The organism is Acetobacteroides hydrogenigenes (assembly GCF_004340205.1).
In the GTDB taxonomy this organism is placed as follows: domain Bacteria; phylum Bacteroidota; class Bacteroidia; order Bacteroidales; family ZOR0009; genus Acetobacteroides; species Acetobacteroides hydrogenigenes.
Window position 1 is genome coordinate 1 of the sequence record NZ_SLWB01000022.1, and the last position, 42522, is coordinate 42522.

Annotated in this window: 30 protein-coding genes; 17 read left to right on the forward strand and 13 right to left on the reverse strand. The window is 45.3% G+C overall.

Going from position 1 to position 42522, the window contains the following annotated elements; genetic code table 11:
• Positions 1–597: 597 nt before the first annotated feature.
• Complete coding sequence (locus CLV25_RS15260) at positions 598–1524, reverse strand: DUF6261 family protein (protein WP_131840535.1); 927 nt, start codon at positions 1522–1524, stop codon at positions 598–600.
• A 606-nt stretch (positions 1525–2130) separates the two neighbouring features.
• Entirely contained in the window at positions 2131–3654 is a 1524-nt protein-coding gene (locus CLV25_RS15265; RefSeq protein ID WP_131840536.1) for a hypothetical protein, read from the reverse strand.
• 463 nt (positions 3655–4117) lie between these two features.
• On the opposite strand from CLV25_RS15265, the gene CLV25_RS15270 reads away from it, so the two are divergent.
• The 11 genes from CLV25_RS15270 to CLV25_RS15320 all read left to right on the forward strand — a co-directional run bounded on the left by CLV25_RS15270 (position 4118) and on the right by CLV25_RS15320 (position 21663).
• Positions 4118–5668 carry a glycine--tRNA ligase gene (locus tag CLV25_RS15270; RefSeq protein WP_131840537.1) on the forward strand — a complete coding sequence of 517 codons (1551 nt, stop codon included), beginning with the start codon at positions 4118–4120 and terminating at the stop codon, positions 5666–5668.
• A gap of 384 nt (positions 5669–6052) precedes the next feature.
• Positions 6053–6745 (forward strand): OmpA family protein, encoded by a 693-nt coding sequence (locus CLV25_RS15275; RefSeq protein WP_131840538.1) that lies wholly within the window; start codon positions 6053–6055, stop codon positions 6743–6745.
• 146 nt (positions 6746–6891) lie between these two features.
• Positions 6892–8517, forward strand: coding sequence for a tetratricopeptide repeat protein (locus CLV25_RS15280; RefSeq protein ID WP_131840539.1), 1626 nt, complete (start codon positions 6892–6894; stop codon positions 8515–8517).
• Positions 8518–8703: 186 nt separating this feature from the next.
• Positions 8704–11844, forward strand: coding sequence for a SusC/RagA family TonB-linked outer membrane protein (locus CLV25_RS15285; RefSeq protein ID WP_131840540.1), 3141 nt, complete (start codon positions 8704–8706; stop codon positions 11842–11844).
• A 16-nt stretch (positions 11845–11860) separates the two neighbouring features.
• Positions 11861–13411, forward strand: coding sequence for a RagB/SusD family nutrient uptake outer membrane protein (locus CLV25_RS15290; protein WP_131840541.1), 1551 nt, complete (start codon positions 11861–11863; stop codon positions 13409–13411).
• 125 nt (positions 13412–13536) lie between these two features.
• On the forward strand, positions 13537–13776 hold the full coding sequence (locus tag CLV25_RS15295) for a LysO family transporter (RefSeq protein WP_243649649.1): 240 nt from the start codon (positions 13537–13539) through the stop codon (positions 13774–13776).
• 28 nt (positions 13777–13804) lie between these two features.
• Positions 13805–14407 carry a lysine exporter LysO family protein gene (locus CLV25_RS15300; RefSeq protein WP_131840543.1) on the forward strand — a complete coding sequence of 201 codons (603 nt, stop codon included), beginning with the start codon at positions 13805–13807 and terminating at the stop codon, positions 14405–14407.
• A gap of 11 nt (positions 14408–14418) precedes the next feature.
• A complete protein-coding gene (locus CLV25_RS15305) occupies positions 14419–17508 on the forward strand; it encodes a glycoside hydrolase family 2 TIM barrel-domain containing protein (RefSeq protein ID WP_131840544.1) in 3090 nt (1029 codons plus the stop codon).
• A 109-nt stretch (positions 17509–17617) separates the two neighbouring features.
• Positions 17618–19528, forward strand: a complete 1911-nt coding sequence (locus CLV25_RS15310; RefSeq protein ID WP_131840545.1) for an MGH1-like glycoside hydrolase domain-containing protein — start codon at positions 17618–17620, stop codon at positions 19526–19528.
• A 407-nt stretch (positions 19529–19935) separates the two neighbouring features.
• A complete protein-coding gene (locus tag CLV25_RS15315; protein WP_131840546.1) occupies positions 19936–20709 on the forward strand; it encodes a DUF3658 domain-containing protein in 774 nt (257 codons plus the stop codon).
• A gap of 192 nt (positions 20710–20901) precedes the next feature.
• Positions 20902–21663, forward strand: a complete 762-nt coding sequence (locus CLV25_RS15320) for a copper resistance protein NlpE (RefSeq protein ID WP_131840547.1) — start codon at positions 20902–20904, stop codon at positions 21661–21663.
• Positions 21664–21919: 256 nt separating this feature from the next.
• Here CLV25_RS15320 and CLV25_RS15325 read toward each other — a convergent pair whose 3' ends face one another.
• The 3 genes from CLV25_RS15325 to CLV25_RS15335 all read right to left on the reverse strand — a co-directional run bounded on the left by CLV25_RS15325 (position 21920) and on the right by CLV25_RS15335 (position 24831).
• The gene (locus CLV25_RS15325; protein ID WP_131840548.1) at positions 21920–22510 is read right to left on the reverse strand and encodes a hypothetical protein; all 591 of its coding nucleotides are present in this window, start codon (positions 22508–22510) and stop codon (positions 21920–21922) included.
• Between the two features lie 97 nt (positions 22511–22607).
• Complete coding sequence (locus CLV25_RS15330; RefSeq protein WP_131840549.1) at positions 22608–24140, reverse strand: serine hydrolase; 1533 nt, start codon at positions 24138–24140, stop codon at positions 22608–22610.
• Between the two features lie 151 nt (positions 24141–24291).
• Complete coding sequence (locus CLV25_RS15335; protein ID WP_131840550.1) at positions 24292–24831, reverse strand: peroxiredoxin family protein; 540 nt, start codon at positions 24829–24831, stop codon at positions 24292–24294.
• A gap of 933 nt (positions 24832–25764) precedes the next feature.
• Between CLV25_RS15335 and CLV25_RS15340 the strand changes: the two genes are divergently transcribed.
• A complete protein-coding gene (locus tag CLV25_RS15340) occupies positions 25765–26388 on the forward strand; it encodes a hypothetical protein (RefSeq protein WP_131840551.1) in 624 nt (207 codons plus the stop codon).
• A 119-nt stretch (positions 26389–26507) separates the two neighbouring features.
• On the opposite strand, the gene CLV25_RS15345 is transcribed toward CLV25_RS15340, so the two are convergent.
• Complete coding sequence (locus CLV25_RS15345) at positions 26508–26930, reverse strand: GNAT family N-acetyltransferase (RefSeq protein WP_131840552.1); 423 nt, start codon at positions 26928–26930, stop codon at positions 26508–26510.
• Positions 26931–27067: 137 nt separating this feature from the next.
• Positions 27068–29380 carry a patatin-like phospholipase family protein gene (locus CLV25_RS15350; protein WP_131840553.1) on the reverse strand — a complete coding sequence of 771 codons (2313 nt, stop codon included), beginning with the start codon at positions 29378–29380 and terminating at the stop codon, positions 27068–27070.
• A gap of 310 nt (positions 29381–29690) precedes the next feature.
• Between CLV25_RS15350 and truA the strand changes: the two genes are divergently transcribed.
• Both truA and CLV25_RS15360 read left to right on the forward strand, forming a co-directional pair.
• Positions 29691–30470, forward strand: coding sequence for a tRNA pseudouridine(38-40) synthase TruA (gene truA / locus CLV25_RS15355; protein ID WP_131840554.1), 780 nt, complete (start codon positions 29691–29693; stop codon positions 30468–30470).
• Positions 30471–30482: 12 nt separating this feature from the next.
• The gene (locus CLV25_RS15360) at positions 30483–30728 is read left to right on the forward strand and encodes a type II toxin-antitoxin system HicB family antitoxin (RefSeq protein WP_131840555.1); all 246 of its coding nucleotides are present in this window, start codon (positions 30483–30485) and stop codon (positions 30726–30728) included.
• Between the two features lie 203 nt (positions 30729–30931).
• Here the strand turns inward: CLV25_RS15360 and CLV25_RS15365 are convergent, their stop codons facing one another.
• Both CLV25_RS15365 and rbr read right to left on the reverse strand, forming a co-directional pair.
• Complete coding sequence (locus tag CLV25_RS15365) at positions 30932–31930, reverse strand: acyltransferase (protein WP_131840556.1); 999 nt, start codon at positions 31928–31930, stop codon at positions 30932–30934.
• A gap of 76 nt (positions 31931–32006) precedes the next feature.
• Positions 32007–32582 (reverse strand): rubrerythrin, encoded by a 576-nt coding sequence (gene rbr / locus CLV25_RS15370; protein ID WP_131840557.1) that lies wholly within the window; start codon positions 32580–32582, stop codon positions 32007–32009.
• 363 nt (positions 32583–32945) lie between these two features.
• On the opposite strand from rbr, the gene CLV25_RS15375 reads away from it, so the two are divergent.
• Complete coding sequence (locus CLV25_RS15375) at positions 32946–33263, forward strand: hypothetical protein (protein WP_131840558.1); 318 nt, start codon at positions 32946–32948, stop codon at positions 33261–33263.
• Positions 33264–33303: 40 nt separating this feature from the next.
• A complete protein-coding gene (locus CLV25_RS15380; RefSeq protein ID WP_131840559.1) occupies positions 33304–34395 on the forward strand; it encodes an alpha/beta hydrolase family protein in 1092 nt (363 codons plus the stop codon).
• A 108-nt stretch (positions 34396–34503) separates the two neighbouring features.
• Here CLV25_RS15380 and CLV25_RS15385 read toward each other — a convergent pair whose 3' ends face one another.
• Together CLV25_RS15385 and CLV25_RS15390 are read right to left on the reverse strand one after the other, a co-directional pair.
• Positions 34504–36543 carry a protein-disulfide reductase DsbD family protein gene (locus CLV25_RS15385; protein ID WP_131840560.1) on the reverse strand — a complete coding sequence of 680 codons (2040 nt, stop codon included), beginning with the start codon at positions 36541–36543 and terminating at the stop codon, positions 34504–34506.
• A gap of 133 nt (positions 36544–36676) precedes the next feature.
• Complete coding sequence (locus tag CLV25_RS15390; protein WP_131840561.1) at positions 36677–39073, reverse strand: outer membrane protein assembly factor BamB family protein; 2397 nt, start codon at positions 39071–39073, stop codon at positions 36677–36679.
• Between the two features lie 195 nt (positions 39074–39268).
• Between CLV25_RS15390 and CLV25_RS15395 the strand changes: the two genes are divergently transcribed.
• Positions 39269–40717 carry a S41 family peptidase gene (locus tag CLV25_RS15395; protein ID WP_131840562.1) on the forward strand — a complete coding sequence of 483 codons (1449 nt, stop codon included), beginning with the start codon at positions 39269–39271 and terminating at the stop codon, positions 40715–40717.
• 55 nt (positions 40718–40772) lie between these two features.
• On the opposite strand, the gene CLV25_RS15400 is transcribed toward CLV25_RS15395, so the two are convergent.
• On the reverse strand, positions 40773–41114 hold the full coding sequence (locus tag CLV25_RS15400) for an ArsC/Spx/MgsR family protein (RefSeq protein ID WP_131840563.1): 342 nt from the start codon (positions 41112–41114) through the stop codon (positions 40773–40775).
• A gap of 18 nt (positions 41115–41132) precedes the next feature.
• A protein-coding gene (prfB, locus tag CLV25_RS15405; protein ID WP_131840564.1) for a peptide chain release factor 2 occupies positions 41133–42225 on the reverse strand; the annotation gives its coding sequence in 2 pieces (ribosomal slippage) (positions 41133–42161 and positions 42163–42225; 1092 coding nt in all).
• Positions 42226–42522: the final 297 nt, after the last annotated feature.

A 42522-nucleotide genomic window follows, 5' to 3' on the forward strand; every position in this document is an offset into this window, starting at 1 on the left:
TATTCTCCAGATTTTATCCGCGAAAAGTTGGATTACTTGCACGATAATCCCGTACGTGCAGGCTTAGTTACTAAACCCGAAGATTACCTATATTCGAGCGCTCGCAGCTACGCTGGATTGGATGGCGTTTTGGATGTGGTACAAATAGACTTACCGTGGATAACCTACTAATTGCGGGCAGTAGACCGCTACTTAGCAGAGTCGAAGTTACAAACTTCGCTTCGCTAGCCGTAGTCTAATTCAAACGCACAGGGCTCGGCGGAATTTGTAATTCCGTCGTACCTAAGTAGCGGTCTAAGACCGCCATTAAACGATAAACCAGCAAAACCATACACCAGCGCAGCCACCACTACGGCTGCCCGGTTATCTGCTTACGGTCGTTCACCTGTTACCGCCAAAGTAAAGGCTTACCCTGCAGTCGCTCCCTTTTAACCTGAACGTATAACCCGTAAACCAGCAAAACCATGCAACAAAAAAAAGTACCCGCTTACGCAGGTACCCCTTAACACCCAATAACACTAAACTAAACAGATCTATCCATCTTCGCTAAGGTAGAAGCTTACCTCCACGTTCATTCCTATTTGGTAAAAAGTACGCCTATTCGGTAGTGTTGTTATCCTCTAACGCCTTCTTCTCCTGAGGTAGCGGCTCTATGTCCAGCTGATTGGCATCGGGCAGCTGCTGCCCAACCAGCTGATCGGCATCGGGCTCAGCAATGGGCTGCGAGGGCACCTCCTGAGCCAGCGGCTTCCGCTTGGCCGCCTTTGGGGTTGGCTTATCCTTACCGTTCTCCTCGGCCTCCTTCTTGGCGTTTTCGGCACGGGTGGCCTTGGCTTTTAGCGTTTGCTGCTTAACCTCGGTAATCACGTTCATCTTCTCTACCATGTCTAGCAGCAGCGGCTCGTCGGAGGTTAGCAGCAGCCCATCTATGGCAGTAAAAAGGTTGGAAGCGGCATCGACAACAACCTTTAGCGCCTTAGAGGTGCATATATCGTTCTGCTCCTCAGCCCAAACCTCAATGCGCTGCTTGTCGGCCTCCAGAAACTTGACATTGGCCGCCTTTAGGTTGGTTAACGCCTTACCCGCACCAATGCCGCCAACGGCTTCCTTTAGGTTTTCGGACTCTAGGGCATTAAACAGCCCCTGAAGGGTTGCGCTAAGCTTATCAGGGGGTAACGTCTGCATCCGCCACCCGTGCAGCTTAATGGTGTTTACTACCAGCACTGCCTGCTGCCGCTCCACGGTATCGCTGCTCTTTAGCGCCGACTCTGCAACGCCTCTGAAGTGAAGGAAATCCTTTTTACGAATGCTATGCCGCTCGGCGCGCAAGCTGCTGTACAGGGTAGTATCAACCTTACTGGACGATTGAACGGCTAAATCTATCGCACTCGAGAATGGGGTGTACACCTTTGTCAGCAAAGCTTTCAAGGTTGGGTAGCTCTCTATTACGTTGCGTATATCAACAGAATAGGTAATCGATTCGCCATTGGTTAATCGGTGTTGGTCTAGTTTAAGTAGCTCCATATGCTATAAGAATATTGGTTATTACTACTCAAATCTACAACAGTGCTAATTAACATGTCAAGCGAAATAAATAGATTTTTTAACGTCTATCATTAATTTATACTCATTCTAAATATAATTGCACGCCAACATACATGGCAGCCCATAACGAAGGCTAATAGTGCTACTGGAGAGCTCGCAAAAATGGAAATACCTTAGGCATCATTCGCCACAAAATGGGATATCAGCAGCTTAAGCATGCAGCAATCGACACCAAGAGGTGTGCAATTTAATGTAGGGTTTGCAGCAGCTGCGCCAAAACATGTACAAACTTGGATTCCGGAAGCTAATGTTCATGGCACGAACAGCTAAATCCGAGATTCGGAATTAGCTATTCGTGCCATGAACAGCTAAAATCGGATTCCGGAATTAGCTGTTCGTGCCGAAGAATACCCCGATGTCATTTCCGGAAAGCGATGTTCGTGCCATGAAATGTTAATTCCGAGCATCGGATTTAGCTGTTCGTGCCGAAGAATACGCCAATGTTGCTTCCGGGAAAGACTGTTAGCGCCTCAAAATGCCACATCCAGAGTTCCATTTTTTGCTTTCGCCGAAAAAATGAAAGGGCTACTTGGCTACAACATTGCTAATATGGTAGGGAGCCCCGGTTCGAGGTATCCGAAATACGGCCACCTGCCTATCGGTGCTGTTGTTGGTTACGGTTGCCGAGCAGCCATTGCTATCGGTTACGGTAACGCTCACATTAGGGTAGGCCACAATATCGGTAGTGCCTATGGGGAAAAGCGTATCGTTGTCGGGAGCGGTAAGCGTAGGTGCTGGAGTAGTGGCGTTGATTAAGCTAAAGCCTGTAGTGGTAACCGTCCACGAGTAGCTGCTATAGCTACCCGAAGTTCCAAGAGCGATGCTGCTTCCGGCACATATTGCGGTACTACCCAGCACGGGTGCTGGCTGCGGGTTTACGGTGATGCTCAGCGCATCGGAAGGAGGTCCAGAAGTACTGCTCGCATTTACACCCGTTACACCGACCAACGCCACTCCCGAAAAGAGAGGATTCCAGGTAATGGTAGCCGAAGTTCCCGTACCGGAAATTGTTCCTGGGGATATCGTGCCGCTTTGCTGTACGATGCTCCAGGCATAGGTACTAGCGCCGCTAGTAGCCGTGGTTTGAACGGTTGAGGTAAGCGTTCCCTGACATATGGGGGTAGCACCCGTTGGGGTGGTGGGCTTAGCGGGAGTAGTGGTAACCGAAAAAACACCGGTTGAAGCGGATTTAAAGCAGCTACCATTACGCCCATATACGGTCACCACATCTCCATTTTGCAGCAAAGCCGTAGTAAAAACCTTGCTCGTTCCAGAATACGCAGGAGTAGTAGCCCCTCCAATATAGAAAGAGTACGAGCTAAAGGTTCCTGTTGTAGTAGCTGTAATGGTCACGCTTGTACCAGAGGCGATGGTATAGCCCGGAGATACGCTAAGCGAAATAGTTCCCGAAGCAGCACAAGCGTACTCCTGAAACTCCTCGAAAATAGGGTCTTTAACCAGCTGATCGAAGTTCTTAATGTCGCTGGTGTTACCACCTGGAATAGGGTTCACATAAGTATCGCCATTCTGACTATTAATAATATTGGCGCTTGAAGCCCCCCCTGCAAGAATTACATTTCCTCCATTGTTAAGGTCAATATTCCCATTATTTGCCGCATTTACAGCTCCAAGGACAATAAGTAAACCGCCAATATAATCGGTAGGATTGCTCGGATCAGCCTTACCATAAACGCTTATAGTTGTATTTTTATTCAAGGTAACACCCCCACGTACAACAAGCTTACCCGTTTCGCAGACAACTATTTGCGAAGGATCATTTAGAACCAAGCTACCCGTAATCTCCAACTTTCCTGAGACAACGAGATACCCACCAGAATTAACAGTAAGACTCCCGCTTCTAATGTATGATGTTCCATCATTAGGAACACCCTGAGTTCCAGAAACAGAAGCGTTAGCAACATTATAGTTCGTTGAGAAACTCGGACACGCCTGCCCCCACCCCAACATAGGCGTAAGCAAGAGTACCAGCACAACCACGTAAGCATACGGATTTCCCCCTTTAATGTGGGCGTAACAATTCCCCACCATACACATCTTCGATTAAAAATTGGAACCTCCAGCCTTGGATTCCTATACAATTCTAAATACGATTCAAAAGTTAGTACAACAAACTTGCACATAACCCTACAAAGATTGAAAATTAAATTACGATTCCATTCTGTATCAACAGGAACAAATAATAAACAATATCAAAAAACGTGTTAAATATCAAGCTGAAAGCCGTAAGTCGTAAGATTACATGGCAGAGACAATGGGCATCCACAGCCCGGTAGCCAAGCGGAGCCGGGGCTAAAGACAGAAACAGGTGAACAGTGACGGGCTACCAAGTGAACTTGTGATCCAGTAAAGGGTAAACAGCGAGGAAGTATTTTTCACCTTTCATTTTTCATTCACCTAACATCTAATATCTAGCGTCTAATGTCTAAAACGATAGCCGATCTTTCCCCACAATTTGCTACATTTGCGGTTTAAGCATAAATTTTCGAGCAGCATGAACGAGGATATCTTCAAAAAGCTAATTGCACACTCTAAGGAGTACGGGTTTATCTTCCCATCGAGCGAGATTTACGATGGGTTGGGAGCCGTTTACGATTACGGTCAGATGGGCGCCGAGCTCAAGAACAACATTAAGCGCTACTGGTGGGATGCCATGGTTCGCCTCAACGAGAATATTGTGGGGATCGATTCGGCCATCTTCATGCACCCCCGCATTTGGGAGGCATCGGGCCACGTGGGCGCATTCAACGACCCGCTAATCGACAACAAGGACTCCAAGAAGCGCTACCGCGCCGATGTGCTGGTTGAAGATCATATCGCCAAAATAGAGGAGAAGATTGAGAAGGAGGTGGAGAAAGCTCGCAAGCGCTTCGGCGAATCGTTCGACGAGGCACAGTTCCGCACCACCAATCCTCGCGTACTCGAGAACACCCAAAAGATAGAAGAAATCCGCCATAAGCTGGCCGACGTGATGAACGCCAACGACCTAGAGGCTTTCCGTCAGCTGATCATCGACCTCGATATCGTTTGCCCCATCTCGGGCAGCCGCAACTGGACCGACGTTCGCCAGTTCAACCTCATGTTCTCGACCCAAATGGGTTCGGTGAGCGAGGACGCCAACGTTATCTACCTTCGCCCGGAGACGGCTCAGGGTATCTTCGTCAACTACCTCAACGTGCAGAAGACTGGCCGTATGAAGCTTCCTTTTGGTATCGCCCAGATTGGCAAGGCTTTCCGTAACGAGATCGTTGCCCGTCAGTTCATCTTCCGCATGCGCGAGTTCGAGCAGATGGAGATGCAGTTCTTCATCCGCCCTGGAAGCGAGATGCAGTGGTACGAGCACTGGAAGCAGTTCCGCCTAAAGTGGCACAAGGCGCTTGGCCTTGGCGACAGGAAGTACCGCTTCCACGATCACGATAAGCTGGCCCACTACGCCAACGCCGCAGCCGATATCGAGTTCGAATTCCCATTCGGATTCAAGGAGCTCGAGGGTATCCACTCGCGTACCGACTTCGACCTAAGCAGCCACGAGAAGTTCTCGGGCAAGAAGCTCCGCTACTTCGACCCAGAAACCAACGAGAGCTACGTTCCATACGTGGTAGAAACCTCGATTGGGGTAGACCGTATGGTACTTGCCGTTCTTTCGACCGCATACGAAGAGGAGAAGATCACCAAGGAGGATGGTTCGGTAGACGAGCGCGTGGTAATGCGCATTCCACCAGCATTGGCTCCTATCAAGATGGCCGTTATGCCGTTGATTAAGAAGGACGGACTTCCAGAAAAGGCTCGCGAAATCATGAACGAGCTTAAGTTCGACTTCATGTGCCAGTACGACGAGAAGGACTCTATCGGTAAGCGCTACCGCCGTCAGGATGCCATTGGTACTCCTTTCTGCGTAACCATCGACCACCAAACCCTAGAGGACAACATGGTTACCATCCGCTACCGCGACACCATGGAGCAGGAGCGCGTGCCAATCTCATCGCTTCGCGGCATCATGGAGGAAAAGGTTTCGATGCGCAACCTACTTACCCAGCTAATGTAATCAAGCAGCTTTAGCATACACCTAAGAAGCAGGACTATCATGGTCCTGCTTCTTTGTTTTATATGATACAAAGCCCCATAAAAGAAGCCGGGCATCCACTAGCCTCACATCAAAGCTTCCGCATCAACATTAACAGTAGTCCTCTTCCAATATTGCCTGAGTGAACTTTTTGGCACGTTTTATGTTCGATAATTCAAAAGATAACAAGGTAAGTAGCACACCCATTACAAACCAATTAGTATCTATTAACCGTAACTAACAACACCGATGCAACAATAGACCTAACTTTGCTTTCAAGGTACATAAAGACATATTAAGCAAGTAGACTCTACTAACGATACGTTAACGCAGAAAACAATGAAACTCAAATTAAAATTACAAAACATGAGAAACTTCAACGTACTTGCCGCAATGTTCTTAAGCGGTGCAATTTTACTAAGTAGCTGCGCTGGAACCAGCAACACAACAAAAGGCGGTGTAATTGGAGGAGCAAGCGGAGCGCTTATAGGTGCAGGTATTGGAGCCTTAGCAGGTAAAGGCAAGGGCGCTGCTATTGGTGCTGCAGTTGGCGGTGCTGTAGGTGCAGGTGCTGGTGTACTTATCGGCCGCAAGATGGACAAGCAAAAAGCAGAACTTGAAAAAATTCAAGGGGCACAAGTTGAGTCTGTAAAGGATGCGAATAACCTAGACGCCATAAAGGTTACCTTCGATAGTGGTATCCTATTTGCCACAGGTAAAAGTACATTAAGTGCAGATTCTAAGACTGCTCTTACCAACTTTGCCAACTCGCTTAAGAATACACCAGAAACTGACGTTACCATTTATGGTCACACCGACAATACCGGTAGCCGCGAGGTTAACGAAAAGCTTTCTATGAGCCGAGCTAGCGCCGTTGCAACCTACCTCAACAACCAAGGTGTAGCCATGAGCCGCATGACCACCATGGGTAAGGCTTGGGATGAGCCCGTTGCCGACAACGCAACAGCCGATGGCCGCGCCAAGAACCGTCGCGTTGAGATCTACATCACTGCCAACAAGAACATGATCCAGCAGGCAGAACAAGGAAACTTGAAGTAGCATATACAACGCTATTAAGAGCCAAAGGGCAGGAGCATTCTCCCGCCCTTTTTTATTGCCCAAAAGGTTTGATGCACTTCAAATGCTTTTTTACTTATTTTCGTAAAAAGAAGCACACCTATACTTCCCAAAAGCAAACCTAACCTATGAAGAAGATTATTTGCATCATTCTCATTGCTTTTACATATTGCCCTTTAGCCCAAGCTACACTCTCGCGTAGCAGTATAAACAACAACCTTAACCTTGCCAACCAGTATATATACAACAATCCAGCAAAATCAATCGAGATAGTAAATGCTACACTCCCAGAAATCATCAAATTGGGAGAAATTGACCATAAATTAAGAGCTGCACTAATAAAGGGCAGGGCATTTCTAAACATCGGCGAATACGAGTCGGCCTTTGAAACCCTTTACCCTGCATACGAGATGTGCCCTGCCCGAGAAAGCGGCTACCAAATGCAGCTAGCCATCTTTCTTGGCGATGCATACCGATCGCTTAAGATGGATGCCAAAGCAACCACCTTTCTCGAAAAAGCCATATCGATAGCCCAAAACGAAAAAGACTCAGCAAGCTTAGCCCTTTGCTACAATGTAATGGGATTAATAAAAGTAAGCATCAACAAAAACGAAGAAGCTGAACAATACTTCTACAAGGCACTCAACATCAACCGCCGCTTAAACAAGCCCAAATCAATAGCCTCCTGCCTAAACAACCTATGCCTTTACGAAAATAGCACTCCTCTTGAAAAGGTTAAGCTGCTCGAAGAGGCGATCGGTATTAATACATCTTTAAAAGCCAACTGGTCGATTGCCGAAAACTATAATAACATGGCCGTTCAGTTTTTCTACGCCAAACAATACCCCAAGGCATTAGATTGCCTGCAAAAAGCAGAAGCAATAGCAACGCAGCTAAAAGCGAAGGAGCTCATAGCCGACAACCACCGTTACAAGTCGTGGATATACGAAAAAATGGGGGATAATAGGAACGCCTATATCTTCTTAAAAAAACTTTACGACCTCGAGACAGAAATGCTATCCGATAAGCGTGTTAGCAAAATTGAGAGCGACAAGAATAACCGACTTCTTGCTCAAAAAGAGGAAGAAATTCTACTCAACCATAAAGAATACGAGATACAATCGCTCAAGAAAGGACGAATAATACTTCTTTTAGGAACCCTATCCATACTTATAATTGCCGGTTTTATTGTTGTAAAGTACCAGCAAACGAAGAGAATAGAAAACCTAGCGACCCTCAAGCAGCTCGCCGAAAAGGAAAGAGAACTTGCAAAGCTGCGCCTAATCCAAACCGAGCACGAGAAACAGGGCGTAGAGGTAGAGCTGCTACATAGTAAGAATGACCTCACCAACTTCGCCTGCTACATTAAAAGCAAAAACGACTTCCTAGACAATCTCAAGGACGAGATTAAGAGCTGCTACAACCTCTCACCCGAAGAGGTGAAAAAGCATCTAAAGAAGGTTACCTCTACCATAAACCAATATCAGGCCAACAGCAACGAGCAAAACATGCTGATGGAGGAGATTGAAAAGGTAAATACCGAATTCATTGCCCGACTCGAGCAAAGGCATCCCGACTTGACCAAAAACGAAAAACACCTTGCCTCGCTTCTACGAATCGATCTCTCTTCAAAAGACATCTCCATCATCACAGGATCGAGTCCAAAAACCATAAACATGGCTCGATACCGACTTCGCAAGAAGCTTCAACTCGATGGAGAAGCCGACTTAACCGAGTACATCAAGAAGCTGTAATTGTAGATTAACAACAAGCATTACAAATCTGAATACTTGAAGCTTAAAAATTTAATTGTAGATATTTTTTACGATAAAAAACCTGGCTTGTAGATATGATGTAGCTGCCCCTTTTGGTTTAAGATTTTTAGGAGAACATAACTTGCCCACCGATTCAGTTTTTAACAAAACTCACAAAATCAAGTTATGTATAAACCATTTAAACCTAATCTTGCAGCAAAGTCGCTAATGTTAATGTTAACGCTAGCGATCTTTAACCTACTTGCGACACCTTCGCTGGCGCAAGACCTAAAAGTTACCGGGAAAGTAACTGATACAAAATCCACAACAATTCCTGGAGCAACCATTAAGGTTAAGGGGAAGCAAACAGGAACCGCCACCGACATCGACGGCAACTTTACCCTTAAGGCATCCAAAGGCGATGTGCTAGTTGTCTCTTATGTAGGATACAAGGCCAAAGAAGTAACAGTAGTCTCATCGTCGACTATTACCGTAATCCTTGAAGAAGACAACCAACGAATTGACGAGGTTGTTGTTGTTGGCTATGGCACGATGAAGAAGAGCGATCTTACCGGTGCAGTTTCGTCGGTTAAGAAAGAAGACATCACCAAACGTGCTACAACTAACGCAGCAGAAGCCTTACAAGGCAAAATTGCAGGTGTGAACATCCAAAAATCCGGAGGAAATGCTGGTGCTGGAGTACAAATGAAGATTCGTGGTGTAAACACCATTGGAGGGAACGATCCACTCTACATTATCGACGGATTTCCGGGCTCGATCAACTCGGTTAACCCCTCCGATATCGAGAGCATCGAGATCCTAAAAGACGGTGCAGCCTCTGCCATATACGGCTCGATTGCGGCAAATGGGGTAGTTATTGTAACCACCAAGAAGGCTAAAGAAGGACAGATAGTTGTCGACTTCAACTCTTACCTAAGCATTACGAAAACGGCTAAACGCCTAAACCTGCTTAATGCTAAAGAATACGTAAGCGTACACAAGCAAATGTACGACAACTACAACACCCAATTTCCAGATGATGCGATCACTCTTCCTCAGTACATTACCAACGCTCCCGATGTAGACACCGATTGGCAGGATGCCATTTTCCGTAGTGGCTTAGCCCAAAACTACACCATCGGCATAACAGGGGGACAAGAGAACCTAAAGTTTGCTCTTTCATCGAACTATAATAACGAGAAAGGGATTCTTATTGGTAACGATGTAAACCACAAGAATGCCCGTATGAAAATCAACCTCAAGAAGTCTATTTTTGAAGTTGACGCAAATATGTTCTTTAAGGCCTCACGAAACGAGCAACCTAAGTTCTCTATCAAAGAGGCTTACATGATTACCCCTCTTATTCCCATTTACGACAACAGCAGAGAGTTTGGCTTTGGTCTCACCGACAAGTTAGGGCTTCCAAACAACCGTAACGTTATGGCTGATGACCGCTACGAACAGTCCTACTCTAAAAAGCAGCACTTTAACGGCAACATTGCGCTGGCAATCAACATTGCTAAGGGTTTGCAATTTAAAACCAGCTATTCGTACAAAGCAGAAAACTACCAAGGGTTCTACCATGCACCAAGATTCGTTGCCGATGTAAAGGCTCCTAACGACTACCCCTATAACTCTGAGGATCGCTCTCTTTGGCAGGAACAACTTTGGGATAACATCATCACCTTCAACCGACAATTCGGGAAACATAGCGTAAATGCTATGCTAGGAACCTCTACAACGCTAACCGAATCGAACTGGAACGGGGTTGGAGTAGAAGGTAAAAAGATTGTTTACTCGGTTGATGCAAACGGAAAACTCGTTCAAACCGTTGTTCCAGGAGGCTTCCTCGATGAAGGCTTTACTACAATTGATGCAGGAAAAGGCGGCACCTACTCGGGAAGCGGCTCGAACTATGAGTATAATCGCTTATCATTCTTCGGCCGTCTTAACTACACTTATGACAATAAGTACCTATTACAAGCAACTCTACGCAGAGATGCTTCCTCTAAATTCGGAAAGAATAAGCGTTGGGGCACCTTCCCTTCTATTGCACTAGGTTGGAAACTTTCTGAGGAAGAATTTTTCCCAAAAGATATTGCGCTGAACAACCTAAAAATCCGTGGTAGCTTTGGTAGACTAGGAAACGAAAACGCCCTCGGCTACTACGACTTCCTTCCATCCATCGTTACAGGAAACAACCTTTGGTACGGATACGTCCAAGGTAGCGGCTACAACCCTTGGCCTGGCAGTATTGCCACCTTGCTTTCCAACGACGATTTAATGTGGGAGACTACCAACTCGATAAATGTTGGTATCGACTACGGTATGTTTAAGAATAAGCTGACAGGATCATTAAACTACTTCCAAAAGAATACCTCAGACATGCTCATTCCCCGCGTACCTGCTCCATCGAGCGGATACGACTCACAAACCATGAATGTTGGTGAAATTGAGAACTCTGGGATCGAATTTGAAATCAACTACAATGGCCAGTCTGGTAAGCTTAACTACAACGTAGGTTTCAACATCTCGTACCTAAAGAATGAGGTTGTGAAGCTATCGGATAAAGATCAAGTGATTTTTGGAGAAGGCCTAAAATACGGAACCGAGCACTTCCCTACTCAAACCCGCGTTGGTAAGCCTATCGCTTCGTACTACCTGTACAAGACCGATGGCATCTTCCAATCGCTTGCCGAAGTTAACAGCTATGTAAACAAGAATGGCGAAAAGCTACAGCCAACAGCACAACCTGGAGATATTCGCTTTAAAGATGTTAATGGCGATGGAGCGATTACCGAAGCCGATAAGGATTTTTGCGGTTCGGGAATGCCTAAAGTAGAGGCAAACATCAACTTTAGCGCGTCTTACTCAGGCTTCGACCTATCGTTCCTACTAGGAAGCGGCTGGGGACACAAACTCTACAACGGTAACCGCTACTTCTACGAAGCCATGAACTCTGGCTCTAACATGCTAACATCAACAACCAATGCATGGACTCCTACCAACACGAACACCGATGTTCCAAGAGCCATTCTACAAGACCCTAACGGAAACTCCCGCGAATCGGATCGTTTCCTAGAAAAAGGCGATTTCATCCGCCTGCGTCAAATCCAGATAGGATACTCTCTTCCTAAAGACCTAATTAAAAGGGCAGGGATTACCAATATTAGAATCTACGCTAGCGGAGAAAACCTTTACACTTGGACCAAGTATAGCGGAATTGACCCCGAGTTTGGCCGATCAAACGTACTTAATACGGGTATCGACAACCTTCTCTTCCCCTTTACAAAATCGTATGTAGTTGGTTTACAATTCACATTCTAACCTTAATCGAATCGAAATGAAAAAGATACTATACATTTTGCTAGTCGTTACAGGAGGGCTTTTTGCTTCATGCGATGATATGCTTACCGTCAAAAGTCCCGACACGCTTACTCCGGAGAATTTCTGGCGCAACAAAGCAGATGCCGAAAAGGCAATGGGATCGGCCTATGCAATGCTGGAATCAGCAAACGACATTTGGGGATTTAGCGAAGTAAGATGGCCTGTAGAAGCATACCGCGAGGATATATGCATCATGGGTAGCGATGCCCTAAACTACCAAACTTGGGTTGAACTTTTCAACTTCTCCTATACAAACGGGAATAGCCAGTTCTCGTCGTACTGGGCAGACAACTATAGAGGCATCAACCGCACTAACCAAATCATAGAAAAGGTTCCGACCATTCCTACCGAAACCTTTCCAGAAGCAGAAAAAGAGCAAATATTGGCAGAGGCAAAATTTCTAAGAGCCTACTACCACATGAAGCTCCTTCTAAACTGGAAGGAGATTATAATCAGAGATAGCTACATAAAAAGCGAATCGGAGCTGAACAAAGGTCTATCGTCTCGCGATAAGGCATGGGATTTTATTGTTGCCGACTTCATGGAGGCAACCAAGCTTAAAGCTATTCGCGATGCTGCAACAGTTGGCCGCGCAACACAGGGTGCCGCATACAGCTACCTTGGCTTCGCCTACCTAACCCGAGCCTACGAAGAGCCCGCGAAGAAAGCAGAGTTTCTACAAAAAGCCATAGATGCATTCGACAAGGTAAAGGGGTACACCCTTGTAAAAGATTTCATCAGCATGTTTGACGGATCAAACAAGAACTCTACCGAGTCGATTTTCGAGCTACAATTCTCTGAGAATACCGACAATGGAGCATCGTACAGAACCGCTATTCACAAATGGATGGGAGTTAGCGAAATTGGTGGATGGGACGAGATTCAGCCCAGCGAGATGCTCATGAAAGAGTTTATGAAAGAAGGAAAGATTGCCACTACCGGGAACTACGACTCTCGCCTATACGCTACCGTATTTTTCCAAGATCCATACTTCAACGATGGTACCGGCAAAGTATACGGCGACGATTACGACAACTGGTTCTGTGAGTGGTCGCAAGATGCGAATGGAGACTGGATTCAAGGGCCTTCCTACAATAAACCAGCATTCCGCAAGTACCTACCTCGCAACTATAGCGACATGAAGAAATCTCGAACTGGCCTAAACGTGCCACTAATGCGCTACGCCAATGTACTACTAATGAAGGCCGAGGCATTAAACGAGCAGGGTCATCCTGAACTGGCAATTCCCCTTATCAACCAAGTAAGAGAGCGTGCCGACATGCCTGCTATGAAGGGAACTAGCCAAGCAGAGGTTCGAGCCCAAATAAAGCACGAAAGAATTATCGAGTTCCCATTGGAAAACTTCCGATTCTACGACCTTCGTCGTTGGGGCGAAACCAAGCAAGCACTGGATGCAATTGGAAGAACAGGCTTCAATCCAGAAAAGAACTCTTTCTACCCAATTCCTCAAACCGAATTAAACTCAAACAGCGCCCTTTCCAAGTAGCCTTATATTAGACCTTGATTCAAAAACCCTGTCAGAACAATAAGTTCTGGCAGGGTTAACAAGCTAAAGCAGGAATAATAAAAGTTTTATTACTCAAGAACACCATGCTCATCGTTATCGGAATAATGTTTTTTGGAGTATCCGTTGGATTACTGCTAAGAAATAATCCCCCAAAACTTTTACCAAAGTTCATCAACCTTGTGATTTATGCTCTGCTTCTAATACTTGGCATTTCGGTTGGTGCAAACGAGATGATAGTTAACAACCTACACACACTTGGGGTTCAAGCCCTTATCATTACACTAGGAGCACTAGTTGGTAGCATACTCTTATCGTGGCTCCTATTCCGCTATCTATTTAAATAGACGAGGGAATTACACTTAAAGCACTACAATGAAAGGCAGCTTAATAATTGTTTCGTTCTTCTTTATTGGAACCATCCTTGGGGTATTCAGGCTTGTTCCCTCTGAACTATTGGAAAACGACTACTCGATGTACATCCTCTACTTCCTGATGTTCCTTGTGGGTATTAGCATTGGGAGCGACAAGAATGCTCTAAAAACCATCTTCAACCAAAACTGGAAAGTCGTACTTGTTCCTTTAGCAACTATTTTCGGCACTTTTATGGGCTGCATCGCCATCGCACCTCTAATGGGCAACCTCTCCACCAGCGAATGCCTTGCCGTCGGTTCGGGTTTTGGCTACTACTCGCTTTCGAGTATATTTATATCACAGTACAAGGGTGTAGAAATGGGAACCATTGCCCTAACCTCGAACATTATGCGCGAAATACTAACATTGATTTTAACGCCCATTATAGCAGCCAAATGGGGAAAGCTTGCTCCAATATCAGCAGGAGGAGCGACCTCTATGGATACGACACTACCAATCATTACAAAGTACACTGGTAAGGAGTACGTTCCCATCGCGGTTTTCCATGGAATTGCTGTTGACTTTTCCGTTCCCTTCCTTGTTACCTTTTTTGCAACACTATAAAGTCTTTTTGAATGAGAACGCTTAACGCTATTGCATTACTATCAATACTTTTCCCTCTTCTATCGGTTGCCCAGGTAGAGCAACCCGAATGGCAGAATCCTTTGGTAAACCAAATCAACAGGGAGAAAATACATGCCTCCTTTGTACCACACGCAAGTAAGGATGCGGCCCTGAAGAACGAAAACGACAGAAGAGTATCGCTAAACGGAGCCTGGAAGTTCTGCTTTTCGAAGAATCCGAGCAGCCGACCTGCCGATTTCTACAAGAAAAACTTCGATACAAAAAACTGGAAAACTATACAGGTTCCCGGCAGCTGGGAACTACAAGGATTTGACTCGCCCATCTACACCGATGTACAGTACCCATTCCCGGCAAGGCCTCCGTTCGTTCCTACCGACTACAACCCCGTAGGCTCGTACCTTCGCGAGTTTACCGTTCCTCAAAGCTGGAACGGCAGCGATGTCATCCTTCATTTTGATGGCGTAGAATCGGCCTTCTACTGCTGGGTGAATGGCATTCGTGTAGGATACAGCGAGGATAGCCGCCTTCCTGCAGAGTTCAACATCACCAAATACCTAAAGAAAGGGAAGAACACCCTTGCCGTAGAGGTATACCGCTACTCCGATGGCTCGTACCTCGAGTGCCAGGACTACTGGCGCTACAGCGGTATCGAGCGCAACGTTTGGCTTGTTGCCCGACCAAAAGTAAGGATTCAAGACTTCGAGATTAAAGCAAATCTATGCAAGGGCTATAAAGATGGCACCTTCGAACTTGCACTTACCCTTAACGGCGATAAGTTCGAAAAGGGAGTATCTGCACAAGTTGAGGTATTCGACACAAGGAATCAGAAGATATTCAGCGACAAAAAGGTATTCAGCAACGCTGGTGAAACCATCAACCTAAGTAAAACCTTTAAAAATGTTCTACCTTGGACAGCAGAAACCCCAAACCTGTACACTTTAGCTGTAAGCACCATTTCACCATCGGGAGTAACCACCGAAGCGTTTGTCCATAGGTTCGGCTTTAGGAATGTTGACATCAAGAACGGGCAGCTGCTGGTTAATGGCGTTCCAATAAAGATAAAAGGCGTTAACCGCCACGAGCACGATCCTATAAAAGGGCGTAGCATCAGCGTGGAGAGCATGGTTCAGGACATTAAGCTAATGAAGCAGTTTAACATCAACGCGGTTAGATGCAGCCACTATCCCAACTACTCGGAGTGGTACGAGCTGTGCGACAGGTACGGTTTATACCTTGTAGATGAGGCCAACCTCGAATCGCACGGCATGGAAGCGCTAGATATGGACTCGCTTACTCGCCACCCCCACTGGAAGGTTCCTTTCCACGAGCGAATGGAGCGAATGGTGGAGCGAGATAAAAACTTTACCTCTATCATCACCTGGTCGCTCGGCAACGAGTCGGGCTACGGACCAAACTTCGAGGAAATCTACCATTGGACAAAGAAGCGCGACAGCAGCCGACCCGTTCAATACGAAGGAGCAGGAATGAAGGGTCTCTCCGACATCTACTGCCCAATGTACGCCCGCATTCCTGCATTACGCTGGCATACCAACGAGCGACAAACCCGTCCGCTGATTCTGTGCGAGTACGCTCACGCCATGGGCAACAGCAATGGCAACCTAAAAGATTACTGGGAGCTAATCTACAAGTACGACCAGCTACAGGGTGGCTTTATTTGGGATTGGGTAGACCAAACCTTTGCCCGAAAGGACGAGAAAGGTCGCCACATTTGGGCGTATGGCGGAGACATGGGCTACGTAGGCGTTAAAAACGACTCTAACTTCTGTGCCAACGGCCTTGTTGCAGCCGATCGCTCTTTACATCCACACATATGGGAGGTTAAGAAGGTTTACCAAAGCATCCATTTCGAGGCTATTCCTTTTGCGGCCAATAAGATTAAAATCACCAATGGTTTCGACTTTATCGATCTTAGCCGATTCAACTTTAGATGGATCATTAAGGGTAACGGTAAGCAAATAGCAGCTGGCAACATCGCCATGCCCGAAATTAAGGCTCACCAATCAGAAATAGTTGCTCTCGACCTACCGGAAATAAAGCCTACACCCAATACCGAGTACTTTATCACCATCGAGGCAACAACCAAGGAGGAGAGCGAACTGCTACCTAAGGGACACATCGTAGCATGGGAACAGCTTAAGCTACCGACATCTGAAATTGCTGCTCCAGCTGCAAACGTTGATGGTACAATAAGCCTCAACGAGTCGACATCCGACATTACCGTAGAAGGAAAATCGTTTACCGCCATATTCTCTAAAGCAAATGGCGAGATCAAGAGCCTTAAGTACAACGGCAAGGAGTATCTAATAGAAGGTTTACGTCCTAACTTCTGGCGTGCATTTACCGACAACGATGTTTCCAACGCAATGCCCGTTCGCTGCGCCATTTGGAAGGATGCCGGCAGCACCCTTATCCTAAAGGGTATCGACCAAAAGAGCACACAGCAAGAAGTAAGCCTTACCATGAGCTACGATGCTCCTAAGGTAGAATCTGAAATCGTAATCAAGTACAGCATTCTTGTTAATGGAACCATAAAGGTATCGTATAACTTCACACCCGGCGAAAAGGTGCTTCCCGAAATGCCGCGTATTGGCATGCGTATGATCGTAAAAGGGGAGTACGACCAAATGGAATGGTTTGGAAGAGGCCCGCACGAGAACTATATCGACAGAAATGCGGGTGCAGCAATCGACCTATATAAGGCTACAGTATGGGAACAATTCCATCCTTACAACCGCGCACAGGAAACTGCCAACAAAACCGATGTTCGATGGATGTCATTGCAAAACCTACAGGGCGAAGGCATCATTGTAAAGGGTAGCCAACCGCTAAACGTTAGCTGCTGGAATTTCCCAATGGAGGATATCGAATACGTTCCGTTCGACATCATGCGCAAGCATGGAGGAAGCGTCGAGAAGAAGGATATGGTGTGGGTAAACATCGACCTTGAGCTGCAAGGCGTAGGAGGCGACACGACTTGGGGAGCTAAAGCTCATCAGGAGTATACCATCACTCCCAATGCAAAAAGCTACAGCTTCGAGATTAGTCCGATAACGAAATAGACACAAGATGTAAGACTCAAGTATCACGACATGCGATATGCGATAAATACACATTCGACAAACATATCGTGGTACTAGAGTCGTAATATTAGATACCAAACATCAACCAATGAACAAGCTTTTACTTACAACAATAATACTGGCAGCCTCCATAATAGGAGCTAATGCCGTAGAAAAGAGTAAAAACATAGGCCTAGGTTATCCTAGCATCCTTAACATCGCCTACACTCCCGACACCTTAACGGGAGGTAAAGGATGGTTTACCGATGCAGGAGCGTGGATGGGCTTTACCATCCCTTCGAAGGATAAATGGGTGAACGGTTTCTGCGGACCGTTTACCATTGATAGCCGACGCTGGGTTGCCAAGTCGATTGCCGAAGTTGGCGTTGAGAAGGATGGAATAAAACACCTTGCAAGCCAGTTTCTTCCAGACAGCACCTCCTACTTCCCAGGATTTGTCTACATCAGCAGTAAAAGCAAAGAAGTAAGGATTGAGCAGCAGCTCTTCTTCGTCGATAAGAACCACGCCGTACTGCAGCTGAGCAGCAATAACGTGAAATGGAACATCAGCTCTACCTTTTGGCTGCCTAATTCAACGCTTAAGCAGAACGGGAATAGCCTTACCATTACACTACCTACAGGAGAAATTGCAGGTATCAGCTTTGCTAGCAACCTTAAACTAACCGTTAAGGGCAACAGCTACGCTGCAACCAGCAGTAAACCTTCGAACAACACCTATGCCGTTATCAGCTTCTACAATAACGTTGAGCAAAGAGTCACCGCGAGTAATAAAATCAAGGCAATACTTAAGAATCCATCGGCAAGCATAGCCCAAAGCAAGGCTAGATGGAACGGATACCTTAGCAAAACGCTTCGCAACGATATGTCCGAGAGCTACAACCGCGTTGCCGTGAAAAGCGTTGTCACCTTAATGGCCAACTGGCGTAGTCCAAAAGGAGATTTGTTTCACGATGGAGTTGTTCCATCGCATGCCGTGGGCTACTTTGTTGGAATGTGGGCTTGGGATTCGTGGAAGCATGCCGTTGCTCTTTCGAGGATTGAACCCCAGCTGGCAAAGAATCAGGTTAGGACCATGTTCGACTACCAAATGGAGGATGGAATGGTTATCGACTGCATTTACAGCGACAAGAAAGAGAATAACTACCGCGACAGCAAGCCTCCGTTGGCAGCATGGGCCGTAATGGAAATCTACAAGCAGACAAAAGACTTAGCCTTTGTAAAGGAGATGTTCCCAAAGCTGGTAAAGTATAACCGCTGGTGGTTTACCCATCGCGATCACGACCGCAACGGCATCTGCGAGTTTGGCTCTGTTGACGGAACCGACGAGGCCGCCAAGTGGGAAAGCGGCATGGATAACGCCGTTCGCTTCGACAGCTCCAAAATGGTAAAGAACAGCGAAACGGCATGGAGCTTCGATCAGGAATCGGTTGACCTCAACGCATTTCTTTACCTCGAGAATCAGCTTTTAAAGGATATGGCAAAGCTTATTGGCACCTCATATTCCGACACTTTTGACGGCAAGAAGATGGATGGCTACTTCTTCGATTCCACGAAGGGATACTACTACGACCGAAAGCTAAGCGATGGCTTTGTTAGCGTCGAAGGTTCGGAAGGATACATTCCGATGTGGGTAAAGATGGCTTCTAAGGAGCATGCTGCTGCAGTAATGAAGGTGTACGAAAAGCCGAACAAGTTCTCCACCTACATCCCCTTCCCTACCCTTTGTGCCGATCATCCGCAGTTCACGCCAAACGGCTACTGGAGAGGTCCTATTTGGCTCGATCAGGTTTACTTCGCCATCTCGGGAATGAGAAGCTACGGATACACCAAAGAAGCCGACTGCTACACCGATCAGGTATTTACGCGCCTTAATGGGTTAGCTCAAGACGCACCTATTCACGAAAACTACGACACCCATACAGGTAAAAGGCTTAAAGCGCCACACTTCAGCTGGTCGGCAGCGCACTTGCTGATGCTTTACTGGGAGTATAGGAAGTAGTGAACCTAAAAGAAACCATCCTTTCATATTGTATATTGCTAGTAGGAATCCGAAGCTGCATTTATGCCTCTTCGGATTCTTTTTGGTTTGATGTTGGAGGAGTTAACCCTCAAAAAAATGGGAACAGGCAGGAAAAACCACGAGAGATTTTCTTAACTAAACCTTATCAAACTTAATTAAAGCTATTACAACACACTTTTCCACCTCCTCTGCTACACTTTTACCCCATTACGTGTTGTATTTCAAGTTATTTTCACTTAATTGCACCCGTTAAAAGGCTGAAGTTTACAGCATAGTGTGTGAAATGCTGCAGACCATAAACAAATCGATTTCTTTTTACTTATTTGAATCAGGTAGAGTTGGCATATGGGTACCAGCTTTATGTAACGACTTAAGCTTTAAGAGGGATGAGAATAATTCATGTGGTATTTGGGGATCCTGCATCCAGCAGGCTGAGGGCTTTTTTTAGAAAAGAAAAGCAAAACTCAACAAACGGCATCTTTTGCTTTAAGGATGACCTTTCTATTGGACCAATCAAAAATTTGGACTCTCCACAGGGGAACCTTAGCAGGGTAAACTATCTCAAGAATATACATCTTGAACGAAATGGCGACTCGCCCTTAATGCTCGACCAATCGGACATTGGAATTGAAGCACTAAGATCGTTCAACTTTGGCAAATACGATAAGGTGGTAGTTTGGCATGGCAACAACATTCAGGAAAAGCTGCTGCTTTACCTTGTATGTGCGCTACTTCCTAACGAAAACCTGTACGAAGCGGCCATTTCCGAAGCGGTAGAGCAGCACGGGTACACTCCCATTAGGCTTGCCGAATGCAACATCAGCTCGCTCACTACGCTCCTTTCAAGCATTTCGCCTATAGACAGCAACAAAAAGCAAGCATACAAGAAGGAGTGGGAAAAATCATCGCAATCCGACAAGCTGGTTCGCATACTCAGCCAAGAGAAGATAACTGAAGTAGATGAGAGCTACTACGACAGCTTCATTCTTTCGGACTGTACCGAGGATCTTACTCCTGCTTCACAAGTTGTTTGGAATGTAATGGGACGCTGTGGACAAAGCATCGCCGATGCTTTTCTGAAGTATCGCGTAAAAAGACTGGTAAAAAGAAACGAAATTTACGACTGCGGAGGCTTACTATCCCTTAGCAATTTAGCCTAAGCGCCAATAGAGCAGAACTTACTTTTCGAGTATAACAGATAAGCAAAAAGCGTAGACTAACCACCTACGCTTTTGTTTTACAAGCACATTCTATAAACCGACAATAGATGCAGAACACCCCATAAAGTATCTATAAACTTGGCTTATCTTCATATTCTTTTATATTTGTATGCATAATCAAACTATAGAGCAATGATAAGGTATGTAAGATTAACAATCGCTGCAACATTTCTACTGCTGGCAGCCTGCAACAACAATGCATCCAAGACCGAAGAACCTAAAGGAAACGTGCACGTACCCCAAATTGCAGGGAACAGCTACTTTGGCGTTTTACCTTGCGCATCGTGCCCAGGAATCGAAACTACCCTTTTCTTCAACTCGGACAGTACCGTAGTAAAGGAAACCCTATACCAGGACAACGATATTTTCCCCGAAATAGAAAAGGGGAAGTACTCCGTTAAGGGAAATATCGTTTCACTAGCTTTTCCAACAACAGAAAGCAACCAAAAATATCTGGTTAAGGATAACGGACAGCTAGCCATGCTCGGAGAAAACAACCAAGAGGTTGAAGGAGATCTTAAAGAGTACTATAAGCTATCGAAGGTTGAAACGCTATCGCCACAAGATGCTAATGGAGAGTACGTAAACGGACAAGAAGGGAAAGGTTACTTCGATAAGCTGGTGGTAAAGCAAGTTAAGGAAGATATCTATTCCGTAAGCATCTCGTCAGGAAAAGCAGCAAAAGGATGCCTGTTTAATGGTCGAGGAGCGCTAAAAGGAAATCGCATTACGGTAAACCTTAGCGAGCTGAACAAGGATATGAAATCGAAAATGACGATAACCTTTAGAGATAAAAAAGCTAGCGTTTACACCGATACGCCCGATAATGTGTACGACCTAAGCTACTTCTGTGGTGGAGGTGGTTCTCTTATTGGTAGCTACACCAAAAAGTAAGGTAACCATTATTGCTGCGTACTCTAGGAAAAAATTAATTCAACGCATAGGTAGCGTATGACAAGTTCATCCATGTCTTTTACATGCGCTATTCTATTTCATCCATAAGTATGAGGGCATTATTCCTATGGATGTCTACAAAGAATGGCTGCCTAAGCAATTTAGGCAGCCATTCATCATTAAAAGAATCCCGAAGAAGCATCGCTGCTTCCCCGGGATGTATAGTGGGCAAAAGCCCATTCGATAAACAGCCAATTTAACTTATCCACTCGAACAAGGTAATTATTAGTACCCACCGTCCTCTTTCCTTTATATAAATAGAAAAATCACCTCCTCCACATGTAGGACCACAATAAGAGTCATTATAGAAAAAGCAAACTGTACCTCTACGGATAAATATTGGATGCGAAAAAGAGATCAACTCCCCATCAAATCTTTCCTTTAAAAATATAAAGTCTGACAATTTAGACTCATAAGCACTTAACGTATCATCTGCGACAATACTTGAATTTGCAATCAGATGATTTGGCCAGCATAACTTTACCTGTTTGTTGATTTCTTTTAACAAGTAGCGTTTCTCTTTGGGCGTAAGCACTAGTTCACACCTCTTCTTCTCAGATTTAGACGGATTAGCATACCAACTCGTCAACGTATCCTTTTTTAAGGAAATCTTCATGCTATTAATAACATTCGAAGATATATTTTCCCCGTAGTAAATATGCTGGCTTTTACTCTTTTCCTTGAATATATCTTCAAGAAATGCCTTAGTTCGTTTGTTTGCCTGCCCTTCAAGATAAGGTGCTGCAATTATATTTAATAAAAGAATAAGCAAAATCCTTTTTACCATAACAATATAATTAAACTATTAAACGAACAGGAAACGGCGAGGTTAAAGCATCCTGTTCTATCAAAGCAAAAACCAGTTACTCTTACATCCCTCTCATCTAATTCTTTTTAAACTCGTAGGGTGTAGCCTCAACAAAATCGTTTACCCGCAGCGTTAACCCTTCTACCTCGCCATTAGCAACCTTAAATGGCATCTCAACTACGCCAAATGCGGGACGATTGTAGGTACAAAGAAAGGTGTTATTCTTCATGTACTCCAAATTTGCAACTAGGTTGGGATGATGCGAAAAGGTAATATTCAGCTTACCCTTGTCCATATTTACGAATATATCGCCGTAAACCTCGTTGGCGTATCTCCCTACAAACGATTTAAGAGGGAGAGCTGGCACATTACCCTGCTTTACCACATTTCGCAACGAGTCCATTTTAGCATCGAAAAGCCTTTTACTGGCGTTCGACCGTTCCAGCGACTTGTAGGCATATCCCTTATACGGCAAACCCAAGAAGGCATCCCTTAGCTCGTTGGCTAGATCCAAATAAAGCCTATTCTGATCGGTATTGGTCAAAACCACAATACCGAGTTTTTCCTCCGGCATAAAGATAACGGACGACAGAAACCCATCGACACCACCTGTATGCGAAAAGTACGTCTTCCCATTAAAGTCGTTAACCATTATACCCAAGCCATAAAGGTAAAAGTGGGTAGTTTGCCTATCTCTTGGGTCCATCGCTATTATGGAGTGAGGTGCTCGTATCGCCTGAATTGCATTAGAAGACACAACCTGAACGCCATTCAGCATCCCATTATCGAGCTGAGCGCTTAGCCAATTGGTCATATCCTTTGCACTAGACACCATACTTCCAGCTGGAGCAAGATTATTCAGATCTGCAAAATCAATAACAGCCAATCTATCCCCCGCCATGCTATGAGGCAATGCAAGGTTGTCCATACTTTTAGCCCCGGCTAACCCGGTAAACGTTCTGGTCATCTTCAAGGGTGCTAAAATGCTATCCCTAACAACGTCGTCCCACGTTCTTCCTGCTATCCGAGGAATCAGCTCTCCTGCAGCAAGAAATGCTGCATTGCAGTAACCCCATTGGGTTCTTAAATGGTACGGAGCACGAACTAACGCCATCTTCTCAATAACCTCAGCTCTCGACAGATTCGAAGCCCAATAGGTAAAATCACCCTGAAACGTTTCGAAGCCCAACCTATGCGAAAGCAAATCGCAAATCATTGCATCGTTGCTGGCAAGCGTGTCGCGAAGCTTAAACTCCGGCATCCACTTCTTTACCCTATCGTTTAGGCTCATTTTGCCCGCCTCTTGAAGAATGGCAAGTGCAGTTGCCGTAAAAGCTTTGGTATTGGAGCCAATCATAAAGAGCGTATTTGCATCAACCGGTTCGGTTCCTCCAATGCGGGTAACGCCGTAACCCTTCATAAGAACTACCTTCCCATCCTTAACAACGGCAACCGAAAGACCGGGCACATTCCAGCTGCTCATAGCTCGTTTTACGTAGCTATCGAGGCTATCGGTAACAAATGTAGGGAGCTTTACCTCCTGTGCTCTTACAACACCAATGGTTGCAGCAAATGCCAAAAGGATGGTAAGCACCAATGCTTTTTTCATAGTATTTGGTTTTGGTTCGATTTATATTAGCTGCGAACTCTTACTATCTGAATCACAGATAAAGTGGATTACGCAGATTTCACGAAAAGAAACACAAAAACACAAACAATCCGAGTAATCCTTTAATACGTCTAATCCGTAATTCAGATATTTACTTTTGAACAAGCTTAAAAATGACCTCCTTCATGGCGCCGAATTCCTTTTCGTCGTAAAGGCGGGTAAGGAAAACAATCTTTCCATCCCTATCGACGATTACGTTACGGGTAACTCCTGCATTCTTTAGGGCATACAAGCAGAAAACCTTAGAATCCGGATCGGGTGCTAGCGGATAGGTGATGCTCATCTTCTTGGCAAAGGCTGCAACCACATCCTTGGGCTCGTCGCGGTCTAAACCAATTAGCACAAAGTCCTTACTCTTTAACGGCAGCCATATTTCGCTTTCGATATGCGGCATCTCCTTACGGCATACGCCGCACCAGCTGGCGGTAAACTGAATCATTACCACCTTTCCGCGATAATCGGATAGCTTAAACGTCTTTCCATCGGTAGTGGTAACGGTAAAGTCGGGCGCCATCTGCCCAACCTCTACAATGTAACCCCTATCCTGCTCCTTTTCCTGCGCACGAATGCCCGTGCTAACCAGCAGCAGTAGGGTAAACGCCAATGCTGCAACGAACTTTGAATGCTTCATAGCTGTATCTAGTTTTAATTTCTGCTTCTACCTACTGTCTGAATCACAGATTAAGATGATTACTCGGATTACACCGAAATTATAGCTTAGACAATTCTCGTTATAACTTCACATTATCAGACTTAGCAATCAGTGCAATCCTTTAATCCGATAAATCCGTGATTCAGGCATCAATAAACAACCTCCCAACGACGGAAATATCGGTAAGCAATACCAGCATTTTGGAAACCACCCCCCATCCGAATGGATGGGCACAAGAAATTACTGTGTAATACAATTACAAATAGGTACAAAAATGCTTATGCGCCCAAGTTAGCAACAAATCCTTTATCTTATACCACTTTAGCCAAACAATTACAGCAAACAAGCCTATGCCATACTAAAGCACTCTGCCCAGCGGCAGCAGGCAGATGAGCGCTTGTGCTGAAACAACGCTGCTCGCATCCAAAGCGTCATTGGCATAGGCTAAACCATTACTAAAATGGCTCATTCCAATAGCAGAATGCTCTAGAATGCTTTTATTCCGCAGCACATCAATTGCACTTTACGGCAACACCTTTATGGCTTGAGGCAAGCTATAAGCCATTTCAGCCAAAGTGCTTTTAGTTTACGCCAAACCAATGGTAGTTTAAGGTAAACCAATGCTAATTCGCAAAGAAGTAACATTACTCTAAGCCATACTACTTATAAGATGCCCCAAACCAAATATAATCTACGCTAGAGTACACCCTCTTCCTCTTGAACAACGAATAGTTTCGCCGAACTTTCTCGCATAAGCAGCCGAAAAAACCACCATCCACACAAGTCTTAAAGTTAATCATTGTTAATTGTACTCATTTTACTTTGTTTTACTTAAAATATTTAAAACATCCTGTTGCGCCGTGAAACTAGTTTTTCATAAATTGACGCTATAATAACCAAATATGCTACCATATGGAGAGAAATAACGTTATCACAAACTACAAAGGTTACACGGACAATGAGCTAATTGACACTTCAAGAATTGGCCATTCCAGCCTTAAGGCAAGCACGTACTTCATTTTTCCAGAAGGACAGCTCAATGCTTTTAACACCTGCATCACCACGTTTGCCGATGCAAAGGTAAAGGCTGGTAATGGAGGCAAGATTGAGATCTATGCGAAGAATGTTGCACGCATTAATCTGGAAAATGAGCTTACGGATATTACCCGAATGGTAAACCAGCAGGCAAAAGGTGATTTGACGGTGCTTAAGTCATCGGGATTCCCACTTTACAAGGAACCAGAAAGCTATCCTGAATTTCCAGCGCCCTCCATCATTAAGCTAAAGTCGGGCATTGCTCATGGCGAGATTGTTGTTGAAGTTCCTGCCGTAAAGAGAACAAGAATGTACTTTATCTACCATGCACCAGTACCCGTACCCGAAGAGATTAAGGATTGGAATAGCATTTTATCCACCAAGCACAAGGCTAGAATTACAGGATTAACGCCAGGTACGCAGCAGGCTGTGCGCGCCGGATATATTGGAACCAATGGCAAGATTAACCTTAGCGAAATATTTACAATATACGTGCAGTAAGTGCACTATCATTGGCTAAGTTTTTAAGTTGTTCTGATCGGCATCCTTCGGGTGCCGATTTTTTTAATGCTCTACGCTACCTCAGCGAACAGGCGGCTTAGCCCCTTCGCTTTATTCCCCTATTCGGTAAAACCGTTCTTCTGCATCCGCTCGTCGTTTACAAATAGGGCCATACCCGTTTTCATTCGCCTAAAGTTCTCCTTTTCGTAGAACTTTTCCTTGCCGGGCGAGGCGTATAGGATGAAGTTGCAGCTGGGGATACTTCTTATAATGTCCTGAAGAATCATTCTGCCAATTCCATTACCTTGGTAATCGGGATCTACGGCAACATCGTAGATGGCGGCTTGGTACTCGCCGTCGGAGATAGCCCTACCGAAGCCAACTAACGCTTCGTTGTCGAACGCAAACACAACGGTATGGCTATTACCAAACGCTCGCTTATGGATTTCGCAAGAATGGTATGCCATACCCACCTTTTGCAGGATATCTACCACCAAGTTCCAGTCAACATTTACCGTATCGTGCTGTAACCGTATATTCATTATTCCTAGAATTTTCTCGTTTCTAAATCGATAAAACTATTCTAAAGGCTCAAGTCTGTAAGCGCCATCCTTTAATACTAAATCGAGCTACTTGCTATGAAAATTGGAGGTAAATTACACAATCATCCCATCCCCCCTTAGAACTTATACCCAAAGCTGAAGTAGGAGCGCCAGGTTCCAATATCCGTTCCCCTAAAAACCGAGAACGAAATGGGGCCCAAAAAGCTATCGACCATAAGCGATGCCCCGTAACCGATAAACGCATCGTTAACCTTAAGCGCATCCTTAAACAGGTCCGTTGGCTTAGAGGCTCCGGTACTGTAGCTAACCGATGGTACGAGGTAGAGCTTTCTGTAGAAGTTGTACCTAAGATCGAGGGAGGCCACAGCAACGTTACCTACCGACAGCTCGCCGCTTTGAAAACCTACACCTCGTGCGTAGTTGGCCATGCGCCGTGTCTCAACACCCCCCACGTAGAACTTAGCATAGGGGTATATATAGGAGCTTTCTCCAAAAAAGTTGTTCCCGTAGGTGCCAATGCCCAAGTAAAGGTTGCTGCACAACGCCACACGAGGAAGAATAGGGCACAGAACGTTGTAGTCGAGCAGCGCGCTATAGTAACTTCCGCAGCTAAACCCGCTGGGAGGGGTTAGAATGCTGGAGAGGTACTTATCCTCGGGGTTATCGCCAAAGCGCACATCCATGTTGTTGTCCAGAAAAGCCCGTGCCTCTAGCTTAAGCGACGATCCTTTGGTAGGAAAGAACTTACGATCGAACATGTTCCGCTCGAAGGTTAGCCCAACCGACCAGTAGCTACCCTCGAAGATCTGCTTGGGAGCATCCATAAACGAGAAAAACTTCACATCGCGATTGATAAACATCGTATGGTACCCTCCCGATAGGTAAATGGCGTTATTGTTGAGCATGTTCTTACCCAACGCTATCGTCTGGTTGATGTACCTATCGTATAGGGTAGAGTTGTTCTCGAAGTAAAGGAAAACGTCCGACAGCTTGTAGTTCGATAGCTCGCCCGTAAAGCGCAGCCACCAGCTAAGCCGATGCCCTAGGTACTTATGAAAAACGCCACGAGCCTTAATTCTATCGGAAAGATCGATGGTTGCGCTTAACCTGGACTGCGGCAGCAGCAGGTTGCGCACCTCGCTCCCCACAATTACGCCTGCCGACTCCTTGGTGTCGTAGTGAAGCGCAAACTTTAGGTAGGCCGGCGCACTTTCCTTAACCCTTACCACTAGGGTTAGGCCGGTTTCGTTGTGCTCGAACTCGTAGGTTACCTTCGAAAAGAAGAACGAGCCATAGATGCTGTTCATAAGCTGGTTTAGCTCGGCGGCCGTATACTCCTTTCCCATAACAATACCCAAGCGCAGGCGAACCACCATACGCAAATCGCCACGAAGAGGCTCTCCTTTTTCCGAAAGCAGCTTAACGGCAGTAATGGGCAACGATTCCTCCCTCACGTATCGCATAGAAGAATTGCTACGTAGCGAATCGGCCTGCTGAGCTCTGGCAATGGCGATAAGATCGGGCAGCAGCTTGCGGGCCTCCTCCTCGCCCAGCCGGATAATATCCTTAAACTTGCCGAAATCGGCAGCGGTATAATCGCCTAAAACGTTGTTGAAGTCAACCAATACATCTACCATCTTGCGCTGCTCGTTAAAGTCGTTGATGGCGTTAAAAGCAAACGACTGAATGGCTTGATTCATCGGCTTACGAACCTCCTCCTCGTTAAACGTTCTAAAGCCCGTATGCCCCCCAATAACGATATCGGCACCCATCTGCTTAACCTCTTCAACAGGAAAATTCCGCACAACGCCACCATCAACCATTAAACGGCCATCGTAGTAAACCGGCGAAAAAACGGAAGGAATGGCAAGCGAAGCTCTTATGGCAAGCGGTAGCGATCCTTTGCTCAGCACGCACTTTTCGCCGGTAAGTAAATCGGTGCTTACGCATCGGAAAGGAATGGGCAACGAGTCGAAAGAGGTAACCGTTCGCACCGGGTAGGTATAAAAGCTGAGCATGTTCGACATAAACTGCCCCTCTACAAGTGCCGAAGCAAGCGCAGAGCCGCGCATATCTACAGGAAGCTCGTAAATGTAACGTCCGTACTCATCCTTTACATCGGCGCTTATGGCGCTAAGGGCAACTTTATTGCTAACAATCAGGCTCCAGTTTTGCGAAAGAACAATCTTCTTTATGCTATCGGCGCTATATCCGGCAGCGTATAGCCCACCCATAACGCTTCCCATACTTGTCCCGGTTATGTAGTCCACTTTTATATTAAGCGAATCAATTAAGCGCAGCAATCCGATGTGGGCAAACCCTTTAGCTCCGCCGCCGCTAAGCACTAAGCCAACCTTAGGAGAGCGCTGTGCCTCCGCACAAAAAGCGGCTACGCTAAAAAAAAGAATAAGTAGAATCAGCCGTTTCATAATCAATTTGGTAGATATTCCTATTTCGAAGAAGACAAGCAAGCTCTTTTAGTGGGGCAAAAGGAGCGTTCTAGAAACCGCATGCTGCCTTTCGGTAAAGGTACTAATTTTACACTGGAGCTTTACAAGCCTCTTCGCCCTAAAGCATGCTATCGTACAACAAAAAGGGTTACTACCTAAAGGGTAAAGTACAGCTGCAACCATAACGTGGGAGGGATTTTACCTTTGAAGATAAAGAGATCCCAGCATAGCGTCCCGTATTCTTTTAACTCTCGCTTTGGATGCGTACCTTTACAGCAAATAGAAAAAGATGTCACGCTTCAAGCTTACGCTGGAATACGATGGTTCAGCCTTCCATGGCTGGCAGCTGCTAAAAGGGCACAGCTCGGTGCAGGGGAAAATTATGGATGCCTGCCGCGAGGTGTTTAAAACCGACAGATTCGAGCTCTATGGCTCGGGACGAACCGATGCCGGCGTTCATGCGCTAGGGCAGGTGGCCCATCTCGACGTAGCCACCCAGCTATCGACAACCCAAATGCGCTACAAGCTCAACGACAACCTTCCGGCATCAATTTCGATTATCGCTATCGAGGAGGTTGATCCTAAATTCCATGCACGGTACGATGCCATTGCCCGTAGCTACATATACCAAATAGCCACCCGCAAAACAGCCTTTGGCAAGAAGTACGCCTACTGGATTAAGGATGATCTCAACGTCGTAGACATGCAGGCTGCAGCAGACATGATGGTAGGGATGAAAGATTTCCGCTCGTTTGGCGATAAGGATTCCGAAACAAAGTCGACCATTGTAGAAGTAACCAGCGTAAACGTATACCGCGATGGAGAATCTATAATCGTACACGTTGTTGGATCGCACTTTCTGTGGAAGATGGTTCGCCGAATGGTGGGCGTGCTCATAGAAGCAGGCCGTGGAAACATCAACGCATCAAAGCTTCGCAGCTTCTTCGAAAGGCACTCCGACGAGCCTGCCAAGCTAACCGTACCTCCTTCGGGGCTCTACCTCGAACATGTTTACTATCCGGGCGAAAAGATTAACGACAAGCCCATTCCGCTACTTTACATCAGATAACACAACAAGGATATGAAAGACTTAACGTTCAAGATCGTCGTAAAACAAATTGAGGAAGGGCTGTTTATGGCCGTTGCCCCCTCGCTAGAAGATTGCTACGTAGAGGCATCAACCGAAAAGGAAGCAATAGAGCAAATTCAGGAGATGATAGGCAATACCATTCGCGAGATGGTCGTTAACAACGAAAAAATCGTTGACGACTCGAAGGCTGCAATCTACAACCTCACCATCGAATTTGGCGATACTCCTTCGGCATAGGGATACCCAAGAAGCACACACGTATTTGGAAGGCAATACAACCATTGCTGCTCCAACTTATTCGTACAAAAGAAAGGTTCTTCAACTATCAGCGGCTCCGAACAAGAGCCGCTCACCCCACGGTGGATAAGAGCAGAGGAGGGCAAAGCGCTATCCACGAAGTTGCCAATTAAGCATGGGTGCTACTGCATAGCATCGCCAGCCTAAAACATCAGCTTTTTTAACGGCTTAACCTTAAGCATCAGCCACACAACCAAAGCCGACACTACAAACACCGTAAGAGATATAAGTAGAGTATTCAGGTACGAGTTCTCTACAAAGCTAGAATACCAGTAGCGCTTAATGATGTTAAGCGGAATCATGTGTATAAGATAAATGCCAAAAGTTAGATCGGATAGCTCCGACAGAAATCGGCTATTGGGTATCTCTACTTTCCTAAAGAGGTTTACCAAAGCAACAGCACCCAATATCGAGGTTATGCTTAGGTAGCTGTAAAAGTACCACACGTAGTGCTTCGCCTCAAATAGGAGGCCGGTAAACGTAAAGGCCATGGCATAGCACACGACAGCCACAAGCACAAGCAACCACCGAGCATTGAGCACTCCCTTAAACGAGCGCAAGCTACCACCTATCATAAAGTACCCAAGGTACGACACCCACCAAACGCCAATCCACGGCTTGTTTCCCGAATAGGAATCCCAGGCATCCATGCCCATTGCAACAGCAAAGGCACCAATGGCTGCATAGGCAAAATAACGAGTTCCTATGCGATGAAGCAGATCGCTCAGCAATGGAGCAACAGCATAAAGCCCCATCAGCATCCCTAAGAACCATAGATGAAAGTATGGTTTACCCCAGAAAAAACCGTCCCATATTTTTCGAGGATGAGTGTGATCGAAAAAATACGCCCACAATAGGTAAACCACCGACCAGCAAATAAGAGGCAACAGTATACGGGTAAACCGTTTTCGGTAGAAGTCGGCGTAGCTTGAGATCGGTTTTAGGATAAGATAACCGCTAATAATAACAAACACCGGAACGCTAAACCGCCCTAGCACATTAAATAGATTCCCTGCCCAAAACGCATCGTTTACTACCTTCATGTTATGGGTAACAAGCGGTGCCGAAACATGAATAAAGACAACACCAAGCGCCGAAATGACGCGTAGCAAATCTATCCCCATGTGTCGACCTTTTACCATCGAAAGTAAATTTTACTTGCATAAGAAAGGGCTGAGTAAGCCGCTCAGCCCTTTACAGGTGTAAAGATATAAAATCCTAGTAGTTGTCGTTATACTCCTCGAAATACGCCTGCGTCTTCAAGCAGTTTGGACAAGTTTTTGGAGCCTTCTTTCCTTTATGATGATAGCCACATTCGCGGCAAACCCATTCGGCATCTTCTTCTCTCTCGAACACTTTATCCTCTTCAACGCGTTTTTGCAGCTTGCGGTAGCGCTCCATGTGCGTTTTTTCGACAGCAGCAATTAGCTTAAAGTGAGTGGCTATTTTCTTAAATCCCTCTTCCTCGGCAATACGTGCAAATTCAGGATAGAGCACGGTCCACTCCTCCTCTTCGCCACCAGCTGCGGCAGCCAGGTTTTCAGCAGTTGTTCCTACAACACCAGCAGGGTAGCTTGCGGTAATCTCAACCATTCCACCTTCAAGGAAGCTAAAGTAGATACGGGCATGTTCGTCCTCGTTAATAGCCGTTTCGTTAAAGATAGCAGCAATTTGCTCGTAGCCCTCTTCTTGAGCCTTCTTGGCAAACATCTTATACCTACGGCTTGCCTGCGATTCACCTGCAAATGCCTTAAGCAGGTTTTGTTCTGTTCTTGTTCCTTTTACGCTTTCCATATTGTCAGATTAGTAAGTTTTGTTTATGCTGCTAAATTTACGAAAAGAAGCGCGAATTGTGAAATAGCAAACACTATTTTTCGCCCTTTCAAAACGAAAATAAAATACATAGTCCCAATATGCTTTCAATACAACAAGTATACTTTACCATAGCCTCAAATGTTGAACTACAGAAAGGGCTTTTCCATCGTGTCCACAAATTCTTATGATTTGATGCAAAAACATGCTAATTTTGGATGTGATCATCCGTGCGCTCCCGTGATCTACAACATACCCAATCCTTTTTATCCTCTAAGGGTTGAAGCATTCGGATAGCGTTGTGCAAAGGGATAAGCGGCTGCTTTCAATTTAAATCACCAATAAATGAAATCTGCGGTAAAATCGTATTTCTATGCTTCGCTTCTTGCCTTAGCAACCATTGTGGCATCGTACCTAGCACTGGTTGCCTATGTTAAAGCCATAGACGGAAGCTTCTTTGACATTTTAGACAAGTTCTACTGGGCTCTAATACTCGGTCTTGTTATAGATAGCCTGATTATTTGGGGAATCGGTGCACTAATCCACAAAAAGGAGTTCTTCCGCACAACATTTATTGGCAGCAGCTACAAGCTTTTCTACTACATAAGCTCATCGGTATTCTGTGTGGCGCTGTTGTATCTATTCCTTATTGTGATTTACTAACACCTCCCTACTCGTAGGGTACTTGACCATAAAAACGGACATGAAAAAGCTGATAACCTTTAACCTACTGCTTCTACTTCTAGCACCTTGCTTTGGGCAGGACACAGAGGAGCTAAAGAAGGAGATTAAAACGCTAAAAGAAGCGGTTGCCGATTACGAGCATCGCTTCGATGCGCTGGAAAAAATTGCCGACGACAATCTCTGGTTCTCTCGAATGCAGGATGTTGCCTTTGTTGACAAGGTATACATCTGCGGACCACCACCTGCAAAGGCAAAGAACCCAACGGCAATGGGAGCTAAGAATCCGGTAAAATTCTGGTCGTATGTTTTCATTCCAAAAAACATAGACCTAGACAAGAAATATCCGCTTATCGTGCTTCCTCATGGTGGAGTTCATGGCAACTTTGGCACCTACCATGTGCATATCATGCGCGAACTTATGGCCCAAGGATATATCGTCGTTGCTCCAGAATATCGTGGAAGCAACGGTTATGGAAAAGGTTTCTGGAAACAAATTGACTATGGTGGACTAGAGGTAGACGATGTTGATGCCAGCCGCGAATACATGTGCGAAAACTACGACTTTGTTGACAAAGATCGGGTTGGAATTATTGGCTGGAGCCACGGTGGATTAATCACCCTATTTAACCTATTCGACCATGCCGAGCACTACAAGGTTGGATTTGCAGGAGTACCTGTCTCTGATCTTATTGCACGAATGGGCTACTACGATGACGAATACCGCGACCTTTACTCTGCCGACTACCATATAGGGAAAACAGCAAAGGATAACATTGCCGAGTATCGTCGACGCTCACCAGCATGGAATGTGGATCGATTCAAAAACACCCCGCTGCTAATCCACACCAACACTAACGACGATGATGTTAATGTACTCGAAGTAGAGCACCTCATTAAGTCGCTAAAAGCAGAGAACAAAAAATTCGAATACGAGATTTATAAGGATATTCCGGGTGGACATTCTTTCGATCGTATCGACCCCAAGAAATCGCGCGAAATACGGCTCAAGATTTGGAATTTCTTAGCAAAAGAGCTCAACCCTCCTGTTAGGCTTAAATCGGTAAAAGATATGGCTAAAGCGGCCTACTACCCTATTAAACACGAAAAGTAAAACATCTACAAACCCTATAACGAAAAGGAACGGCACTTCTATCGTAGTGCCGTTCCTTTTTTATTAAATAATGGAAGCAATAGCAAGTTTGCGGCTTCCAGTACAATTCTACTCTTTACTTTTATACGCCTCTACCCCCTTCTTGAGGTAATCCACAAAGTTATCAGGATTCAAATCGTATGCTTTGGGCGTCAGCAAAAGGTTCTCGTTATCGTCCATCAGCACATAGTAAGGCTGAGCATTCACGTTAAACTTCGATATCTGGTAGTCCGCATTAATTTTACCGAGAGTCTTCAGCACCTTACCCTTGGCATTGGTTTTCCATTCGCTTTCGGGAAGTTCTGTCTTATCGTCAACGTAAAGTGCTAGGATAACGTACTCCTCTTGCAGCAGTTTCAGCACTCGTGGATCGCTCCACACACGAGCTTCCATCTCACGACAATTCACGCAGCCGTGACCAGTAAAGTCAATAAAAATCGGTTTGCCCACCTTCTTAGAGTACTCCTTAGCCTCCTTTAGGTCGAAAAAGCCCTTAAGCCCATGGGGTAAATGTAGAAACTCGCCATGCTTCACCTTGCCGAGATCAGTATTAGCTGATGTTGCTACACCACGACTAACATCGAAATCCTGAGACGATTGTGGAGGAAGGTATCCTGAAATGCCACTTAGTGGTGCACCCCATAAGCCAGGAATCATGTACACAACAAACGAGAAGGTAACCAACGCCATCATCAATCGAGGCACAGAAAGATGCTCTACATCGCTATCGTGCGAAAACTTCAGCTTACCTAACAAGTAGAATCCCATCAGCGTAAAGGTGGTAATCCAAATCGATAGGTAAATCTCCCTATCAAGAATTCCCCAATGGTAGGTTTGATCGGCAATGCTCAAAAACTTAAAGGCAAAGGCAACCTCGAGGAATCCAAGAATAACCTTAACCGAGTTAAGCCAGCCACCCGACTTAGGCATGCTATTCATCAACGAAGGGAAAAGTGCAAACACGGTAAACGGAATAGCAAAAGCGAGCGAGAAGCCCAGCATGGCTACAATAGGTAGAATTACCTCACCACCCATCGACTGTACTAGCACAGAACCTACAATTGGTCCAGTACACGAAAACGACACAAGTACCAGCGTAAGGGCCATAAAGAAGGGGCCACCCAATCCACCCTTATCCACCTGGGCATCGGTTTTGTTTACCATCCAGCTAGGCAGCGTGATCTCGAACATTCCAAAGAATGAGAAAGCAAACACCATAAAGATGACGAAGAACAAAATATTAGGCAACCAGTGTGTACTGATAAAGTTGGCAAAATCTGCCCCAAAGATTACCGAAACCAATGTCCCAATAACGGTATAAATGAAAATGATGGAGAATCCAAAAAAGATTGCCTTACCGTGCTCTGTCTTCTTCGAGCCATCCTTCTTCATAAAGAAGCTAACGGTCATAGGAATCATAGGGAAGACACAGGGGGTAAGAATGGCTGCCAATCCAGCAAGAAATGCACCAAAGAAGAATGCCAGCAGCGACTTGCCCTGTTCCTTGGTTGGCTCTGCAGCTTTTACAAGTTCCTCCTTACTGATTGTTGAAGCCGTAGCAACAGTAGCCTTAGCAGTATCTGCAGATATCGCACTTGCGGTATCTGTGGCAGCGGCTAAAGCCTGATCCGAAAGAGGCTTTGCAGGAGTTGCTCCAGTGATTTTAAACGAGAAGTCGCCTTCTAAAGGCACACAGCTACCTTCGTTACAGCCCTGTCCTTCGATGGTTCCTTTAACGGTAATAGGCTTGTCGGTTAAAACCTTAACCTTCTGAACAAAGGTAGCCTCATCGGAAAAATACTTTACGGTAAGCCCAAACATCTCATCAAATGCTTTGGTGGGCTTCGTTTTTTCCACAACCTTACCGATAAGCTGAATCCCAGGATTTTTGTCGAAAGAAAAGACCAATGGAAGTGGGCCATCCTTCAGAGGCTCTTGGCTGTAAAGGTGCCAACCATCATCAATACGGGCATTAAATATGAGCTCAAATTCGTCGGCGCTCACTTTTTTTGTTTTGAACGACCAAGAAACAGGGTCGGTTAACTGACCAAAAGCAAAACTTGTTACAAGAAATAAAGTTGCAATGGTTAGAAGTGTACGTTTAGCCATCACTGTGGTTTTGAATTTCAATAATTTTATATCCAGCATAAGTGTTTGTTACAAATGCAGCCCCAAACTTGCGATTTTACTGAATAAAACCGACTTCTTTATGCTTTTTTTATCTTATTTAGCGTTGCTGCTATTACTTCAGCAACCTAAAGGCTGATATGTTTCCCGAGAGATCGGTAACAAAAAGAAAACCTCCTACAGCCGCAACCGTTGAAAAAATTGGCGCACCGAGATTTATCTTTTGCTTTATATCACCATTAGCAATACTAGTTACATAAAGATAACCATCGGAAGCACCAAAAACAACGTAATCCCCAATCCTAACAGGCGAAGACTCTACGGCATGTAGATTCTTATGAGCGTTGGGATGCGTATTTACAAGAGCAGGCCCCACATCTACGCTCCAACTTTTCTGGTTAGTTTGCAGATTAAAAGCCACCATTCCGCTACTTATACTCGAGTAAATCAGCAGATTTTCATAAACAAGAGGCACCGATTTAGTGCTCATGGCAACAGGAAGATCTACTTTTTTTAGTATAGACCCATCGCCTGCACTAATGGCAAAATACTTATCGCCGGATACGACATGAAAACAACCTTCACTAAACGTTGATGACAGGCTAACAGCAGAAAGAACAGCATTGGGAGTCGACCATACTGCTTTTCCATCTCGAATGCTATAGCCTACAAGCCCTCCTCTCCCATTCTGGATCAGTAGTATTCCATTCCCGACTGTAAAGGTTGATTCGCATCCATTGGTAAGCGAATCAGACTGTAACTCCCATTCTACACTTCCATCACTTAAACTCAGTGCTGCAACGCTTGTAGTATTCCCAGTAATATAAAGGCTGTCAGAGATTACACCTCCGGTAAAATAGAAACCTTTAGAGCGATCTTCCAATGTCGTTTCCCACGTTGGAATACCCGTAAGCACATCTATCGCATATACATTGCCTAAAACATCTGTAGCAAACACATTTCCGTCATCTAATGTAAACGTGTTTTTTATGGCACCTCTAGGAAAGAAATGCCAAAGGCTCTTGCCCGTTTCAACATGAAAAGCCGCCAACTCAGACTTTCTGAACGCAAGATCGTTGGTAAGCGTTGTAACAACCACGGAATCTGCGATCATTGGAGAAGAAAAAAGCGTAGAGCCCTGAGGACTAGCAGTCCACTGATGGGAAAGCCTCCCCGAAAATTGGAAATCGACACTAGCATTATGCGCTGCATTTCCGCCCAAGTTCCCCCAAATCCCTTTAAATCGACCTAGAGAATCTTTACGAGTAGCTACCACAATAGATTTTTGCGATTTAACAACCTCACCACTTTCAGCAACAGCTTCAAGTCTAAGCGAGTATTGGGTAGCAGTATCAGCGGGAGTCATTACGTAGAAACCGCTCCAAGTCCACGGAGTAGCTCTATTTAATTCGCTCCATCTATATTCCGAGGTATCCTTTGAAATTCCGATGCGAACGCGCTTTACTGGCGATTGAGATGAGCTCACATTGGTATAAAAACGGATCTTATTATCCTCAATCCAAGCAGTATCGTTAGGAGAAACAATAGCAGCTACGTTTGGTATGTTTGTAAGAATCATTTCTGTTGTAATGTTTCCCTTAGGAGGAACTGTTACCAGCCTAAAACCGGCAGGAGAGTGGTCGACCCCCCCAGCAGTAAGCGGAGAAGTACAGATTGTCGAAGTAGAAAGCCTTCCTCGATACTCAAAAAGGCTAATGCTTCGAGTACTACAACCATCTACAATTGCCCTAATATTGAAATCGTTTAAAGAAAGGGTATCACCTCCCACCGAAAGCATTTCTCTACTATGGTTTATCTCGTCTGAAGCTGTAATAAGGACAGTTGGATAAGATCGACCTACACTCGTCAGCATGCTTTTAAGCCATTGAACAGAACGTTTGCCACCATCGGAAGCGGTTGAAAACACAACAAAATGAACACCATCCTGAATAAACGAGTAGCGATATGGCCCATTTTTATCCGAACTAGCATCAGAAATCGCAAAGTAAACAGGAATGCCCAGCTCTTTTTCTAAAAAGGAACTCCCCTCTGCAGAATACCGTCCAGTACAAACAACAAAAGAAGCACCATAATAAAAAGCATACCGTTTTAACCCATCAACCCATCCGCGATCCGAGGACAAAAAGGGTTCGTTAAGAATTACAAACTTGGCTGTTTCGCTTTTCTTTCTTGCTACCTTGTTCAGCACAAATTGGAGTGGATTTGCATCACCACTAACCTCCTGATAGAACTTAGAGGTAGAGTAACCATCTGGAGTTGTTATGGCTATATACGATGGCTTCGAAGAAGTCTCTAGCACAAAAGAGCCATCTTCCCGCGTTGTAGCAATAGCCTTTCCATCGGTAACAACCACCTCCGGGAAAGGGATCTCCTTCGATATGCCCTTTTGTGTGGTTTGGACCCTATAAATTTTGCCCGTATAGCTTTGAGCAAACAAAGAGAGAGAGATAAATGCAAAAGGAATTGCGAGTGCAACTTTATGTATGTTCATTTCTGATGGCTACAGGTTGTATCAGCAAAATTATTGCTGTTTATAAACTATTACAATGCAAAAACAAAAGGGTAAGAGTAATTAGCTGCACTACAACTATTCGTTAAAAACAAAACGTTTATTACGATTTATTTGCACATATTTTGTATAAAAAGAGGAATTACTAACTTGCGAAACAATTTAAACCAATACAATATGAAAAAAGGGTTAACAATACTCGCCTACCTATGGCTAATTTCGGCTTTTGGATTTACGCTATCGTCCTGCAGTAAAGATGATGATCCCAAACCGAAACCCGTTGTCCTCACCAAAGAGCAAGGATGGTCAAAGGAAATATACAACAACATGAAGGAAATTTACCTCTGGAATGACGCACTTCCTGCAACCTTTGATCCAACAAAATACGCAACACCCGAAGATGCTCTAGACTATCTAATTGGCCTAAAAATCGATCCAGCTACGAATAGTGCAATAGACCGATACAGTTTTCTCGATAAAATTGGAAATCTAAGCGGAGAAATCAACGGAGGTACTGCTAGCGGAGATTACGGTTTTATGATTATGGCCGATGTAAACAGCTCCAAACAAGTTTCCTTCTTCGTTACCTACGCTTATGCAAATTCGCCTGCGGGAAAAGCTGGCGTACAGCGGTCGTACGAAATAGTAGCCATTAACGGAAGTAGCGATGTTCATCCTAGTGTTACAACAGAAGGAAAGCTTGATTCTAAATCAACTGGATATATTACTGTCGTAAACGCGCTGTTCAATTCGCAATCGGCCAAATTTACCTTTAAAAGACCCGACGGATCGCAGTTCGATGCCGCATTAACAGCTGGTTCGTTCACGATCAACAGCGTCTTGTTCGATAAAGTTATTGAGGTTGGCTCTAAAAAGGTTGGCTACGTTGTTTTCAACCAGTTTTTAGGAGAACCTGCTGTTGCCGAGTTAAATGCCGTAATTTCGAAATTTGAAGCTGCAGGTGTAAATAGCGTTGTGGTCGATCTTCGCTACAACGGTGGTGGATCGGTAGCTACCTGCGAGAAGTTCTGCAACCTACTGGCACCATCAACAGCCAACGGGAAGGTTATGTATAAGTACAAGATGAACTCTCTTCTACAGGCTCAGTACAATCCTGCATCACTAATTTCAAACTTTGAGAAGACAAACTCTTTCCAACCAGAGTCGCTTTACTTTATTGTAAGCGGAAGCACAGCTTCGGCATCTGAGTTGCTCATCAATAACCTCCGCCCATACTTTGCTGGCAAACTCTTTTTAATTGGATCGACAACCTATGGAAAGCCATGCGGCTTTTGGGCTACTCCAATTGGTTATACCGAAAATCAAACAACTACAAAAGAAGGTTACGACTTATACGCTGTTTCGTTTGAATCCATTAACTCGAATAATGAAGGCGGATACTATGCTGGGATGACCCCTGGTTCTACTCAATACCCTGGAGTAAAAGCCTACGACACTCCAAAAGTTGGATGGGGAGACGAAACGGACGAACGTCTAGGTCAAGCACTCTACCATATTGCAAACGGCACGTTTAAGGCTACGACTAAATCGACCAGAACAATGCGCGAGAATGTAATCGACCGCCAGTTTAAGGGTATGATCGATTTTAGGAAACACCTAAAGTAGAGAATCTGACACGCTAAACCATAGAAAAATAGGTCGGAAAAATCCGACCTATTTTTTATTTTATCAGCACATCAATATTCTCGACAGGTATGGCGACTACGGCCTTCAATCGGTCGACCACAATCGGGCGCTTGAGCAGCTTCGGGCTTTCAATAATAATCTTCACCCATTCGTCATCGGTAAAGTGCTTACCCTTCAGCTCCTTCTTAAAGTAATCCTCCTGGGTGCGAACTAGGTCTACCGGCTTAAGATTGGTCTTTAAAAGAATTTCCTTCATATCTTCCAAGGTAAGGCCATTCTTCAGGTAGTCGCAGATTTCGAACTCTACATTCTTTCCCTTAAGATAGTCGAGGCCTGCCCTACTTTTCGCACATCTCGGGTTGTGATATATTTTCATGGATCAAAAGTTTTAGGGTTACTCTTCGGCACCAAACTGCATCAGAAATGCCTTTGTGAACTCGTTGATGTCGCCATCGAGCACAGCGTTAACGTTCGACGTTTCATGATCGGTTCGCAGATCCTTCACCATCTTATAAGGATGAAGCACGTAGCTGCGGATTTGCGACCCCCACTCTATCTTCTTCTTTTTCCCCTCAATTTCTGCCTGAATCTCCATGCGCTTGCGCAGCTCCAGCTCGTAGAGGTGCGACTTTAGGATGCGCATGGCGTTCTCCTTGTTCTGAAACTGCGATCGGCTCTCGGTATTCTCAACCACAATTCCGGTAGGAATATGTCGAACGCGAACGCCCGTTTCTACCTTGTTAACGTTCTGCCCTCCGGCACCGCTCGATCGGTAGGTATCCCACTCCAAATCGGCAGGGTTGATGTTAATTTCGATGGTGTCGTCGATGGCAGGAGATACGAATACAGATGCAAAGGTGGTTTGGCGCTTGCCTTGCGCGTTAAAGGGCGAAATACGCACCAACCGGTGCACGCCGTTCTCGCTCTTGAGGAATCCATAGGCAAAGGTTCCGACAAACTCGAGGGTTGCGCTCTTTATTCCGGCCTCTTCGCCATCCTGTACGTCGATAATTCGTACCTGCATGCTGTTGCGCTCGCCCCAGCGCACGTACATGCGCATGAGCATCTGCGCCCAGTCGAGGCTTTCGGTGCCACCTGCACCCGAGTTGATCTTCATAATGGCGCCCAGCTTATCCTCCTCGTTGCGGAGCATGTTGCGCATCTCCAGATCTTCGATTAAATCTAAGGTTTGCCGATGCTGCTCGTTAACGTCCTCCTCGGTAGCCTCGCCCTCCTTGGCAAAGTCGTAGATCACCTGAAGATCTTCAATGGCCTTTTTCACCTCGTTATACGAGGTTATCCAGCTCTTAATTTCGGCGATCTTCTTCAGCTGCTCCTCGGCCTTTTTAGGATCGTCCCAAAAGTTGGGGTCGTGCGACTTTTCTTCCTCTTCCTCGAGCCGAACTAAACGGTTCTCGATGTCAAAGATGCCTCCTCAGCGCCTGTTCGCGCCTTACAATATCCTTTAGCTGTTCTTGTGTAATCATTAATGTAGAAATGCTTTGGCCCAAAAGTACAAAATTTGTCGGTGGCTTTCATGCTGCCGCAGCGGGCACGCTGCGATTTCTACGTTGAAGTACCCCACAAAAAATCCCCCGCACCTTTCGGCCCAGGGGATTGTCGCTTATGCGGGTTGGGTAATTCGGTTAATTCTTTTGGCCCTCGTTAAGCGTAGGCTCCACCTCATAGCCGTCAGATACTATGATTAAATCCAAGGATTACGATCATTTTTTTATCTTTGCAGCAACCAAAAGAAGGCTAAAGCCGATTCGTTAGGCCGAAGT

Excerpts from the sequence above, each read along its gene's own strand:
- CLV25_RS15280 (WP_131840539.1), top strand. The coding sequence starts at position 6,892 with ATGAAGAAGATTATTTGCATCATTCTCATTGCTTTTACATATTGCCCT.
- CLV25_RS15295 (WP_243649649.1), top strand. The coding sequence starts at position 13,537 with ATGTTTTTTGGAGTATCCGTTGGATTACTGCTAAGAAATAATCCCCCA.
- CLV25_RS15340 (WP_131840551.1), top strand. The coding sequence starts at position 25,765 with ATGGAGAGAAATAACGTTATCACAAACTACAAAGGTTACACGGACAAT.
- CLV25_RS15380 (WP_131840559.1), top strand. The coding sequence starts at position 33,304 with ATGAAAAAGCTGATAACCTTTAACCTACTGCTTCTACTTCTAGCACCT.
- CLV25_RS15335 (WP_131840550.1), bottom strand. The coding sequence starts at position 24,831 with ATGAAGCATTCAAAGTTCGTTGCAGCATTGGCGTTTACCCTACTGCTG.
- CLV25_RS15330 (WP_131840549.1), bottom strand. The coding sequence starts at position 24,140 with ATGAAAAAAGCATTGGTGCTTACCATCCTTTTGGCATTTGCTGCAACC.
- CLV25_RS15315 (WP_131840546.1), top strand. The coding sequence starts at position 19,936 with ATGAGAATAATTCATGTGGTATTTGGGGATCCTGCATCCAGCAGGCTG.
- CLV25_RS15375 (WP_131840558.1), top strand. The coding sequence starts at position 32,946 with ATGAAATCTGCGGTAAAATCGTATTTCTATGCTTCGCTTCTTGCCTTA.
- CLV25_RS15390 (WP_131840561.1), bottom strand. The coding sequence starts at position 39,073 with ATGAACATACATAAAGTTGCACTCGCAATTCCTTTTGCATTTATCTCT.
- CLV25_RS15270 (WP_131840537.1), top strand. The coding sequence starts at position 4,118 with ATGAACGAGGATATCTTCAAAAAGCTAATTGCACACTCTAAGGAGTAC.
- CLV25_RS15290 (WP_131840541.1), top strand. The coding sequence starts at position 11,861 with ATGAAAAAGATACTATACATTTTGCTAGTCGTTACAGGAGGGCTTTTT.
- CLV25_RS15395 (WP_131840562.1), top strand. The coding sequence starts at position 39,269 with ATGAAAAAAGGGTTAACAATACTCGCCTACCTATGGCTAATTTCGGCT.
- CLV25_RS15385 (WP_131840560.1), bottom strand. The coding sequence starts at position 36,543 with ATGGCTAAACGTACACTTCTAACCATTGCAACTTTATTTCTTGTAACA.
- CLV25_RS15400 (WP_131840563.1), bottom strand. The coding sequence starts at position 41,114 with ATGAAAATATATCACAACCCGAGATGTGCGAAAAGTAGGGCAGGCCTC.
- truA (WP_131840554.1), top strand. The coding sequence starts at position 29,691 with ATGTCACGCTTCAAGCTTACGCTGGAATACGATGGTTCAGCCTTCCAT.
- CLV25_RS15285 (WP_131840540.1), top strand. The coding sequence starts at position 8,704 with ATGTATAAACCATTTAAACCTAATCTTGCAGCAAAGTCGCTAATGTTA.
- CLV25_RS15325 (WP_131840548.1), bottom strand. The coding sequence starts at position 22,510 with ATGGTAAAAAGGATTTTGCTTATTCTTTTATTAAATATAATTGCAGCA.
- CLV25_RS15320 (WP_131840547.1), top strand. The coding sequence starts at position 20,902 with ATGATAAGGTATGTAAGATTAACAATCGCTGCAACATTTCTACTGCTG.
- CLV25_RS15275 (WP_131840538.1), top strand. The coding sequence starts at position 6,053 with ATGAGAAACTTCAACGTACTTGCCGCAATGTTCTTAAGCGGTGCAATT.
- CLV25_RS15365 (WP_131840556.1), bottom strand. The coding sequence starts at position 31,930 with ATGGTAAAAGGTCGACACATGGGGATAGATTTGCTACGCGTCATTTCG.
- CLV25_RS15310 (WP_131840545.1), top strand. The coding sequence starts at position 17,618 with ATGAACAAGCTTTTACTTACAACAATAATACTGGCAGCCTCCATAATA.
- CLV25_RS15305 (WP_131840544.1), top strand. The coding sequence starts at position 14,419 with ATGAGAACGCTTAACGCTATTGCATTACTATCAATACTTTTCCCTCTT.
- CLV25_RS15265 (WP_131840536.1), bottom strand. The coding sequence starts at position 3,654 with ATGGTGGGGAATTGTTACGCCCACATTAAAGGGGGAAATCCGTATGCT.
- CLV25_RS15360 (WP_131840555.1), top strand. The coding sequence starts at position 30,483 with ATGAAAGACTTAACGTTCAAGATCGTCGTAAAACAAATTGAGGAAGGG.
- CLV25_RS15345 (WP_131840552.1), bottom strand. The coding sequence starts at position 26,930 with ATGAATATACGGTTACAGCACGATACGGTAAATGTTGACTGGAACTTG.
- rbr (WP_131840557.1), bottom strand. The coding sequence starts at position 32,582 with ATGGAAAGCGTAAAAGGAACAAGAACAGAACAAAACCTGCTTAAGGCA.
- CLV25_RS15300 (WP_131840543.1), top strand. The coding sequence starts at position 13,805 with ATGAAAGGCAGCTTAATAATTGTTTCGTTCTTCTTTATTGGAACCATC.
- CLV25_RS15260 (WP_131840535.1), bottom strand. The coding sequence starts at position 1,524 with ATGGAGCTACTTAAACTAGACCAACACCGATTAACCAATGGCGAATCG.
- CLV25_RS15350 (WP_131840553.1), bottom strand. The coding sequence starts at position 29,380 with ATGAAACGGCTGATTCTACTTATTCTTTTTTTTAGCGTAGCCGCTTTT.